General features: G+C 61.8%; 50 protein-coding genes (2 of these 50 only partly in view). 33 read left to right on the forward strand and 17 right to left on the reverse strand.

Features of this window, described 5'->3' with window-relative positions:
- A protein-coding gene (gene bilS / locus ACESSC_RS05710) for a flavodoxin family protein BilS (protein ID WP_373161785.1) crosses the window boundary here: on the forward strand, positions 1 to 94 show its 3' portion. The gene continues 458 nt to the left of window position 1, outside the view; 94 of the gene's 552 nt are visible here — the last part of the coding sequence; its start codon lies off the left edge, out of view; it ends in the stop codon at positions 92 to 94.
- 479 nt (positions 95 to 573) lie between these two features.
- Here bilS and ACESSC_RS05715 read toward each other — a convergent pair whose 3' ends face one another.
- Positions 574 to 2,874, reverse strand: coding sequence for an LTA synthase family protein (locus ACESSC_RS05715; protein WP_373161787.1), 2,301 nt, complete (start codon positions 2,872 to 2,874; stop codon positions 574 to 576).
- Positions 2,875 to 3,087: 213 nt separating this feature from the next.
- Here ACESSC_RS05715 and ACESSC_RS05720 point away from each other — a divergent pair, with 213 nt between their 5' ends.
- The 5 genes from ACESSC_RS05720 (at position 3,088) to ACESSC_RS05740 (ending at position 8,865) form a co-directional block, all read left to right on the forward strand.
- Positions 3,088 to 3,957, forward strand: coding sequence for a nitroreductase family protein (locus ACESSC_RS05720; RefSeq protein WP_373161789.1), 870 nt, complete (start codon positions 3,088 to 3,090; stop codon positions 3,955 to 3,957).
- 167 nt (positions 3,958 to 4,124) lie between these two features.
- Positions 4,125 to 6,152: a KUP/HAK/KT family potassium transporter gene (locus tag ACESSC_RS05725; protein ID WP_117840327.1), complete on the forward strand. Its 2,028-nt coding sequence runs from the start codon at positions 4,125 to 4,127 to the stop codon at positions 6,150 to 6,152.
- Between the two features lie 61 nt (positions 6,153 to 6,213).
- Positions 6,214 to 6,408, forward strand: a complete 195-nt coding sequence (locus ACESSC_RS05730) for a hypothetical protein (RefSeq protein ID WP_195404556.1) — start codon at positions 6,214 to 6,216, stop codon at positions 6,406 to 6,408.
- 113 nt (positions 6,409 to 6,521) lie between these two features.
- Positions 6,522 to 8,147: an ATP-binding protein gene (locus ACESSC_RS05735; RefSeq protein ID WP_373161793.1), complete on the forward strand. Its 1,626-nt coding sequence runs from the start codon at positions 6,522 to 6,524 to the stop codon at positions 8,145 to 8,147.
- Positions 8,148 to 8,151: 4 nt separating this feature from the next.
- On the forward strand, positions 8,152 to 8,865 hold the full coding sequence (locus ACESSC_RS05740) for a response regulator (protein WP_373161796.1): 714 nt from the start codon (positions 8,152 to 8,154) through the stop codon (positions 8,863 to 8,865).
- A gap of 94 nt (positions 8,866 to 8,959) precedes the next feature.
- Here ACESSC_RS05740 and rlmKL read toward each other — a convergent pair whose 3' ends face one another.
- Complete coding sequence (rlmKL, locus tag ACESSC_RS05745; RefSeq protein WP_373161798.1) at positions 8,960 to 11,527, reverse strand: bifunctional 23S rRNA (guanine(2069)-N(7))-methyltransferase RlmK/23S rRNA (guanine(2445)-N(2))-methyltransferase RlmL; 2,568 nt, start codon at positions 11,525 to 11,527, stop codon at positions 8,960 to 8,962.
- 75 nt (positions 11,528 to 11,602) lie between these two features.
- Between rlmKL and ACESSC_RS05750 the strand changes: the two genes are divergently transcribed.
- Together ACESSC_RS05750 and ACESSC_RS05755 are read left to right on the forward strand one after the other, a co-directional pair.
- Entirely contained in the window at positions 11,603 to 12,430 is an 828-nt protein-coding gene (locus ACESSC_RS05750; RefSeq protein ID WP_373161801.1) for an HAD-IIB family hydrolase, read from the forward strand.
- A 193-nt stretch (positions 12,431 to 12,623) separates the two neighbouring features.
- The gene (locus tag ACESSC_RS05755) at positions 12,624 to 13,328 is read left to right on the forward strand and encodes a transaldolase (protein ID WP_373161803.1); all 705 of its coding nucleotides are present in this window, start codon (positions 12,624 to 12,626) and stop codon (positions 13,326 to 13,328) included.
- Between the two features lie 341 nt (positions 13,329 to 13,669).
- Here the strand turns inward: ACESSC_RS05755 and ACESSC_RS05760 are convergent, their stop codons facing one another.
- From ACESSC_RS05760 to ACESSC_RS05780, 5 genes are all read right to left on the reverse strand, one after another.
- Complete coding sequence (locus ACESSC_RS05760) at positions 13,670 to 14,803, reverse strand: Abi family protein (RefSeq protein WP_373161805.1); 1,134 nt, start codon at positions 14,801 to 14,803, stop codon at positions 13,670 to 13,672.
- Positions 14,804 to 14,983: 180 nt separating this feature from the next.
- Positions 14,984 to 17,131 carry a Tex family protein gene (locus ACESSC_RS05765; RefSeq protein WP_373161809.1) on the reverse strand — a complete coding sequence of 716 codons (2,148 nt, stop codon included), beginning with the start codon at positions 17,129 to 17,131 and terminating at the stop codon, positions 14,984 to 14,986.
- 185 nt (positions 17,132 to 17,316) lie between these two features.
- The gene (locus ACESSC_RS05770; protein ID WP_373161811.1) at positions 17,317 to 18,357 is read right to left on the reverse strand and encodes a Gfo/Idh/MocA family protein; all 1,041 of its coding nucleotides are present in this window, start codon (positions 18,355 to 18,357) and stop codon (positions 17,317 to 17,319) included.
- Positions 18,358 to 18,426: 69 nt separating this feature from the next.
- On the reverse strand, positions 18,427 to 19,683 hold the full coding sequence (locus ACESSC_RS05775) for an MFS transporter (RefSeq protein ID WP_373161813.1): 1,257 nt from the start codon (positions 19,681 to 19,683) through the stop codon (positions 18,427 to 18,429).
- A 65-nt stretch (positions 19,684 to 19,748) separates the two neighbouring features.
- Entirely contained in the window at positions 19,749 to 20,630 is an 882-nt protein-coding gene (locus ACESSC_RS05780) for an SDR family NAD(P)-dependent oxidoreductase (protein WP_373161816.1), read from the reverse strand.
- A gap of 233 nt (positions 20,631 to 20,863) precedes the next feature.
- On the opposite strand from ACESSC_RS05780, the gene ACESSC_RS05785 reads away from it, so the two are divergent.
- Entirely contained in the window at positions 20,864 to 21,742 is an 879-nt protein-coding gene (locus ACESSC_RS05785) for a LysR family transcriptional regulator (protein WP_373161818.1), read from the forward strand.
- Positions 21,743 to 21,817: 75 nt separating this feature from the next.
- On the opposite strand, the gene ACESSC_RS05790 is transcribed toward ACESSC_RS05785, so the two are convergent.
- From ACESSC_RS05790 to ACESSC_RS05825, 8 genes are all read right to left on the reverse strand, one after another.
- Complete coding sequence (locus ACESSC_RS05790) at positions 21,818 to 22,132, reverse strand: type II toxin-antitoxin system RelE/ParE family toxin (protein WP_373161821.1); 315 nt, start codon at positions 22,130 to 22,132, stop codon at positions 21,818 to 21,820.
- Positions 22,125 to 22,388 (reverse strand): type II toxin-antitoxin system Phd/YefM family antitoxin, encoded by a 264-nt coding sequence (locus tag ACESSC_RS05795; protein WP_117773873.1) that lies wholly within the window; start codon positions 22,386 to 22,388, stop codon positions 22,125 to 22,127. Before ACESSC_RS05795 ends, ACESSC_RS05790 begins: the two co-directional genes overlap by 8 nt.
- 280 nt (positions 22,389 to 22,668) lie before the next feature.
- Entirely contained in the window at positions 22,669 to 24,609 is a 1,941-nt protein-coding gene (locus tag ACESSC_RS05800; protein ID WP_373161825.1) for an ABC transporter ATP-binding protein, read from the reverse strand.
- Positions 24,602 to 26,359, reverse strand: coding sequence for an ABC transporter ATP-binding protein (locus ACESSC_RS05805; RefSeq protein WP_373161828.1), 1,758 nt, complete (start codon positions 26,357 to 26,359; stop codon positions 24,602 to 24,604). The genes ACESSC_RS05800 and ACESSC_RS05805 overlap by 8 nt, the downstream gene beginning before the upstream one ends.
- Positions 26,360 to 26,473: 114 nt before the next feature.
- The gene (locus tag ACESSC_RS05810) at positions 26,474 to 26,902 is read right to left on the reverse strand and encodes a MarR family winged helix-turn-helix transcriptional regulator (RefSeq protein ID WP_373161830.1); all 429 of its coding nucleotides are present in this window, start codon (positions 26,900 to 26,902) and stop codon (positions 26,474 to 26,476) included.
- A 267-nt stretch (positions 26,903 to 27,169) separates the two neighbouring features.
- The gene (locus ACESSC_RS05815; protein WP_118273517.1) at positions 27,170 to 29,089 is read right to left on the reverse strand and encodes an ABC transporter ATP-binding protein; all 1,920 of its coding nucleotides are present in this window, start codon (positions 29,087 to 29,089) and stop codon (positions 27,170 to 27,172) included.
- Positions 29,082 to 30,926 carry an ABC transporter ATP-binding protein gene (locus ACESSC_RS05820; RefSeq protein ID WP_373161833.1) on the reverse strand — a complete coding sequence of 615 codons (1,845 nt, stop codon included), beginning with the start codon at positions 30,924 to 30,926 and terminating at the stop codon, positions 29,082 to 29,084. Before ACESSC_RS05820 ends, ACESSC_RS05815 begins: the two co-directional genes overlap by 8 nt.
- Complete coding sequence (locus ACESSC_RS05825; protein WP_117655367.1) at positions 30,919 to 31,425, reverse strand: MarR family winged helix-turn-helix transcriptional regulator; 507 nt, start codon at positions 31,423 to 31,425, stop codon at positions 30,919 to 30,921. Before ACESSC_RS05825 ends, ACESSC_RS05820 begins: the two co-directional genes overlap by 8 nt.
- 560 nt (positions 31,426 to 31,985) lie before the next feature.
- On the opposite strand from ACESSC_RS05825, the gene ACESSC_RS05830 reads away from it, so the two are divergent.
- Positions 31,986 to 32,810, forward strand: coding sequence for a PfkB family carbohydrate kinase (locus ACESSC_RS05830; RefSeq protein WP_373161835.1), 825 nt, complete (start codon positions 31,986 to 31,988; stop codon positions 32,808 to 32,810).
- Complete coding sequence (locus ACESSC_RS05835; protein WP_373161837.1) at positions 32,803 to 33,132, forward strand: TIGR04076 family protein; 330 nt, start codon at positions 32,803 to 32,805, stop codon at positions 33,130 to 33,132. Before ACESSC_RS05830 ends, ACESSC_RS05835 begins: the two co-directional genes overlap by 8 nt.
- 141 nt (positions 33,133 to 33,273) lie before the next feature.
- Here ACESSC_RS05835 and ACESSC_RS05840 read toward each other — a convergent pair whose 3' ends face one another.
- On the reverse strand, positions 33,274 to 33,720 hold the full coding sequence (locus tag ACESSC_RS05840; protein WP_373161839.1) for a low molecular weight protein-tyrosine-phosphatase: 447 nt from the start codon (positions 33,718 to 33,720) through the stop codon (positions 33,274 to 33,276).
- A 63-nt stretch (positions 33,721 to 33,783) separates the two neighbouring features.
- Positions 33,784 to 35,028 (reverse strand): MFS transporter, encoded by a 1,245-nt coding sequence (locus ACESSC_RS05845; protein ID WP_373161842.1) that lies wholly within the window; start codon positions 35,026 to 35,028, stop codon positions 33,784 to 33,786.
- 158 nt (positions 35,029 to 35,186) lie between these two features.
- Here ACESSC_RS05845 and ACESSC_RS05850 point away from each other — a divergent pair, with 158 nt between their 5' ends.
- The 22 genes from ACESSC_RS05850 to atpF all read left to right on the forward strand — a co-directional run.
- Complete coding sequence (locus tag ACESSC_RS05850) at positions 35,187 to 36,128, forward strand: isopentenyl-diphosphate Delta-isomerase (protein WP_373161844.1); 942 nt, start codon at positions 35,187 to 35,189, stop codon at positions 36,126 to 36,128.
- Between the two features lie 243 nt (positions 36,129 to 36,371).
- Positions 36,372 to 37,829, forward strand: coding sequence for an SLC13 family permease (locus tag ACESSC_RS05855; protein WP_373161846.1), 1,458 nt, complete (start codon positions 36,372 to 36,374; stop codon positions 37,827 to 37,829).
- Between the two features lie 142 nt (positions 37,830 to 37,971).
- Positions 37,972 to 39,459, forward strand: a complete 1,488-nt coding sequence (locus ACESSC_RS05860; protein WP_373161849.1) for a UbiD family decarboxylase — start codon at positions 37,972 to 37,974, stop codon at positions 39,457 to 39,459.
- Positions 39,460 to 39,649: 190 nt separating this feature from the next.
- A complete protein-coding gene (locus ACESSC_RS05865) occupies positions 39,650 to 40,228 on the forward strand; it encodes a UbiX family flavin prenyltransferase (protein ID WP_271807183.1) in 579 nt (192 codons plus the stop codon).
- A gap of 92 nt (positions 40,229 to 40,320) precedes the next feature.
- The gene (locus ACESSC_RS05870) at positions 40,321 to 41,190 is read left to right on the forward strand and encodes a MerR family transcriptional regulator (RefSeq protein WP_118206212.1); all 870 of its coding nucleotides are present in this window, start codon (positions 40,321 to 40,323) and stop codon (positions 41,188 to 41,190) included.
- A gap of 195 nt (positions 41,191 to 41,385) precedes the next feature.
- Positions 41,386 to 42,255, forward strand: coding sequence for a hypothetical protein (locus tag ACESSC_RS05875; protein ID WP_373161852.1), 870 nt, complete (start codon positions 41,386 to 41,388; stop codon positions 42,253 to 42,255).
- A 79-nt stretch (positions 42,256 to 42,334) separates the two neighbouring features.
- Entirely contained in the window at positions 42,335 to 43,228 is an 894-nt protein-coding gene (locus ACESSC_RS05880) for an aldose 1-epimerase family protein (RefSeq protein WP_373161854.1), read from the forward strand.
- Positions 43,229 to 43,556: 328 nt separating this feature from the next.
- On the forward strand, positions 43,557 to 44,483 hold the full coding sequence (locus tag ACESSC_RS05885; RefSeq protein ID WP_373161857.1) for a transporter substrate-binding domain-containing protein: 927 nt from the start codon (positions 43,557 to 43,559) through the stop codon (positions 44,481 to 44,483).
- 9 nt (positions 44,484 to 44,492) lie between these two features.
- Positions 44,493 to 45,641: an amino acid ABC transporter permease gene (locus ACESSC_RS05890; RefSeq protein WP_373161859.1), complete on the forward strand. Its 1,149-nt coding sequence runs from the start codon at positions 44,493 to 44,495 to the stop codon at positions 45,639 to 45,641.
- Positions 45,642 to 45,663: 22 nt separating this feature from the next.
- On the forward strand, positions 45,664 to 46,449 hold the full coding sequence (locus ACESSC_RS05895; RefSeq protein ID WP_373161862.1) for an amino acid ABC transporter ATP-binding protein: 786 nt from the start codon (positions 45,664 to 45,666) through the stop codon (positions 46,447 to 46,449).
- 72 nt (positions 46,450 to 46,521) lie between these two features.
- Complete coding sequence (locus ACESSC_RS05900) at positions 46,522 to 47,937, forward strand: M20/M25/M40 family metallo-hydrolase (protein ID WP_373161866.1); 1,416 nt, start codon at positions 46,522 to 46,524, stop codon at positions 47,935 to 47,937.
- Between the two features lie 291 nt (positions 47,938 to 48,228).
- Complete coding sequence (prfA, locus tag ACESSC_RS05905; protein ID WP_055252487.1) at positions 48,229 to 49,296, forward strand: peptide chain release factor 1; 1,068 nt, start codon at positions 48,229 to 48,231, stop codon at positions 49,294 to 49,296.
- A gap of 594 nt (positions 49,297 to 49,890) precedes the next feature.
- Entirely contained in the window at positions 49,891 to 51,141 is a 1,251-nt protein-coding gene (locus ACESSC_RS05910; protein WP_373161869.1) for a N5-glutamine methyltransferase family protein, read from the forward strand.
- Between the two features lie 68 nt (positions 51,142 to 51,209).
- Complete coding sequence (locus ACESSC_RS05915; protein WP_089573106.1) at positions 51,210 to 51,395, forward strand: type II toxin-antitoxin system HicA family toxin; 186 nt, start codon at positions 51,210 to 51,212, stop codon at positions 51,393 to 51,395.
- On the forward strand, positions 51,362 to 51,853 hold the full coding sequence (locus ACESSC_RS05920) for a type II toxin-antitoxin system HicB family antitoxin (RefSeq protein WP_373161873.1): 492 nt from the start codon (positions 51,362 to 51,364) through the stop codon (positions 51,851 to 51,853). The genes ACESSC_RS05915 and ACESSC_RS05920 overlap by 34 nt, the downstream gene beginning before the upstream one ends.
- 134 nt (positions 51,854 to 51,987) lie before the next feature.
- Positions 51,988 to 52,731, forward strand: coding sequence for an L-threonylcarbamoyladenylate synthase (locus ACESSC_RS05925; protein WP_373161876.1), 744 nt, complete (start codon positions 51,988 to 51,990; stop codon positions 52,729 to 52,731).
- A gap of 13 nt (positions 52,732 to 52,744) precedes the next feature.
- Complete coding sequence (gene glpK, locus ACESSC_RS05930) at positions 52,745 to 54,286, forward strand: glycerol kinase GlpK (RefSeq protein ID WP_373161878.1); 1,542 nt, start codon at positions 52,745 to 52,747, stop codon at positions 54,284 to 54,286.
- A gap of 123 nt (positions 54,287 to 54,409) precedes the next feature.
- Positions 54,410 to 55,057, forward strand: a complete 648-nt coding sequence (upp, locus tag ACESSC_RS05935) for a uracil phosphoribosyltransferase (protein WP_373161881.1) — start codon at positions 54,410 to 54,412, stop codon at positions 55,055 to 55,057.
- Positions 55,058 to 55,338: 281 nt separating this feature from the next.
- Positions 55,339 to 55,650: a hypothetical protein gene (locus tag ACESSC_RS05940; RefSeq protein ID WP_035138788.1), complete on the forward strand. Its 312-nt coding sequence runs from the start codon at positions 55,339 to 55,341 to the stop codon at positions 55,648 to 55,650.
- A 3-nt stretch (positions 55,651 to 55,653) separates the two neighbouring features.
- Positions 55,654 to 56,457, forward strand: a complete 804-nt coding sequence (atpB, locus tag ACESSC_RS05945; protein WP_022094263.1) for a F0F1 ATP synthase subunit A — start codon at positions 55,654 to 55,656, stop codon at positions 56,455 to 56,457.
- A 124-nt stretch (positions 56,458 to 56,581) separates the two neighbouring features.
- Positions 56,582 to 56,776, forward strand: a complete 195-nt coding sequence (locus tag ACESSC_RS05950; RefSeq protein ID WP_022094262.1) for an ATP synthase subunit C-like protein — start codon at positions 56,582 to 56,584, stop codon at positions 56,774 to 56,776.
- Between the two features lie 15 nt (positions 56,777 to 56,791).
- Positions 56,792 to 57,313: the 5' portion of a F0F1 ATP synthase subunit B gene (gene atpF, locus ACESSC_RS05955; RefSeq protein ID WP_006235712.1), read on the forward strand. 81 nt of this gene lie beyond the right edge of the window; only the first 522 of its 603 coding nucleotides appear in the window; its start codon is at positions 56,792 to 56,794; the stop codon falls past the right edge of the window.

Here is a 57,313-nt window from a genome sequence, read left to right on the forward strand (position 1 = left end):
GCTCGACAACTGGGTTGCCGCGAAGGACCATCCCACCAAGGAGGACCTGGACAACATGGCCACAGCCGCCAAGAAGGCCGTGCTGGGCGAGTAGGCAATCGCCGTCGCGCTGCTTTACCGCAGCGCGAAGCTCTATTGATGGAAGGCCTTATAGGCTGATAATTCCATGTCCGGATGTGGGCGGAGCGGGATGGGTTTTCCAGATGGGCGGGGATTCGGAAAATGTGTCCCGGAATTTGCCTTTGGAATGGGATGGAGTTTCCGGTTGAGGACCTCGGCGGAAAGTGCATCCCGGAATTTGTAGCCGAAGTGGGATGCAGTTTCCCAACGGGCCCGCAGGCGGAAATCGCATCCCACTTTGCGCATGATTTCTGGGACACAGTTTCCGCGACTCGCATGACAAGCCGCGCTTCAACACCGAGGCGTCTGCCCGGCGACGCGGAATGTAAGGTTCATCGCGAGTTCCGCACGAGCCGGAGAGCACTTAATGTGCTCTCCGTGCGAGCAGGACTGTCCGAGCAGGGAACCTTACGTTCCACGCCGCCGGGCAGACGAACCAGTTAAGACGTGTCGCTATTTAATCTTGGTCGTACCCGGCGCCAAGTTAGGATCGGTCTCGTTGGCTTCGGTCTGGAAGTGCTCGGTATACACGTTCTTGCCGTCGCGGAACATCTCGTAGTACTGCATCTTGGCGTAATCCTCGCGTGCCTTGGTGGCGGCAGCGGCGGCGTCGTCGTCACCGGTGACGTTGGAGGAGAGCGCCCAGCGCAGGCTGGCGTCCTCGTAGCCGACCGAGTTGATGGCGGGCAGCGACTCGCGCAGCGTCATGTGCGCTTTCTGGTAGTCGGTCAGCGGGGCGCCGATCAGCTGCATAAGCTGCGTGGACAGGTAGTTGGTTGACAAGTCGTCGACCTCGCTCGTCTGGTCGCAGCCGGCAACGTCGTAGTTGGCCCAGATGATGTAGTCGGTCTGCCACAAACGCTCCTGGTGGGTGGCGTCGTCCTCGCCGGTAAACCACTTGTCATTGAACTTGGACGGGAAGAACGGCTGGTGGTCGCCCCAGAACACCACGACTACCTTGCGGTCGAGCTTGCTCAGGGCGTTGAGGAAGTAGCGCAGCGCCTGGTCGGACTGTTCGATGCACGAGACATATTCATCGACATCGGAGAGCGTGCCGTCCTCGACGGTCTTGGCGTCCAGGTCGGTCGTGTCGATGTTCAGGTGCATCTGCTTGTCGACCGGCAGCAGACCCGTGTCGTAGCCCGAGTGGTTCTGCATGGTCACATCGAAGATAAACTGCGGATCGGCGTTCTGGTCGAGCAGCTCAAGAATCTTGTCGTAGGTTGCCTGGTCGGTCACCATGCCGCGCAGGGTATCGGCGCCTTGGAAATCGTTGATGGACAGGAACTGGTCAAAGCCAAAGTCCTTGTAGACGTTCTCGCGGTTCCAGTTGGTCGCGTGGTTGGGGTGCATGGCCGTGGTGGAATAGCCGAGCGATTTGAACTGCTCTGCCAGATTCCCGGTCGTTTCCATGTTGTAGATGGTGTAGGGGTACACGCCCGAGCCCAGGTTGGCCATGGAGTTGCCGGTCATAAACTCAAACTCGGTATTGGCCGTGCCGCCGCCGTAGGCGCTCACGTAGAGCTTTCCGCGGCTGAGGCAGTTGGACAGGTTCTTAAAGTACTGCGGGCCCTCGTAGCCAGCGCGCATGTTCTGGTAGATCGAAAGATCGGAGAATGTCTCGTTCATGATGGCGATGACCGTGGGCTTCTCGCTGTCGAACTGCTCCTTTGCGGCGGTGCGCTCGTCACTCTTGGCGGCGTCGGACTTGTCGTAGGCCTTGGCGTACTTTTTGAGCATGGCCTTGGCGTCATCGACAGAATAGTCGGCGGGTTTGGGCGGCTTAATGGACTGTGCCGCACTAATAAAGGCAGGCAGGTAGCCCTCGCGCCAGTAGCTCTCGAGCGGGCGCCAGGTGTAGACAGTGATGCCGAGGGTGTTGTAGTAGTCGATGAGCGTGACATGCGCGGTCACGCCGCCCAGGCACAGCACCGCCACGAGCAGGTTGGTGAGCAACATGCGCTTGGCGTTGGCGGCGCCCTTCTGACGGTGCGGCGCGACCAGGCCGGCGTACTCGCACAGCAGCATGGCGATGGCGGTAAAGCCCATAGACAGCACGCAGAACAGCGAGATGGAGAAGGTGTAGCCGTTGCCGGCGACTGCGGCGGCGGTGGAGATGGCCGAAAGGTCGCCCGGCTGGATGGGCATGGATTTAAACGTGATGACAAAGAACTCGGCAATGCCCAGGACAAAGAGGGCAAAGGCCAGGACCGCGGAAGCTGCGCCGTGGCGCTGGAATAGGAAGAACAAGCCAGTCATGAGTGTGGCGATGATGGCCCACTCGAGTAGGATGCACAGGGGGTAGACCCAGGTAAAGTCGTGGTTGGACGAGACCTCCATGCCCAGCAGCGCAAAGACGCCGGCGAGCAGCAGGCACAGGACGGCGGCGACGAGCGGTTTGCCCACAAAGGCGCCGCGCAGGCGAGCGAGCTTGCCGGTGGGGGCGGGGGCGTCGGGCTCGGCGAACGCAAAGACGCGCGGGGCGATGCGGTCGCGGGCGATGCTGGCCCAAGCGCATCCGGTGAGGATGGCGTTGGTCAGGACGAGCATCACAAAGGCGAGCGGCTCGTTTTGGGCGACGAGGCCAATGGCACCCCAAATGGTCAAAAAGAGTTGGAACAGGCCGAAGGCGACGCTCCACCCAAGAGCGCTTTTGGCAACGGTGCCCGACTGAGCGCGAATGGCCTTGGCCTCGCGCAAGACAAGGTAGACGGTCGCCGCAAAACCGACGAGCGAGATGGCGGCAGCGAACATGCTGAGACTCCTCACAAACTAAAACCTACGAAAGCGGGGGTTTACCCGATTGTTACCAAGATATGCGCTGCAATTGGTGTCTGCGCACAACAACCAGCCATATTAACGCGCACGTGTGGCGGTGTGGCGCAATGTGGTGGCGACCTGCGCGATAATGGACGGGAATTACACGGAAACGTAAAGGCTTCTTAAAGAAATGGCGAGGGTAGGGCGATGAGCGAGCAGGTTTGCAAGGCGGACATGGGCGGCGACGGAGCGTCGGTCGATACGTGCGGCTATCCGGTCGAGACTACGGGCAATGCGGTGCTGGACATCTTGGAGCATCGCTCGTCTACGCGTGCCTTCGCGCGCGATGACGACGGCCGGCCCGTGGCGGTGACCGACGAGCAGCGGGCGGCGATTTTGCATGCGGCGAGTCGTGCGCCGTCGGCAGGCGCCATGATGATGTATTCCATCGTGAGCATTCGCGAGCAGGCTACGCTGGATCGTCTGGCCGACCTGTGCGATCACCAGCCCATGATCGCCAAGGCGCCCTGGGCACTTATATTTGTGGTCGATTATGCCAAGTGGATCGATCTGTTTGAGCACGTGGGCTGCTTTGAGCCCGAGTTTGTCGAGCGCACGGGCAAGGCGCCCCGCCGCGCGCCGGGTTTGGGCGACTTTGCGATCGCGGCCCAGGATGCCGTGATCGCCGCGCAAAACGCCGTGGTTGCCGCCGAGGCCCTGGGGCTGGGGAGCTGCTACATCGGTGATATCGTCGAGAATGCCGAGGAAGTCGCCGAGCTGCTCGATCTGCCGCCCTATACCATGCCGCTGTCGATGCTCATCATCGGCACGCCCCGTAAGGAGCGCCCGGCAATCGCGCACCCCGTGGTGAACCTGGTGCACGAGGAGCGCTACTGCCGCGCCGGCGCCACGACCATGGACGCGCAGGTGGCCGAGATGGACGCGATGTTCCGTCCGCATGCCCGCGAGGTAGGCGAGCGCGTGGTGGATATCTACACCCGCAAGCACACGAGCCCCTTTATGGCCGAGATGAGCCGTTCCATGGAGTGGTGGTTCAAAAACTGGCTCGGCAAGTAACGAATGCGGTGATGTGACAAAGGGACAGTCCCTTTGTCACATTCCATATCGCCGAGGTGGCCTAAAGGCCGTATAAATGTTTATTTAGCTGGGAAAACAGTGCCATTCAAACATGGGCCGATTACCTATAATTCCTTCGAACATTAAAGTTGGGAGGAAACCGGCTTATGGAACAAAAGGCCAAGGAGGCAGCCTCGCACGCTGCGATTCCTGTGAGCATCTCGGCGATGCTCGTCACGCTGGGCGTGGTGTACGGCGATATCGGCACCAGCCCTATGTATGTAACCAAGGCGCTCGTTGCCGGCAACGGCGGCATCGGAAGTGTGACGGAGGAGTTCGTGCTTGGCGCGCTCTCCCTTGTCGTGTGGACGGTCACGCTGCTGACCACCATCAAGTATGTGCTCATCTCGCTGCGCGCCGATAACCATGGTGAGGGCGGCATCTTTGCCCTGTACAGCCTGGTCAAGCGCTGCGGCAAGTGGCTTATCATCCCCGCCATGCTGGGTGGCGCCGCGCTGCTCGCCGACGGCATCCTGACGCCGGCCGTTACCGTTACCACGGCCATCGAGGGCCTGCGCACCATCCCGGCGGTCCATGCCGTGCTGGGCGATGACCAAGGCCGCGTCGTCGCCATTACGCTCGCCATCATCATCGTGCTCTTCTTGGTACAGCGCATCGGTACGGCCAAAATCGGTCACGCCTTTGGCCCCATCATGACGCTGTGGTTCCTGTTCCTGGGCGGCACGGGTCTGTTCTTTGTCTTCCAGCACCCCGCCGTGCTGCTGTGCCTCAACCCGGTGCGCGGCATCGCCTTTTTGCTGAGCCCCAACAACCACGCGGGCATCATGATCCTGGGCAGCTGCTTCCTCGCCACCACCGGTGCCGAGGCGCTCTACTCCGACATGGGCCACGTCGGCCGCGGCAACATCTACGCTACCTGGCCGTTCGTTAAGTGCTGCCTGCTGCTTTCCTATATGGGCCAGGGCGCTTGGCTTATGAACAACGCTGCCAACCCCGAGCTCATGGGCATTGCCGATCTCAACCCGTTCTACCAGATGCTCGCCCCGGGCCTGCGCCCGTTTGCCGTAGGCCTTTCCACCGTCGCGGCCATCATTGCCTCGCAGGCGCTCATCACCGGCGCATTCTCGCTGGTGTCCGAGGCCAGCCGTCTGGACCTCATGCCGCACATGCAGGTCTTCTACCCTGCCGAGACCAAGGGCCAGCTCTACATCCCCATGGTCAACAACGTCATGCTTGTCGGCTGCGTCATCGTGGTGCTGCTGTTCCAGAACTCGGCGCATATGGAAGCCGCCTACGGCCTTGCCATTACGCTGACTATGATGTGCACCACGCTGCTGCTCTTCTTCTACCTGCACGAGGAGCGCAAGCTCAAGGTTGCTCCGTGGATCTTCGCGGCCTTCTTCCTTTTGCTCGAAGGCTTCTTCTTCGTGAGCTCACTCACCAAGTTCTTCCACGGCGGCTACTTCACCATCCTCATGGCCGCGCTCATCATGGGCATCATGGTGTGCTGGTACAACGGTACGGCTGTTGAGCAGCGCCAGTTTACGCTGCTGCCGCTGCGCAGCTACCTGCCGCAGCTCAAGCGCCTGCGCGATGACGATCGCTACGAGCGCCTGAGCGACAACATCGTGTACCTGACCAAGGACACCCATACCGATTACATCGACCGTGATATCGTCTACTCGATCTTGGACAAGCATCCCAAGCGCGCTCGCGCCTGGTGGTTCGTGAATGTCGAGACCATGGACGAGCCGCATACCTTTGCCTATTCGGTCGAGACGTTCGGCACCGACTACGTGTTCCGCGTGCATCTGTACCTGGGCTACAAGATTAACCAGCGCGTCAATGCCTATCTGCGTCAGGTCGTTCAGGACCTGGCTGCCACCGGCGAGCTGCCGGCGCAGACGCATGACTACTCGGTCTACAAGGATCCGGGCAACATCGGTACGTTCAAGTTCGTCCTGATCCGTAAGCTTCTGGCGCCCGAAAGCGATGTGGAGCCGAGCGAGCGTACGGCCATCACGCTCAAGTACATCATTCGTCGCGCCGCCGGCACGCCTGCACGCTGGTACGGCCTGGAGAACTCCAACGTGAGCTTTGAGTACGTGCCGCTGTTCACCAAGTTCAAGGCCGTGAACAAGATGCAACGCCTGGCTCCCAACGAGCGCCCGTAGGCGCCGACAGGTTGCACGGAGTTGGTTTTCGATGGACAAGATTGGGGCCGGGGAGGCAAACATGGATGCAAAGATGCTTGATGGCCGCGAGGTGGTTGCCGAAGTGGTGCGCGAGGCACGCGCCGATGCCGCCGAAGATCGGTTCTTTACGAATCGGGCCAACATGGACATGGCCGATCGCGTGATTTCGGTCGTGGCGCTGGTGTTTGTCGCGGCGTGCGTGTGCGCACTGCTCGCACACGCGCTGTTTGTCTAACGACCGCAGGCTGCAAAGGCTATACACTTGGAACCACCACAAGGGGAAACCACCACAAAGGTGCCTGTCCCCTTTGTGGTGGTTTTTGCTTTTGAGAGAGGGGCGGGGCGCTGATGGACGTCCATGCGGACGGCGATATTGCCGAGAACTTTTGGTGGCGGCGCACGACGCTGACGCGTCGCAGCCCTCTGTATGACGCCTGCGTATCGGCGGGGCTGCTGGTCGCGGCGACGATTGTGGGCGCGCTGCTCGACCATCCGGGTCTCGCGCCGAGCATCATGATCGTCTATGTGTTCGCCGTGCAGCTGTGCGCGTTCTTTACCTGGAGCCGCCTGTATTGCTTGCTGAGTTCGGCTGCCGCCGTGGCGCTCTACAACTTCCTGTTTGTCGACCCGCGCTACTCGCTGTCGTTTATCGACCGCGTCTATCCTGGCATGTTCTTCATCATGTTTTCGGTCTCGCTCGTGTCGAGCTCGATTGCGTTGGCCCTGCGCCGTGCCTTGGCGCAGGCCGCCGCCAGCGACCGCCGCACGCAGATGGTGCTCGAGACCAACCGCATGCTGCAGCGCTGCGCCGATCAGCAGCAGATTGTCCATGCTATGGCAACGCAGCTGGCGCGTCTTTCGGGCTGCCCGGTCGTGTGGTACAGCGCCGACGCCGAGGGCGATGACCTGCTGCCGCGTGCGACATACACGGCCGTGGGCGATGTCGCGCCGGTGCATGAACTGGCGCCGCAGATGCCGCCGCGGCTCTCGGCGTCCGCCTATGTGGGAACGCCGCTCGATGCCACCTACGGCGGCTCGGCGTTCTACGGCATCTACCTGACCGTGCGCTCGGGCGACACCATGGTGCGCGCGGGCGATCCCGCCTCGGTGGTGGGCGTGCTGGCTATCGTTGCCGAGCCCGACGTGCTGACGCACGAGGAGCGGACACTTGCCGATGCCATCGTGAGCGAAGGCGAGCTGGCACTCGATCGCGCCCGCGCCATGGAGGCCCGCGAGGAGGCGGCGGTGCTTGCCAAAAATGAGCAGCTGCGCGCCAATCTGCTGCGCTCCATCTCGCACGATCTGCGCACGCCGCTTACCAGTATTTCGGGTAATGCCGACGTGCTGCTCGATCAGGGTTCGACCGGCACCGCGGTGCTCGATGCCCAGACGCGCCGCGGCCTGCTGCTATCCATTCGCTCGGATGCGCTGTGGCTCAACGCCACCGTCGAGAACCTGCTCGCCATCACCAAACTCGAGGGCGGCGGCATGCATCTGTCGACCACGCTCGAGCTTATGGACGATATCGTCGAGGAGGCGCTGCGCCATGTAAATCCGGCCGTGCGCGAGCACGACCTTAAGGTGGTGGCGAGCGATGAGCCGGCGCTCGTCAATGTCGATGCGCGCCTGATGGTGCAGCTGGTGGTAAACCTGGTGAACAATGCCATTACCTACACGCCCGCAGGCTCGCATATCGTGATCTCGATTGACGCCGGCGATGGACGCGTGGCGTGCTCGGTGGCCGATGACGGCCCGGGCATTGCTCCCGAGGACCGCGAGCGTATCTTTGAGTCGTTCTACACCGCCAACCATGGTTTGGCCGATAGCCGACGCAGTGTGGGCCTGGGGCTTTCGCTTTGCCGCTCCATTGCGCTGGCGCATGGCGGTAGCATAGAGGTTGCCGCGGCGGACCCGCACGGCTCGGTCTTTACGATCGAGCTTCCCGCCGCCGACGTTTCGTTTGATAAGGAGTAGCGCTGTGCCGAACTCTGCCGTGAAACCGCTCATCTTGGTCGTTGAGGACGACCCCGCCGTCCGCAACCTTATCGTCGCCGCGCTCGAGGCGCACGGCTTGCGCCATATGGCTGTGGAGACCGCCCATGCCGCCATCGCCGCCGCCTCGTCGCAGGCGCCGAGCATTGTGCTGCTCGATCTGGGCCTGCCCGATATGGACGGCGTCAAGGTGGTGGAGTCGGTGCGCACGTGGTCGGGCATGCCGATCATCGTGGTCTCGGCACGCAGCGAGGACGCGGACAAGATCCGCGCGCTCGATGCCGGCGCCGACGACTACCTGACCAAGCCGTTTTCGGTCGAGGAGCTGCTCGCGCGCATTCGCACGACGCTCAGGCGCCTTTCGTATGCGCAAACGGGCGGCGTTGCCTCCGAGGGCTCGTTCGATACCGGTGAGCTGCATATCAATTTTGATGCCGGCATCGCCACGATGGATGGCGAGGAGCTGCATCTGACGCCGATTGAGTACAAGCTTTTGTGCTTGCTGGCGCACAACGCCGACAAGGTGCTGACGCACCAGTTTATCCTGCACGAGATTTGGGGCACGGCGACCAAGAGTGACCTGGCGAGCCTGCGTGTCTTTATGGGTACGCTGCGCAAGAAAATCGAGTCCGACCCCGCGCATCCGCGCTATATCCAGACGCACGTGGGTATTGGTTACCGATTGGTCATCCAGGGATAGGTCGGCATCCGCCATCCCAATACGAGTTGCGGTGAAATACGGTCTAAATTTACCTAATTCCAGGCAAAACAGTCCGTATTCCACCGCAACTTTGTTATTTGCCCTTGGGCTTGCTGGCGTAGAACTTCTTCTTTTTGGGCTTGCCGGCGGGGGAGGGTTTGCCGGCAAAGTTGGACTTGCCGTTGCCGGCCTGCGCGTGCGCGGGCGCCGTTGCGCGAGGCTTGCGGGCTTCGGGGTTGCGCAGCTCCTCGACGCGCTCGGCAATTTCCTCGGCGCTAAAGCCGACTTCGGCCATGGCGTCCTCGATGGGCAGGCGGCGCACGATGTAGCAGTGGTGCACCTTCTGGTTGCGCGCGAAGTCCTCGGGGATGGTCTGCGCCGTAATGTCCTCCAGCACCACGCCCGCGCGGGCGAGCTTGCGCGTTTCGGGGCGGAAGCCGCGCAGGTTGCAGCTAAAGATGGCATGGCCGCCCTGCGCGAGCAGGCGCGATACGCCAGCCAAAAGCTCAACATGGTCGCGCTGGACATCCCAGGTGCGGCGGCCCATCTTGGAGGAGTTCGAGAACGTGGGCGGGTCGACAAAGATCAGGTCCCAGCGGTTGCGCGTCTGGCGCTGGTCGCGAATCCAGGCAAGCACGTCGTCGCGCACAAAATGATGCTGAGGCCCCACAAAGCCGTTCTGGCGCATGTTGCGCTCGGCCCAGTCCAGATAGGTATTGGAGAGGTCGACCGTCACGGTCTCCTCGACGCCGCCATCGGCCGCGTAGCAGGTGGCGGTGCCGGTGTAGGCGAACAGGTTGAGGAAGCGGCGCGCCTGCTTGGCGTGCTCGCGCACCAGGTTGCGGGTGACGCGGTGGTCCAAGAAGATGCCGACGTCCAGGTAGTCGTCAAAGTTGACGGCAAAGGTGAGGCCGCCCTCTTCGATGAGCGGCAGGCGACGACGCGCGATATTGGCGCGCTCGCCCGAGCCGCCCTTGCCGGCGCCCTGCTTGCCGTACTGCGAGCCGCCGCGCGAACGCATGCGGGCCTTGGCGTGCACATGCTCGGCGGGAACATCTAGGATGCGCGGCGCGATGGCCAGAATGTCGAGCATACGGGCCTGGGCCAGTGCGGGGTCGATGGTCTTGGGCGCGGCGTATTCGGCGATGACGAGCCAGCGGCCCGGCGTCTGCGGGCAACCCTCGTACAGGTCGATAGCGGCGGAGTAGTCGGGCAGGTCGGCATCGTAGACGCGGTAGCAGCTCACGCCCTCGCGCCTGGCCCACTTGCGGCGCAGACGGGCATTCTTGCGCAGGCGGTTGGCGAACTGCTCGGACTCGGGGATGAGCACGGGCAGCGGCTTGCCGTCGCCCAGGTCGAGCATGGCGGCAGGCTCGGGCATGGCGGAAGCGGCGGCTTCATCGTTGACTTCGTTGGCATCCGCAGCCTCGGCCTCGGCATCTGCGCTGGCCGCAGCTTCGAATGCTGCGGCGGCGTGGTCGAGCGAGGGCCAAACCTCAATAGTTGCCTCTTCATTATTGGGCATGACGGCGATGGAGCGCGCGGGCTCGGCGTGGAGCGCGCGGGCCATAAGGCCATCGCGGGTGAGCGCGGCGACCGGTGCCGAAGCGAGCTCGGGGGCGCGGCGCAGCTCGCCGACGAGCGTCATGGCGTCGTGCATGAGCGAAAGCGGGGTCTCGGTGGTGTCTGCGACCAGGGCGGCACCGGCAACGGCACCTGCGTGGTCCAGCACGGTGGCGGACTTGGCGGCGCAAAAATCGACAAAGCGCTTGTAGCCGGCACACTTAACCATGCGCTCGGCGGTTTTGCGTGCGGCGGGGTCAACATCCACGGCAACGATGCGCGCCTGGCGCTCGCGTGCCGCCGTCTCGCGCTCGCGCGCCTCGGCGCGAAGCTGCTCCCACAGGGCAACATCGTGCAGCTGCCAGCCCTCAAAGCCCCAGCGCTCGCGGGCGGCGCCCGGGGCGCGATCGGTCAGAATGTTTACGGCCTCCAGCAGCAGACCGCCGCCGGCGCACGAGGCGTCGACCAGCGTGGGCAGGGCTTCGTTCTCGTAATCGTCGGCCGTCAGCTCGCGCTCGCACAGTGCGGTCCAGCCGACCTGCGACAGCACCAGGGCGGCGTAGTCGGGGCGCAGCACGTGCGCGCCCTCGCCGGCGCGGGTCGCGGCGGGCGGCAGGCGCTTGAACAGCGGGTCACCCGAAAGGTCCAGGCTGATGCTCGCGCGGCGCTGACGCAGCGAAAGCAGCAGGTGAACGTCGGGATCGGCGGCGTCGACATCGGCGCGACGGCCCGTGGTCTCGGCCAGGCGGTCGCACAGTGCGTCTTTGGCGCGCAGGGCCGAGAAGCGCGTGTTGCGCAGCTGCTCGGTCACGCCGCGGGCGGTAATGGCGATGGTGGCGCCGGGGCGGATGATGGTCTCCCAGGCGATGTCGTAAACGCTGTCGTACAGCTCGTCGGCATCCTGCGCCTCAAAGCGCCCAAGCACCACAAACACGCGGCTGGCCAGGCGCGACCACAGGCAGGCACGGTAGCCTTCTTCGAGCTCGCCCTCAAACGTAGCGCGGCCCTTCAGGCGGCGGACATGCGAAAGCCCGAGCCACTTGAGCTCGTCGGCGAGTGCGGATTCAAAGCCCTCGGGGCAGCTTGCGTAAAATTCCATGGGTGACCTCTCTGGTTGCGTCGCTCCATTATATGATGGATGCTTCGTTTGCTCTCGCCCCCGAAAGGAACCCATATGATTGATGCGTGCCCCGAATCCGCCGTGCTCTTTTTTGACGTGGACGGCACACTGACGTCGTTCGATCCCGATGATATGACCGATAAGGACTTTTCGGCGGTTCGCCCTTCGCAGACGGTGATCGAGGCGTTTCATCGTCTGCGCGACGCAGGGCACAAGGCGTTTATCTGCACGGGTCGTCCCCTGTGGCTCATCGCGGACAGCTTGCGTGCGCTCGACCCCGCGGGCGTCGTTGCCATGGCGGGCGCCGCGCTCGAGGTCGAGGGCCGCGTGGTGCATGAGGACTGCTTTGACGAAGACATTGTTGCGGAGCTTGCGCGCCGCATTGCCGCGGCGGGGTTCGAGGCTTTTTTCGAGGCCAACGCTGCGACCTTTGCGCTGGAGCCCGCGGGCGTTGAACAGTCGTCTTTGATCGGCACCTCTGTGGTGCATAGCGCCGAGGAAATGCGGATCGATGGTCGTCTGCGCGTGGGCAAGGTATGCCTTAATGCGCCCAGTCTGGCTCGCGTTGCCAACGACGACGGCTTTATCGATCGCGAGTTTGAGCTGTGCAATACCGGCGGCCAGAACCGCGAGCTGAGCCCCAAGGGTATCGACAAGGGCGTGGGCGTGGCGCGAGCGCTGGAGTACCTGGGCCGCGAGGGAAATGCGCGCACCTTTGGCTTTGGCGATTCGGGCAACGATCTGGGCATGCTCGCTGCGGTCGAGACGGCTGTCGCCATGGGCAACGCCATGCCCGAAGTCAAGGCGCTCGCCGACTACGTGACCGACGATGTCGCACACGACGGCACCGTCACAGCGATGCAGCATTTCGGCCTCATCTAATGAATCTCGCCTTCTGACGTTTGCTCAAACTGCGACTCTTTGCTTTTGCATGCTCAATCGATTTATCAATCCAAACGCTGAGGTGTTTATACCGTTCGCCGAGAAGATAAAAACCCGCAGCTCACGCCTTGATAAACATAGGTAAAGTGTTTAGCAGTTTATCGGCCGTATGCTAACGAAAGGAATCAGGCAGATGGCAATCAAGGTGTTCGCTGACGGTGCAAACCTCGAGGGCATGCTCGACATGTACGAGAACGGCAACGTTCAGGGTTTCACGACCAACCCGTCCCTTATGAAGAAGGGTGGCGTGACGGACTATCGCGCGTTTGCCAAGGAGGTCCTGGCCCACATCACCGATGTGTCCGTCTCGTTTGAGGTCTTTGCCGATGACGTCGAGACCATGGAGGTCGAGGCGCGCGAGATTGCTACCTGGGCAGATAACGTCTACGTCAAGATTCCGTGCGTGACCACCAAGGGCGAGTCCACTGCCGAGCTGGTGCGCAAGCTTTCTGCCGACGGCATCAAGGTCAACGTCACCACCATCTTTACCCCCGAACAGGTCGACGAGATGGTCGAGGCCGTTGACGCCGAGACGCCGTCCATCATCTCGCTCTTTGCCGGTCGTATCGCTGACACCGGCGTCGATCCCATTCCGTTTATGACGGAGTCGGTGAAGAAGGCCACCGCCAAGCCCAACTGCGAGGTCCTGTGGGCGTCCACGCGTGAGCTTATCAATATTTACCAGGCGGAAGGATGCGGTTGCCAGATCATCACGGTGCCCAACAGCATCCTGGCCAAGCGTAAGAACATCGGCCGTGACCCGTACGAGGTCTCGCTCGATACCGTGCGCGGTTTTGCCAAGGATATCGCCGCTTTGGGCTTCCATATTCTGCCGTAAGCAAAGGTACCCCCTCCGGCGACGTGCAAAATCGCGACTTTTCAGCAAAGAGGGGCCCTGTTTTTGTTTGCATGGCTCCCTGGGGCGCCGCGGGGCCATTGGGAGACACTGATTATTCGCGATTTTGCACGTCACCAAGAGGGGGGGGGTCGGGCCCTACTCTGACCACTCGGACGTACTCTTACCCGAACCCGCCGCTTCATGGGACGGCATGTCATGCGTCTGAGCTGCGGTTTTCATGCAGCGGGTAGTCGGATTGCTGCTGAGTTGCTCGAACCTACTCGAACCTACTCTGTCCGAGCGGGGCCCAAGTGGTAAGGGGCTATTAGGGGGCTGAAGAGCTATAGGGAGCTCGAAGAGATGACATCGGCTCCCGAGCGCATGACTTCCCCCAGCATCCTGATTCCTCGGTCAAGCTCGATCTGCTTTTCGAAGTAGTCGGCGTGCTCAAGGAAGCGCTCGCGCAGGGTGCGCAGGCCTGCCGCCTTTTCCGACCTCGCGTCCGCATCGCTGACGATTCTGTTGAAGCAGAGCACGAGCGCGGTGAAGTCGTGGATGACGGGGAAGCGCTTCGTAAGGGCGACGAGCTCCTGGTCGATTCCGAGCTCCTCCCGCGCGGCCGTCGCGATGGAGCCGACGGGCTTCTGTAGGCGCTGCCCGATCGTGTTCAGAACGTTGCCGTTATGAGCGGCCGCGTTGCGCAGGGCCTTCACGGGGAACAGGAACTGCTTGACGGATTCGGCCTCCTGGCTGCGTTCCCTCCTGAGGTCGTAGAAGTAGAACTTGTAAAGCGCGATGATTCCCCCGAAGGAGACGAGTTCCAGGTAGTTCCAGACGTACATGTCCTCGCGTCTGCCGTACTTATTCGCGAGGTCCCGGGTGTAGTTCGAGTCTCCGAGGTACGAGATGCTGCGCTCGAGGTGCTCCGGGTCTATCCCCAAAGTCTGATCCTCGGCGATGTGGAGCATCTCGAGGAAGAGCATCGCCCGCTCGCTGCCGCCCACCCCATCTAGCCGGTCGGCGATGGCCTTCATCCTCTCGACGGTGGCTTCTGACCCGTTTGGATCGAACCGCTCCTCCAGCATCCTCTCCTTACGCACCCTCTCGTGGGCGAAGAGGAGGTCGAGGACCTCCTTCCCGTCGGCGCCGTCGTCCATCATCGTCCGGTTTAGATGGACCTTCATATAGTGCTCGATGTCAAGCGTCATCGAGAGGATGTGCTCGCGGAGGTGGTGGTCGAGTCTGGTGAGCTCGGCGAGGTAGGCGAAGTCTAGGTTGACGTAGCGTCCGTAGCCCTCCGACGCGGGGCTACGATACGTTGAGAAGCACTTCGCAAACGCCTTGACCTTGAAGAAGAAGTTCTTGTCGCGGAGGAACGCGACCGCATCCTCGGGGCTCATTATGTCGAAGCGGACGCCCCGCTCTGCGAGGTGGGCGACCTGTTGTTCTGCTGGGATGAGCGGGCGCTCCTTCATAATCGAGCCTCCAAAACGAAAAATGCGGCTGTAGGTACAGGTACCCGCAGCCGCTAAAAGCCCGAAGGCTTTTCACACTGCGGACAGTATACCCCACTTTGCCGAAGGGGCAAAGAACGCGGGGAACGCCCGCGCTCTTTGCGACACTTGCCGCGAAGAGGGGATATCCGCTTTGGCGGTTTACTTCCCCTGCACCATGGTGAGCGAGATCTTCTTGCGGTCGCGATCGACCTTTTCGACCCACACCTTGACCGTGTCGCCGACGCGCACCACGTCGCTCGGGTGCTTGACGAAGCGGTCGGCCAGCTTGGAGATGTGCACGAGGCCGTCCTGGTGCACGCCCACGTCGACAAAGGCGCCAAAGTCGACGACGTTGCGCACCGTGCCCTTGAGTTCCATGCCGGGTTCCAGGTCGTCGATGGAAAGCGCCGAGCGGCTAAAGACCACCTCGGGCGCGTCGTCGCGCGGGTCGCGCCCGGGCTTCTTGAGCTCGTTGACAATGTCGATGAGCGTTAAGGTGCCGCAGTCCAGGTCGCTTGCCAGTGCCGAGATGCTGCCCAGGCGGCGCTCGATGTCGGGTACACCGCCGCGGCTGAGCTCACTGGCTTTAACGCCGACGCGTTCCAGGACGGCCGTGGCCACCTCGTAGCTCTCGGGATGGACGCTTGTCGCATCGAGCGGGTTTTTACCGCCGCTGATGCGCAGGAAGCCCGCGGCGTTGAGATATGCCTTGGGTCCCAGCTTTGGGACCTTCTTAAGCTGGCGGCGATCGGTAAAGGCGCCGTTTTCCTCACGGTAGGCCACGATGTTCTTGGCCACGCTCGGTGTGATGCCCGATACGTATCCCAGCAGGCTCGCGCTTGCGGTGTTCACGTCGACGCCCACGCGGTTGACGACGTCCTCCACCACGTGGCCCAGGGTGCGCGAAAGCTCGGCCTGGTCAAGGTCGTGCTGGTACTGGCCGACGCCGATAGACTGAGGCGGAATCTTGACGAGCTCTGCCAGCGGGTCCTGCAGGCGACGGCCCAGGCTCATGGCACCACGCACGGTGACGTCCAGGTCCGGGTACTCCTGGCTGGCGAGCTCGGAGGCGGAGTACACCGACGCGCCCGCCTCGTTGACGATGGTGTAGCGAAGGCTGGGCGCCTGCTCGGCAATAAACTCCGAGACGACTTCCTCGGTCTCGCGGCTGGCGGTGCCGTTGCCGATGACGATGGTGTTGACGCCATCCTTTTTGACGAGGCGGGCGAGCTCGCGTTTGGTGCCGGCGACGTCATGGCGCGGCTTGGTGGGGTAGACCACGCCGTGGTCAAGTAGCTTGCCGGTCTCGTCCATGACGGCGACCTTGCAGCCGGTGCGGTAGCCCGGATCGAGCGCGAGTACGCGGGCGCCACGGACGGGGCGTGCCGAGAGCAGGCCTTCGAGATTCTTGGCAAAGACGTTGATGGCCTCGGTCTGGGCGCGAACGGTGAGTTTGGCGCGGGCCTCGCGCTCCAGCGAGGGGGCCATCAGGCGCTTGTAGCCGTCGGCGATGGCAGCATCGAAGATGGGAGCAAACACGCCCTGGCGACGGGGCCAACGGCCGCCGAGGCGTGCCGTGGCGGCAGCGCCGTCGACGTTCACGCGCACGCGGAGCTTGCCCTCGCGCTCACCGCGGTCGATAGCCAGCACGCGGTGGTTGGGAATACGGCGCAGCGGCTCGTCAAAGTTGTAGTAGGGCTCGTAGGGAGTCTTCTCCGTGGGGTCGGTGGCCTCGACGACGATATCGGCGGTGTTTTGCGTAAAGGCGCGCAGGTCGGCGACGTTCTCGGGATCCTCGGCCACCGTCTCGGCCACGATGTCGGCGGCGCCGGCAAGCGCCTTCTCGGGCGTGTCGAAGCCGGCCTCCTCGTTGACGTATGTTGCGGCGGCGTCGAGCGCGCTGCCCTTGGCCGAGGCCTGCATGATGATCATGTTGGCGAGCGGCTCCAGGCCGGCTTCGCGGGCCTTCTGTGCGCGGGTCATGCGCTTTTTGCGGTAGGGCTTGTAGAGGTCCTCGACACGCTGGAGCTGCGTGGCCTCGCGGATCTGCTGCTCGAGCTCGGGCGTGAGCTTACCCTGGGCGTCGATGAGCAGGATAACGTCCTCTTTGCGCTGCTCAAGATTGCGCAGGTATGACAGGCGCTCGTCGAGGGCGCGCAGGGCGACGTCGTCCATGCCGCCCGTGGCCTCCTTGCGGTAGCGCGAGATAAAGGGGATGGTGTTGCCCTCGTCGATGAGCTTGACGGCCGCCTCGATGTTGGCGGCCTTAAGGTTGAGCTCGCGGGCGAGCTGGGCGATCAGGTCCATGGAACTTCCTGTCTGTGAGTACGTTACAGGTGCATAAGCCACCCAGTCTACCACCCGCCCGCGCGTTGCGGCTGCAAAGAAAAGCCCCGCGGGCAGGAGGTTGCTCGCGGGGCAAAGAAGAGGGGCTTATTTGTGGCGGACCGAGGGGCTCGGCATGGGTTTCTGCCGCGGCCGCTCTTAAGGCATTACAGCTCGACGAGCTGGCCGGTCTCGGCGGCCTCCTTGATGGCGTTGAGAAGCGTGAGCGTCTTGACGTTGTCGGCGGGGGTCACGACGGGCTCGACCTCGCGGCGGACGACCTTCACAAAATGCTTGAGCTGCATCTTGTGCGGCAGCGCCGGGTCGACGGCCGGGATCTCCATCTGCAGCGGCTTGTGCCAGTTGGAGGCGCCGTCGTAGGAGAACTGGTGCAGGCGAGGCAGCGACAGGGCGCCCTTGGTGCCGCCGATAAAGTAGGCGTCGGCATCGAAGGGGCGGTACTGCGGGTCCTCGCGAGCGGTCGCCTCCCAGTTCCAGGGGCTGGCGGTGGCATCGGAGATGGTCATGCTCGCAAGCGCGCCATCGGCAAAACGGACGTTGACCACGGCGGAGTCCTCGGTCTCAAAACCGCGGGCGGCGCTGGACTGCATGCCCTGGACGGCGACGGGCTCGCCCAGCAGGTAACGGAGCAGGTCGACGTCGTGCACCAGGTTGACCAGGATCGGGCCGGCACCCTTCTTGCGGCGCCACTCGACATCGAAGTACTCGTCATTCTTATAGATCATATAGTGGAAGCTCGACACGGTGAGCTTGCCCAGCTCGCCGGACTCGATGATCTCCTTGGCCTTGTTGACGAAGGGGTTGTGGCGACGGTGCTGACCCACGAGCACGGGCACGCCGGCGGTCTCGGCCTCGGCGGCGAAGGCCTGGGCATCCTCGAGGTCGTTGGAGATCGGCTTTTCGACCAGCGGCACGATGTTGCGCTTGATGGCCTCGCGGGCAACGCCCAGGTGCAGGTTGTTGGGGGTGGCGATAATGACGGCCTCGGGCTTGACCTCGTCCATCATCTGGGCGGGATCGGTATAAAACGGCACGCCGGCGGCCTCGGCCGTGGCGCGGGCGCCCTCAAAGGCGTCAGCGATGGCGACGAGCTCGGCCTCGGGCTCCTCGGTGACAAAGCGGATGTGGTTGCGGCCCATGGCGCCGGCGCCGATGACGGCAATGCGGACGGGGTTGAGCTCAGACATTTCGACTCCTTAATACTGGTGGCTGGCGGAATGCGGCAAAGGGACAGTCCCTTTGCCGCATCGATAAAACTAGGCGGACTTCTTTTTGCTGTCGGAGACCATCATGTAGACGGTGAGCACGACGGCGATGGCGGCGATCACGATGGCGCCGTAGAAGGACTGCTGGTAGGCGGCGCTGCCGGCCTCGGCGTGATACAGCACGGCGGTGATGGGCTGGCTGATCCAGGTAGAAGCGGCGTAGCCCAAGAACATGATGCCGTAGTTGACGCCGATGTTGCTGGTACCAAAGGCGCCACCGGTGAGCGGCGGGTAGATGACGAGCAGGGCGCCAAAGCTAAAGCCGAGCAGGGCGAGCGCCACAAAGAACATGCTCTGTGTAAAGCTCATCGACATGATGACGAGCGCGACGATGGTGACGACAAGGCTGATGAGCAGCGACTTGTAGGCGCCGAGCTTGTCGATGATCTGGCCAAAGGACAGACGGCCGACCAGGTTGGCGCAGGTGTTGACGGAGACCACCACGCCACCGAGGGCGACGGCCGCGGCGCTCGTGGGGTCGGCGAAGAGCTGGACGGCGGCGATGGAGGCAACCTTGCCCACGAGCAGGGTGCCTGCAGTGGCAGCAAAGGCGAAGGTGACGATGAGGATCCAGAAGCGCGGGGTCTTGACCATCTCGCCCGGGGTGAGGTCGCCGAAGGTGCCGGCGTGTGCACCACCCTTGGGGGCCTCGAAGCCCTCGGGCAGCCAGCCGGCCTCGGGGGCCTTCAGGAACAGGGCGGAGGCGGCGATCATCACAAAGAAGATGACGCCGAGTGCCTTGAGGGCGCCAAAGATGCCCAGGCTCGGGATGAGCAGCGAGGCGAGCACCGGGGACAGCACAGCGGGGCCGGCGGTCGAAGCGGCCAGGGTGATGCCGGAGGCGAGGCCCTTCTTGTCGATGAACCACTTTTGGCCGGTGGTGAGCGCCGGGTTGTAGCCCAGGCCGTTGCCGACGGCGGCGACGAGCGAGAACCACAGGTAGAACTGCCACGGCTCGGTAACGGTGCCGGACATGAACCAGCCCAGGCCGTAGCACACGGCGGCGGCGATCACGACGTTGCGCGGGCCGATCTTATCGGAGATGCGGCCGGCGAAGATACCCGTTACGGCCATGATGGTCTGAAAGACCGGGAAAGCCCAGGTCAGGGCACTGGACCACTCGGGGTAGACGGCGAGCAGGTTCTTGCTCACGACGGAATACAGCGCGATGGAGCTGATGAAAAACATGGTGACGCACGCGGCGGAAAGCACGACGGCGCGACCCTTGTTGGAGTTGGTGGAAGTCATGGGACTCTTTCTAATCGATGCGGGGGAGGGGCGGGCATCACCGCGAGCCTCCCTGTCGGGCTGGTTTACTGGTCAGTCGGCTTTGCGACGCCGGACTCGTCGGACCAAAGCTCGACGCCCTTGTTCTTGAGGTAGTTGTCGGCAAAGGTTCGACGGCCGCCGGGCTTGGCGGTGAGATCGCCCATCATGTTGGAGAAGCCGCCATCGACCTTGATGGCGTCGCCGGTGGTAAAGTCCGAGCGCTTGGACGCCAGGAACATGACGGCGTTGGCGATATCGCTGACCTCGCCGATGCGGCGCGTGGCGATGAGGCGGCTGCGGCTCTTCTCGACCTCGGGGTCGGCGTAAAAGCTTGCCGACATGGGGGTCTTGACAAAGCAAGGCTCGACGCAGTTGGAGCGCACGCCGTAGGGGCCCCACTCGGCAGCCAGCATCTTGGACATCATGTTGACGCCCGCCTTGGTGGAGCTGTACACGCCCGAGAACGTCTCGGGGGAGTGGCTGGCAACGGTCGAGATGTGCACCAGACGACCCTGACCGGCCTTAATCATCTCGCGACCAAAGCGCTGCGAGGTGATGAAGTAGCCGGTAAGGTTGACGTTGAGGACCTCGTTCCAGTCGCTCAGCGGCAGGTCTTCCATGGCTGCGAAGCGCAGGATGCCGGCGGTGTTGACGAGAACGTCGACGCGACCGAAGTCGGCGATGGTGGCGTCGACGGCGGCCTGAACCTCGGCCTCGTCGGTGGCGTTCATCTTGTAGCCCTCGGCGTGGATGCCAAACTCGGCAGCGAGGTCGGCGGCTGCGGTCTTGACCTTCTCCTCGTCCAGGTCGAGCAGGACGACGTTGGCGCCGTTGCGGGCGAACTCGCGGCAAATCTCGACGCCCATACCGCCGAGCGCACCGGTCACGGCGCAGACGTCGCCCTCGAGCTTAAGCCAATTGCTCATAGGAACTTCCCTTCTTGTGCCTCCCTGTGGGCCGCTCCCATTAATCGACCCACGTGGTTTTCGCTGGTTATCGTATGCTTTAGATTTGCGCAGGTGAATTGCATATTTGTTAGAATGGCGTTAACCGTAGGTTTACACTGTGCATTGAGGTTTGTTCTCAATTGAGTGAGTGACCTGCCAAAACAACCCCCTGCGGCCGCGCATGGGCATACGTCTGGAAACGGGAGATTGACGTGTACGATCGACGACTTGAGGCCATATCGGCCGCCGCGGAGCTGGGAAGCTTCTCGCGTGCCGCGGCAAAGCTGCGCGTGTCGACGCCGGCGCTCGTCAAGCAGGTTTCGGGCTTCGAGGCCGAGTTCGGCATCACGCTGTTCGAGCGGTCGCACTCGGGCGTTAAGGTGACGCCGGCTGGTGCGCTACTGGTGGACGACGCGCGCTCGATCATGCGCCAGTCCGAGGACGCACTGCGTCGTGCCCGGCGCGCGGCGGGCGATGGCGGTGCGGTGCGCTTGGGCGTGTCGATGATGTGCCCGGGGCGCCACACGCTCGCGCTGTGGCCGCAGGTGCACGACATGGAGCCGCGCTTGCGTTTTGAGATTGTGCCGGTGGGGGACCTTTACGATGAGCGCGAGACCGTCATGCGCAGTCTGGGGCGCGAGGTGGATGTGGTGCAGTCGAGTTTTTCGACCCCGCGCTGGGGCGACGCCTGCCAAAAGCTCCGCATCGTTACCGTGCCGTTTTATATCGACGTGCCGCGCACGAGCCGGCTCGCACGCAAGACGCGCATCACGGTTGCCGACCTGGAGGGCATGCGCCTGCGCGTGCTCCGTCACGGCAACGACGCCATAGACAGCCTGCGTATCGACCTTTTGGCCGACGGCGGCGTGGACGTGATCGACGTGGACAGCTTTGACTTTGCGCTCTTTAACGAGGCGGAGGAAAAGGGCGATGCGGTTCTCACCTGCGGAGCATGGTCGGGCGTGCATCCGGCCTTTGTGGGCGTACCGTTCCTATGCGGCCGCGAGGTGCCGGTCTATTTGCACTACCCGCTCGAGCCCACCCTCCAAGTCCAAAAATTCGTCAACGCCATGACCCAACTTCTCAAGTAGCTCATTTAGGACGGGGCTTTTTTAGCTACATCGGGCATGGTCCTGGATAAGGGGTCAAATTATATGGGGGCCTGTTTATTCCGCAAGCAGCACCTGCAGGTAATCGCGCTTTCCGTGGAGGACGCGGTCGATATAGACCTTCTGGTGAAAGCGGTAAAACGCGAGATAGTTGTCGCAGACCACGAAGCGGTAATCGGAGCGTAGGGGATAGATCGAGGAGAGTGGCGTACCCGACTCCGGGAAGCTGGATAGCAGGTCTATCCGAGCGAGGATACCTTCTACGATTCTCTCCGCTGCTGTGGGATTGTCCTGTTCGACGGCAATGTAGTCCCAGATGTCGTCGAGATCTTGCAGAGCCAGCGGAGAGTAAACGACCTCGCAACTATGCATGGCTTGCGGCCTTGCGGCGGAAGTGCTCGGCGACGTTGTCCGACGAGACCCATCCGCTCTCATCTCCCGAGCTGCGCCCGCGCTCAAGCTCCGACATCAGCGTACTGATGGCGCAAAACCGGTCGTAATCTTTCATGTCGAGCACCGCGTAGCAACCGTGCCCGTTTTTGGTCAGGAACACCGGGGAGCCCTCGTGGACATCGGAGAGCACCTCGTTGTAATTGCGTAAATCGGAAACAGGCTTAATGGCAGGCATATAAGGCTCCAATCGATGTACGGGAACTTACGATAAATTATACGAATAATATGCAGCGCCCGCCAGCCAAAACATCCCCACACAAAACGAGGCCCTGGCCAGTTGGCCAGGGCCTCACAAACTTTTATTCCATTCAAATGACGGGCTGATTGCGCGCAGGAGGGTGCCCCGGGGGCGGCGGGGTATTTCCTCCGCGCGCAGTTTCGCGGCGCAGCGAGAATGTTTGAGCACGGAGGAATTACCCCGCCGCCCCCGGGGCACCCTCCGTCAGTAGCCGGTCCTACTCGAGCTCAAACGCACCCGTATACAGCTGGTAGTAATACCCGTGCTTGGCAATCAGCTCGTCATGGCTGCCGCGCTCGATAATCCGCCCGTGATCCAGCACGCAGATCAGGTCAGAGTTTCGCACGGTGGAGAGACGGTGCGCGATCACAAATGTGGTCCTTCCCTCCATCAGCGCATCCATGCCACGCTGCACCAATGCCTCGGTGCGGGTGTCGATGCTCGACGTGGCCTCGTCCAGAATCATCGCGGGCGGGTCGGCCACCGCGGCGCGCGCGATGCTGATCAGCTGGCGCTGTCCCTGTGAAAGACCGCTGCCGTCGCCCTCGAGTACGGTGTCGTAACCGTTCGGCAGCATGCGGATAAACCCGTCGGCGTTGGCCAGGCGCGCCGCCTCGATGCACTGCTCGTCCGTGGCGCCGGGGTAGCCGTAGCGGATGTTGTCCATGACGGTGCCCGTAAAGAGATTCACGTCTTGCAGCACCACGCCCAGGCTCCGGCGCAGGTCGGCCTTGCGGATCTTGTTGACGTTGATCCCGTCGTAGCGGACCTTGCCGTCGTCGATGTCGTAGAAGCGGTTGATAAGATTGGTGATCGTGGTCTTGCCGGCGCCCGTCGCACCAACGAGCGCGATCTTCTGCCCGGGCTCGGCTTCGAGCTCGATATCGTGCAGCACGAGCTTTTGGGGCACATAGCCAAAGCTCACATGGTCGAGCATAATATGCCCCTTGAGCGGTGCGAGCCCGCAGCCGCCATCGTGATGCGGGTTCTTCCAGGCCCAGCGCTCGGTTCGCTCGCTCGTTTCGACAAGCGCGCCGTCCGCGTCCTCGCGCACGTTGACCAGCGTCACGTAACCGTCGTCGGACTCGGGCTTCTCGTCCATGAGCGTAAAGATGCGCCCGGCGCCCGCAAGCGCGATGATGATCGAGTTGAGCTGGTTGGACACTTGCGCTACGGGGTTCATAAAGTTGCGCGTGAGCGTCAGAAACGACGCGATGGCGCCGAGCGTGAACGTGTCGAAACCGGTAAGTCCCAGGTTGGGTGTCCCTGCGATGGCCATGTAGCCGCCGAGCACAGCCACCACCACATAAATCAGGTAGCCAAGTGCGTTCATCATGGGCATGATCGAATTGCCCACGCCCTGCGCGTTCGTCGCAGCCTTTGCCCAGGCACGGTTGAGCTTGCCCATTCCGGTGCGTGCGGCGTCCTCGTGACAAAAGACCTTGATGACCTTCTGCCCGCCGACCATCTCCTCGATGTAGCCGTTGAGCGCGCCGAGTGTATCTTGCTGCTGGATAGAAAACGCCCCGATGACCCCCGTGATGCGGCCCACGAACACGAGCACCGCCGCCATGAGCACACAGACTACCACGGTGAGCCCCACGCTCATCCAAAGCATGCACACAAAGACCGCGACCAGCGTGAATACCGAGCTTACGAGCTGCGAGAGCGACTGCGCGATCATCTGGCGCAGGGTGTCGGTGTCGTTGGTGTAGAGGCTCATGATGTCGCCGTGCGCGTGCGTGTCGAAGTAACGCAAGGGGAGCGTCTGCATGTGCGAGAACATATCGTCGCGGATGCGTTTGAGCGTGCCCTGCGCCACGGTGACCATCGCGCGGTTGTAGACGAGCGTGGCCGCAACGCCCACCACATAGACGGCGCCGATGGTGATGAGCACGTGCGCAAGGCCCGTCCATACGGGGGCGTCGGTCGCCAAAAGCGGGACGATGTAGTCGTCGATGAGTGCCTGCAAAAACATCGACGACGCGGCGCTCGCGATGGCAGAGAGCAGAATGCACGCGACGACGAGTACAAGCTGCCCTCGGTAGCAGGACATATACGAGAGCAGTCGCTTGACGGTTGCCATATCGAGCTGCATCGCGGGCATGTCGGCGCCCGGTGCCGCTCCGTTTGCGGGGCGTTTATTCTGCTTACTCATCCTCTGCCGTTCCCTTCTGCTGCGACTCAAAGACCTCGCGATAGATATCGCTCGTGCGCAAGAGCTCCTCGTGCGTGCCTACCGCGCTGATGCGTCCGTCGTCCATGACCACGATCTTGTCGGCGTGCATGACCGAGCTCACGCGCTGCGCGATCACGATCTTGGTCGTGGCGGGCAGGTACTCGGCAAGGCCGCGTTGGATCTTGGCGTCGGTCTTGGTGTCGACGGCGCTCGTGGAGTCATCGAGCACGAGCACGCGCGGCTTGGCCACGAGCGCGCGGGCGATGCACAGGCGCTGCTTCTGCCCGCCCGAGACGTTGGTGCCGCCCTGCTCGATCATGGTCTGGTAACCGTCCGGCAGCTGGTCGATAAACTCGTCCGCGCAGGCGAGCTCGCAGGCGCGCACCAGCTCTGCGTCGTTGGCCTCGGCGTCACCCCAGCACAGGTTCTCGGCGATGGTGCCGCTAAAGAGCTCGTTTTTCTGCAGTACCATGGCCACCTGGCCGCGCAGCGCATCGAGGTCGTAGTCGCGCACATCGATGCCGCCCACGCGCACGGTGCCCGCGGTGACGTCATAGAGACGGGCGATGAGGTTCACAAGGCTCGACTTGGACGAACCCGTGCCGCCGATGATGCCCACGACCTCGCCGCTCTTGATGGTGAGGTTTACGTCCTCGAGCACGTTTTTCTCGGCCTTGCTCGCGTAGGCAAAGCTCACGTGGTCAAACTCCACGGAACCGTCCGCAACCTGCGTGACGGCGCGACCGGGCTCGGGGCTCGCGATGCCGCTCTGTTCGTTGAGTAGCTCGGCGATACGCTTGGCCGAGCTCTGGGCAATCACGATAAGCGTAAAGACCATGGAGAGCATCATGAGCGCCATAAGGATTTGCGTGGCGTAGGTAAAGAGTGCGGTGAGCTGTCCTGTGGTGAGGCCGAGCGCGGCGTTGTTGCCCGAGGCCACGATGGCCTTAGCGCCGAGCCACGAGATGAGTATCATGCATGCGTACATGCAGGCCTGCATGAGCGGCGTATTGAGTGCGATGAGGCGCTCGCCGCGGGCGAAGTCCTCGTAGATGCGTTGGCTGATACGGCCGAACTTGCCAATCTCGTGCTCCTCGCGGTTGAACGACTTGACCACGCGGATGCCTGCGACATTTTCCTGCACCACGTTGTTGAGCGTGTCGTAGGTAGCGAAAACGCGGTTGAAGATGCTGCTTACGCGCCACATGATGAGTCCGAGTGCGATGGCGAGGATGGGGATCACGGCTAGGAACACAAACGAGATCTGTCGGTTGATGGTAAACGACACAATCCAGCAGAACGCGAGCATCACGGGGCCGCGCACGCCCATGCGGATGATCATCATGTAGGCGTTCTGCACGTTGGTGACATCGGTGGTGAGGCGTGTGACGATCGAGCCGGTAGAGAACTTGTCGATGTTGCCAAAAGAGAAGGTCTGCACGTTGTCGTACATATCGTCGCGCAGGTTGGCGGCGAATCCCACCGAGGCGCGTGCGCCCATCCAAGCGCCGCCGGCGCCCACTCCAAATTCGAGAACGGCAAGGACGAGCAGGGCGATGCCAAGGCGCCAGACCTCGCCCATGTTGCCGGCTTGGATGCCGCGGTCGATGAGGTCGCTCATGACGAGCGGGATCGCGATCTCGAGTATCACCTCCAGGATTGAAAGCAGGATGGCGGTGACGGAGCTCTTGCGGTATTGCCGCAGGCTCCGTGCAAGCGTTCGTATCATGTATGTTCCTTTCTGTACGAATCGGGCAGAAATTATGTAGCAAGCTACGGAATAGGGCGTAAAGAAGCCCGTCGCAGGCGGAATGAATCCGGTGGGCGACGGGTGCTATTGAGGCTACTGTTTGCAGACGTTGGCGTAGATTCGCCTGAGCATGCGGATGAGCTCCGTCTGCTCGCGTTCATCAAGGCCGGCGAGCAGCTCTCGATCGCGTTCGCGCATTGTGGCGCGCATGCGATCACCGGCATCGTGTGCCTTGTCCGTAAGCTCAACGACCTTATTGCGTCGGTCATCCTCGGCTACCCAGGTGCGCACGAAGCCGTTTTTCTCGAGCCGGCTGACGAGGCCGGAGACCGTTGGGTGGGAAACCTTGAGGTTAGCTTCGATCTCTTTTTGGAGCGCTCGGCCCGCGTGCTCGATGAGGTAGACGATCACCTGGCTTTGCGCAAAAGTGAGTCCTTGCTCCTTGAGGTCCGCGTCGGCAGACGCCTGCATGCGCTCGTTGATTACCTTAAACAGGGGTCCAACAGCATCTTCGGGAACCATTCCAGCCACCATCCTTTCTGTAGCATGCTACGTTTATATCACAACCCGAAGCATGCGACAAATTTACACAAAAAGAGCCCCTGGCCAACCGGCCAGGGGCTCACAAACTTTTATTTCCTTCTAAATGACGGGCTGATTGCGCGCAGGAGGGTTCCCCGGGGGCGGCGGGGTATTTCCTCCGCGCGCAGTTTCGCAGCGCAGCGAGAATGTTTGAGCACGGAGGAATTACCCCGCCGCCCCCGGGGAACCCTCCGTCAGTGGCCAAGCCTACTCGAGCTCAAACGCACCCGTATACAGCTGGTAGTAGTACCCGCGCTTGGCGATTAGCTCGTCGTGGTTGCCGCGCTCGATGATGCGGCCGTGATCCAGACAGATGATCGCGTCGGAGTTGCGCACGGTGGACAGGCGGTGCGCGATGACAAACGTCGTGCGGCCCTCCATGAGCTTGTCCATGCCCGCTTGCACGATAGCCTCGGTGCGGGTGTCGATGGAGCTCGTGGCCTCGTCCAGAATCATTGCCGGCGGATCGGCGACGGCAGCGCGGGCGATCGAAATCAGCTGGCGCTGGCCCTGCGACAGCTGGGCGCCGTTGCCGGTGAGCATGGTGTCGTAGCCGTCGGGCAGGCGGGTGATAAAGTCGTCCGCGCCCGCGAGCTTGGCCGCCGCAATGCACTCCTCGTCGGTGGCGTCCAGGTTGCCGTAGCGGATGTTGTCCATCACGGTGCCGGTGAACAGGTTCACGTCCTGCAGCACGACGCCCAGGCTTCGGCGCAGGTCGGCCTTGCGGATCTTGTTGACGTTGATGCCGTCGTAGCGAATCTTGCCGTCGGCGATGTCATAGAAGCGGTTGATGAGGTTGGTGATGGTCGTCTTGCCGGCACCGGTGGCGCCGACAAACGCGACCTTCTGGCCCGGCTTGGCAAACACGGACACGCCGTGCAGCACCTCGTGGTCGGGCGTGTAGCCAAAGTCGACGTTGTCCATAACCAGGTCGCCGCGCAGCGGCACGTACTCGATCTCGCCGGTTGCGCGGTGCGGATGTTTCCACGCCCACATGCCGGTGTGGTGGTCAGCCTCCTCGAGCTGCCAGGTATCGGGGTTGACCTGCGCGTTGACGAGCGTCACATAGCCTTCGTCGGCTTCGGGCTCCTCGTCGATAAGCTCAAAGATGCGGTCGGCGCCGGCGAGGCCCATGACCACGGCGTTGATCTGCTGTGAGATCTGGCCGATCTGTCCGCAGAACTGCTTGGTCATGTTGAGGAACGGCACCACGACGGCGATGGACAGCGCCATGCCCGAGATGCTCAGGTTGGGCACGCCCAGTGCCAGGAAAATGCCGCCCGCCAGTGCGACCAGCACGTAGAGCAGGTTGCCCAGGTTCATAAGGATGGGCATGAGGATGTTGGCGTACATGTTGGCCTTCTGGGAGACCTCGAAGAGCTTTTCGTTGCGCTCGTCAAAATCGGCCTCGGCGGCAGACTCGTGGCAGAACGCCTTGACGACCTTCTGGCCGTTCATGACCTCCTCGATATGGCCCTCGACCACGCCGAGCTCGGTCTGCTGTGCAATGAAGAAGCGCGCGGAGTTGGAGCCGAGCAGCTTGGTCATAAAGGTCATAAAGGCGACGCCGGCGATGATGACCAGGCACATCCACACGCTGTAGTACAGCATGATAAAGAACACCGTGACGATGATGATGATCGTCATGAGCAGGTTGGGCAGCGACTGGCTGATCATCTGACGCAGCGTGTCGATGTCGTTGGTGTAGTGGCTCATGATATCGCCGCGCTGGTGCGTGTCGAAGTAGCGGATCGGCAGGTCCTGCATGCGGTTGAACATCATCTCGCGCAGCTTCTCGAGCGAGCCTTGCGTGACGATAGCCATGGCGCGGTTCCAGAAGAGCGAGGACAGGACACCGACGCCGTAGATGCAGGCGAGGGTGGTCACGAGCTGCAGAATCTTGGGCTGTGCGGCTTCCCAATCGCCCGACTGCCACGATTCGCTAATAATTTGCAGGGCGCTCTGCAGGAAGGTCGCGCCGATGGAGTTGATGATGGCGCAGAGCACCACGCCGGCGACGACAAGGGGCAAAAGCACGGGATAGAAGCCAAAGAGCGTCTTGATGAGGCGCGACATGGTGCCGCCCTTGCGGTTGAGCGCGCGCTCGGCGGTCGTTGCCTTACTCATGTGCCTCGCCTCCTTCCTGGGTCTGAGCTTGTGTTGCGGTCATGTCGGTGTTGTCTGCCGCCGTGTTCGCGTCGCCAGAGACGTCGTCGGCGTCTTGCGTACCTTCGGCAGACATCTTGTTTTGCGAGGTAAAGGTCTCGCGGTAGATCTCGCTCGTCTTGAGCAGCTCTTCGTGGTTGCCGATCTGTGCGATGCGGCCGCCCTCCATGACAATGATGCGGTCTGCGTCCTGCACGGAGCTGATGCGCTGGGCGATGATGAGCTTGGTCGTGTTGGGCAGATAGCTTGCCAGGCCTGCGCGAATCTTGGCGTCAGTCTTGGTGTCGACGGCGCTGGTGGAGTCGTCCAGGATCAAGATCTTGGGGCGACGCAACAGGGCGCGTGCAATGCACAGGCGCTGCTTCTGACCGCCCGAAACATTAGAGCCGCCCTGTTCGATCCAGGTGTCGTAGCCCTTGGGGAAACCGTCGACAAATTCGTCGGCGCAGGCCAGATGCGCTGCCTCGCGGACTTCCTCGTCGGTGGCGTTCGGGTCGCCCCAACGCAGGTTCTCGGCGATGGTGCCGCTAAACAGCACGTTTTTCTGCAGCACCATGGCGACCTGGTGACGCAGCGTGTCCAGGTCGTAGTCGCGCACGTCCATGCCGCCCACGCGCACGGTGCCTTCGGTGGCGTCGTACAGGCGGGCGATGAGGTTGACGAGCGTGGACTTGGCCGAGCCGGTGCCGCCGATGATGCCGATGGTCTCGCCGCTCTTAATGTGCAGGTCGATGTCATCGAGCGCCTGGCGCTTCGCATGCTTGGAATACTTAAAGCTCACGTGGTCAAAGTCGATGGAACCGTCGGCAACCTCGAGCACGGGCTCGGCAGGATCGGCGATCGTGGGCTCGGCGGCCAGCACCTCGGCAATGCGGTGTGCCGATTCGTCGGCCATGGTCACCATGACAAAGATCATCGACAGCTGCATCAGGCTCATGAGAATCTGGAAACCATAGGTAAAGGTCGAGGAGAGCTGGCCCACGTCGAATAGCGTGCCCTGGCTCGTGATGATGAGCTTGGAGCCCAGATAGATGATGACGACAAACGCGCCGTTGACGCAGATGTTCATCATGGGGTTGTTAAAGGCGAGCAGCTTCTCGGCGCGGGTGAAGTCCATCTGGACGTCGCGCGCGGCGGTCGCGAACTTCTCCTTCTCAAAGTCTTCGCGCACATAGCTCTTGACCACGCGCATGCCGGTGACGTTTTCCTCGACGGACTCGTTAAGGGCATCGTACTTGTGGAACACGCGCGAGAAGATGGGGCGCACCTTAAAGATGATAAAGAACAGTCCAAAGCCCAGCAGCGGAATGATGACCAGGTAGACCATGGCGACGCTGCCGCCCATGATAAACGCCATGGTAAAGGCGAAGATCAATACCAGCGGCGCGCGCACGGCGATACGGATGATCATCATAAAGGCCTGCTGCACGTTGTTGATATCGGTGGTCAGGCGCGTGACGAGCGAGGAGCTCGAGAACTCATCGATGTTGGCAAAGCTGAACGTCTGGATCTTGTAGAACAGGTCGTGACGCAGGTTCTTGGCGAACCCGCAGCTCGCATGGCTGCAGGTGACGCCGGCCGCGGCGCCAAAAGCAAGCGACGTCAGCGCGATGAGCACCAAAAAGCCTGCGGTGGGAAGCATCTCGGCTACGGTGGCGCCGTCTTTGATGGCGTCGATCAGGTTGGCGGTGATAAATGGAATCAGCATCTCGCAGAGCACCTCGCCAAGCACGAGCAACGGCGTGGCAACGGTGACTTTCATATAGTCGCGGATGCTTCCCATGAGGGTTTTAATCATCCAGTTCCTCCCAGGTTACGCGGATTTTATCGAGCATTTCGGCGAGGTCCTCGCGCTCGTCATGGGTGAGCGCGCTAAAGGCCTGCTCTCTAAAGCGAATGCGGGCCGCCTGCTCTACGTGGGCCTTTTCCCATCCCGCTTCGGTCAGGCGAATGGTGAGCTGCCGCCGGTCTTTGGGATTGCGGCTGCGCTCGATAAGGCCGGCGCATTCGATCTTGGAGAGAATCTCGGAAAGCGAACCGGGCTTAAGATCAAAGTGCAGGCCTAGTTCCTGCTGTGACATCTCGCCGTTTGGCTGCTTGGCGAGCAAGCAGACGATGGGGGCCTTTCCCGAGGCGCCGCCGCCGTGAAAGTGCAGAAAGTGGCCGCAGAAGCCCAGCCCGTTTAGGATGTGCTTGGCGAGCGCGTCTGATTGGGACTGTGCCGCGGGCGCATCTGCGGGTTCATGGGGGTCGCCGCCCGGCGTGTGGGGGCAGAGGCCGATGTGGTCATCGCACATGGTGTCGCTCCTTTCTTTAGTTAGGTAGTGCAATTGTTTTGTGCCTAACTAATTTAGGAGTGCAAGAAATAAATGTCAAGGTACCAAACTTATTAAGTTACGGCGTTTTACCAAACGCCGTAACCGCTCGACGCTGCAAACGCTCCTAAGCGGCAATCTGATCCCTTGGGGACGAAGGAAAAGGTATCGTTTTGGGCTGCGATGATGCCTTTCGAAGCGGCCTTGCCAAAAACTATGCCTAATTACTACGATGAATCCAGCATCGCTGACCACAACAGCTGTTTCTGAAAAAACGCAAGCTATCTACCTGCGGTTTTGTTGGAGAGAAATTCGCTGTGGTTGGAGGCGGGCGGTTAAACGTAGTAAATAGGCATAGTTTTGAAATGGCGCTATATGAGTAGCATCAACTAGGCCGCTATGGAGCAAACAGCCCCCATTTCCGAAACCTTTCCGCAACAATTTGCCCTTCGTACCGCTCGCCTCCGCCCACAACGCCTCCTGCGCTACACTTAGTCGCACTGTGGCGCTGCTGCGCTGTGCCCGAAACAAGGGAGACCCTCATGAAGAATACTCAGCTGCTGCTGATTAACGATATGTGCGGCTACGGCAAGGTCGCGCTTTCCGCCATGCTGCCGGTGCTGTCGCACATGGGCTACCGTATCCATAACCTGCCGACGGCGCTCGTTTCCGACACGCTCAACTACCCCAAGTTCTACATCCACGACACCACCGAGTATGTGCGCCAAAGCCTCGCTATCTGGGAGGAGCTCGGCTTTGAGTTCGACGCTATCTCGACCGGCTTTATCGTGACCGAGGAAGAGACACGCATCATCTCGGACTTTTGCCACCGCCGTGCGCAAAAGGGCACCAAGGTGTTCGTCGACCCCATCATGGGCGACAACGGCAAGCTCTATGCGGGCGTGCCCGAGTCCACGATCGGTCTCATGAGGCACCTGCTCGAGTGCGCCGATTACGCGGTTCCCAACTACACCGAGGCCTGCCTGCTTGCCGATAGGCCTATTGCCGAGGAACTTACGCCCGATGAGGCCCGCGCCCTTGTGGACGCCGTGCGTGAGCTGGGTGCCAAGTCGGTGGTCATTACGAGCGCCGTAGTCAATGGCACGAACGCGGTTATCGGTTACGACCATGTGGCGGGGGAGTACTTTACGATTCCCTTTGAGCTCATTCCGGTCTATTTCCCGGGCACGGGCGACACGTTCTCGGCGGTGCTCGTCGGCCGCGTTATGGCAGGCTGGAGTCTGCAGCGCGCGACGTTCGATGCCATGCGTGTGGTGGCTGAGCTTATCGAGCGCAATGCCGACCAAGAGGACAAGTCGGCCGGCCTTCCCATCGAGGCCTGCCTGGATGTGATTGACCATGAGTAACGCTGGCGAGGGCGGCGCCAAGCCTGCGGGCGAGAGCAAGCCGCTCGGCGCGCCGCGGGGCAAGCGTCCGCGTATCCGCGTGAGCTGCGTGGACCAGCTGGGTGCGTGTCGCTGCCACCATGGTCACAAGCCGGGCGACGTCTTTGACTTCGACCGAGACCGCGGCAAGATGTGCGCCATGGCCTGCCACGTGGGCTTTCCCTATATCGATATCCTGCGCTACGGCGGAACCGTGCCTGGCAACGAGCCTGGTACGGCAAAGTTCTGCTGCCCCGAGGTCGATACGCTGAACGTCTGGCTTGCCGAGATCGTCGACGAGTAACCGAGCGAGGATTTTCTCCCGCCGAGATAATGAGCGTGGATTTTCTCCCGTTTAGAGCGCACTCGAACGCTCAAAGTGGGAGAAAATCCACGCTCGATTTATGCCGATGGCACGGTTTGCGCGGTTCGTGCGCCCGCGAACCTACAGCTGCTCGAGCATAGCGGTGCAACCGTCGAGCACGTCGCGGTAGGTGGCATCGAAATTGCCGGTGTACCAGGGGTCTGCCACGTCGCCGGGGCGCTCGGTCCAATCGAGCAAGCGCGTAATCTTGCCGTCGGGGTCCTTGCCAAAGATACGGTACAGGCCGCGGGCGTTCTCGTCGTCCATATAGACAATGTGGTCCCAGTCGCCATACTCCGCGCGACGCACCTGACGTGCGCGATGTGCGACGACGGGAATTCCGACCTCGCGTAGCTTGGCAACGGTACCGTGGTGCGGCGGGTTGCCAATCTCCTCAGTTGAGGTCGCGGCGGAATCGATGACAAACTCCGCCTCGCGCCCGGCGCGGCGCACGAGCTCGGTAAACACCGACTCGGCCATCGTCGAGCGGCAGATGTTGCCGTGACAGATAAACAGTACACGTTGCATATGCGGTTTCCTTTCGATCGTCATCATCGAGTTCGAGTATCGCATCTACGCCTACGCCTACGCCTACGCCCTCGTCCGCTTGCGCTCCCAGCGAGCCAACTTAATCGTCACCAGCGTAAGCGCCCAGGCCACAAGCGAGAACGCGGCTCCCACGGCGCCAACGTAGGCAATGCCAACGCTGCTTACCACGGCACCGCCCACTGCGGTGCCAAACGAAATGCCGACGTTAAACGCCATGGGCTCAACCGAACTTGCGAGCACCATCGACTTGGGATGGCGGCTGCGCGCTACGTCCATAAAGTGCGTGATGCACGACACCGAGAACAGGTACATGAGCAGCGCCAAGCTAAAGACAAAGACCAGCGCGAGCGGCATGGTACCGCCCACAGCAAACAGCCCGAGTAACGCCACAGCCTGCAGCACAAACGTAACCAGCAGTGCCTTCATGCCAAAACGCGCGTCGATCCATCCGCCCAAGATGTTCGAGATCAGGCAGAACACGCCGTAGGCCATGAGCGTGGTGCTGGCTTGAACGGTGCCCATGCCCAGCACCTGCTCAAGATAAGGCGTCACGTAGCCGTAGAACACATAGACCGAGCCCACGCCAAACAAAAAGATGAGCATGCCAGTGATGATGCTCGGCTCGCGTAGCAGACCCGCCTGCTCGCGAAAGGTGGCAGGCTCGTCGGTTTGCCCGGCGCGCGGCATAAATGCCACGAGCGCTCCGCAGATCAGAACGGCAAAGGCCAGCGTGCCGTACATGGCAACGTGCCAGTCGAGCGTGTCGGCCACAAACTTGCCGATCGAAGTGACAAAGACCATTGCCACGGAAAACGCACCATATACCACCGAGATGGCAAGCGAAGTTTGCTGTGGGGACAGCAGCTCGGGGATGTACGTCACACCCACGGCGAGCAGCGCACCCGAGACAGAGCCCAGGACAATGCGCGAGATAAACAGTACCCGGAAGTTGGGCGCCAACGCCATGACCAGGTTGCCGAGCACAAAGACGATGCTGTAGCACACGAGCAGCTGGTAGCGGCGGAACTGCCCCGTGCTAAGCGCAAGCACCGGCGTAGCGATAGCGTAGACGAGTGCGAACACGCTGATGAGCTGGCCTGCGGTGGCAAGTGATACGCCGAGTTCCGTCGCCAAGTCGCTCTCGATACCGATGACCACGAACTCGGAGCAGCCGAGCGAGAATCCCAACAGCACGAGCAGCGCCAGGCAGAGCTTGGTGTGCGCGGGGGAGAGCGCGGCGGCGGTTGGCTTACTTTCAGGCGTGGTTACGGCGGTCAAGGTTGTCACTCCAATGTCGCATGAATAAGCGGGATTCAATCCCTGCAACTCTAACAGAATGTGTCAGGTGCCTGCCCCCTTTGTCGCAGGTTGCGCTTGCCTGTATAGTCGCAATACAGGCGAAGATGGTCTCAGGTACATCGCGGGCGACAGGAGATCCCATGGGTATGCACACGACAAAGGTTGCAGTGGGCGAGGGCAAATTTGCGCTCGAGGCCCAGTTGACGGTGACGCCGCGAGGCATGGCGGTGTACGCCTGCTCGCCGGAGTTCGCACACCTGGGCGCCACGGCGCAGGCCATTCCGCGCCCCGAGCCCGGCCGCACGGCGACGGTGAGCATCCTGGCCGTTCCGTGCCATCGAGACGAGATCCCGGCGCACGATATCGCGGCGGCGCTGGCCACGCGCTTTGGCGTGCCGGTCGTTGCAAGCACGGGTTTTCATGTCGAGCGGGCGAGCGGCGACGACTTGCAGCGCGTGCTCGACACCACCAAGGAGCTCATCGCCGCGCTCGAGGAGGCCGCAGCCCGCATTCTGCGCGCCGGCTGGGATGAGGGCGGCGCGGGCGCCGAGGTCGTGGCGGTCGATGCCGCGGCCGGAAAGGCGCTTGGCCCCGTCGACCGCATCGAGGCTCATACCGGCGAGGGCATCCTGCATCAGGCATTTCTGACGCTTTTGGTCGAGGGCCGGGGCGAAGACGCGCGCCTGCTGCTCTGTCGCCGCAGTCCGCTCAAACGCCTGTGGGGCGGAGTGCTGGCCGATGGCTGCGCCGGCCATCCGCTCCCCGGGGAAGACGTCGCGGTCGCCACGGCGCGTCGCATCAACGAAGAGCTCGGCATTGCGCGCGAGCCAGATCAGCTCGAGCACCTCGGACACGTGGCGTACCGCGAGGACCACGGCGACGGCCGCTGCGAGTGCGAATGGTGCGAGGTCTACCTTGCCCATGTTGAGCCCGGCGAGCTGCATATCAACCAAGAGGAGATCTCGGAGGTGCGCCGCGTGGCCCCGTCCGAGCTCAAAGGCTACCTGCAGGGTCGCCCCGAGCAGCTGGCCCCCTGGCTTCGCGAGGCCCTCAGCGACCCATCCATCCGTACGGCCCTCGCTATGTGACAAAGGGACAGTCCCTCTGTCGCGTCCAAACCGTCACAACATTCGATGAAAATCTCGAAATCGAGGAAAAGCGTCGAATGTTGTGACGGTTTTTGTCCAGGGGATCGCTTCCCATCCAAAAAATCCCGCTTGACTGTATTGCCACAACACAGCGCAACGTAAGAGGTGTCCGATAACGGGCGCCCCTTTTAAGTGGCAACGTGGCTGCGAATCCGGAGCGCCCCCAATAAGAAAGGTGGGGAGATGGAAGCGGAAAAGAAGGCGTTTAAGATCACCAAGCGCGAAATTGGCTTTGTGCTGGGTATCGTTGTCTTTTTGCTGGTGAAGTTTCTTCCTTTGGCGGAGCTGAGCTCGACGGTCGAGCTTACGGTCGGCGGTCAGACCTGTCTGGCGTTGACGCTCGCCACGGTGGTGTTCTGGGCGTGTGGCGTGGCACAGCCGGGCTTTGTGGGTCTGCTCTACTGCGCGCTGCTCGTTCTGTTTAAGGTGTGCGTGGACGACACGGGCGCCGCGAGTATCTCGGCGACGGTCGCCTTCACGTTTAGCTCGTGGACCAAAGCCACCATGTGGCTCGTCATCGGCGCCTACCTCATCGCCAGTGCGGTCAAGGAGTCGGGCCTGGGCGAGCGCATCGCCTATGCGTTTATGCTCAAGTTCGTGCGCGATGCCAAGTCGCTCATCATCTCGATCTTCGCGCTCACCTTTGTGCTGTCGCTGCTGATCCCGCATCCGTTCCCCCGTGCCTTCCTTATCCTCGCCGTCGTCTCGGTCATCGCCGAGTCCGCCGGCTACGGTGACGACGACCGCGGCAAGCTCGGCTTCCTCGTGTTTGCCGCTGCCGCCCCGGGTTCCATGTTCTTCCTGACGGGCGACTCCACGCTCAACCCGCTCGTTGCGCAGTACAGCGCCGAGGCCGGCGGCATGAGCCCGTCCTTTGTCGACTGGTTCCTGTACATGAGCGTGCCTATGCTGGTCGCGCTGCTGTGCACCCTGTTCTTGGGTCTCTTCCTCTTTAAGCCCAGCAAGGAGCTCGTCTACGATCGCGAGCAGATCGTGGCCAAGCAGGCCGCGCTCGGCAAGCTCTCCGTCAAGGAGATCCGCACCATCGTGTGGCTTGTCATCGCCATCGCGCTGTGGCTCACCGTCTCGGGCGATTACATCGGCTGGGTCACCCTGGCCATTGGCGTCGCTCTCGCCATGCCCATCATCGGCGAGGTCCTCACCCCCGCCAGCTGGAACGCTGTCGACATCAAGTCCCTCATGTTCCTAACGGCCGCCATGGCCGTGGGTTCCGTGGGCGGTGCCACCGGCATGAACGCCTGGATCGCCGACGTCGTGCTTCCCAGCTCCGTGCCCGAGAACATCTTCCTGTTCGCCCTGCTCGTCGCCGCGCTCTCCATGATCATCCACATGTTCATGGGCTCGGTCATGGCCGTGCTCGGCGTGTGCGTGCCGGCGTTCATCAGCTTTGCGGCCGGCTCCAGCGTGAGCCCGCTCGCCGTGGCGCTCATCGTCTTCACGTCCATCAACATCCACTACATCCTGCCGTTCCATAACCTGCCGATCCTTATCGGCGAAGGCAAGGACGCCGGCGGCTACACCTCCAAAGAGGCCATGCGCATGGGCATTCCCCTCACTGCGGTCGTCTTTATCGTCGTGCTGGTCGAGGCCGCCTGGTTCCACCTCTTTGGCCTGATGTAAACGGTCGAGTGCTTGGCTGTAATTAGCCGAGTGCTTGAACTGCGAGTGCCCGACCGCCCCATCTATGAGCGCCGTGGCCCCACTACGTCCCCCAGCCCGGCGGCACTCCCGCCGCCGGGCACTCTCCCGAAAGGAGCACGCTATGTCCACTACCGATGCTTCCCAGATCCACGACCTGCGCTCCGCACTCGACTTTTTGCGCGAGATGCCGGGCCAGCTGCTCGAGACCGACACCCAGGTCGATCCGGACGCCGAGGTCTCGGGTGTCTATCGTCACGTCGGCGCCGGCGGCACCGTTATGCGTCCGACCAAAGAGGGTCCGGCGATGGTCTTCAACAACGTCAAGGGCTTTGACGATGCCAAGGTCTGCATCGGCATGCTTGCCAGCCGCAAGCGCGTTGCCGCCCTGCTCGACCTGGACGAGGAGCACCTGGGCCTCGAGATCGGTAAACGCTTCGAGAACCTGATCGCGCCTAAGCAGATCGCCGAGGGTGCGCACATTGACTGCCAGGAGGTCGTGTACAAGGCGACCGACGAGGGCTTTGACCTGCGCAAGATTGTTCCCGCTCCCACCAACACGCCCATCGACGGCGGCCCCTACATCACCATGGGCCTCGCCTACGGCACGAGCCCCGACGGCTCCCAGTCCGACGTGACCATCCACCGCTTCTCCTGCGTCGACAAGGACAAGCTCGCCATGTGGATCACTCCGGGCAGCCGTCACCTGGGTGCGTTCTTTGACGAGTACTGCCAGCGCGGCGAGGACATGCCCATCTCCATCTCCATCGGTCTGGACCCTGCCGTGTACATGTGCTGCGGCTTCGAGGCTCCCACCACGCCGCTCGGCTTCAACGAGCTGCAGATTGCCGGCGCCCTGCGCGGCCACGCCGTCGAGCTTGCCGACTGCGTTACCGTTCCGCAGAAGTGCATCGCCAATGCCGAGTACGTGCTCGAGGGCTACCTCATGCACGACGAGACCATCAACGAGGACGTCAACGGTCACGGCTACGCCATGCCCGAGTTCCCCGGCTACACCGGCGGCGCCAAGGCATGCCCGGTGATCAAGATCACCGCCGTCACCACGCGCGTCAATCCCATCATGGAGAGCTGCATCGGCCCTTCGCACGAGCACGTTTCCATGGCGGGCATCCCCACCGAGGCCTCCATCTACAAGATGGTCGAGACCGCTATCCCGGGTCGCCTGCTCAACGTCCACGCTGCCCCCTGCGGCGGCGGCAAGTTCGTTGCCATCATGCAGTTTAAGAAGTCGAGCAAAAATGACGAGGGCCGTCAGCGCAACGCCGCCATGCTCGCCTTCTCGGCATTCTCCGAGCTCAAGCATGTGATCCTTGTTGACGAGGACGTCGACATCTTCGACATGAGCGACGTGATGTGGGCCATGACCACGCGCTTCCAGGCTGACGTGGACCTCATCACCATCCCCGGCTGTCACTGCCACGTGCTCGACCCGTCCAACGACCCCGCGTTCGATCCTTCGATTCGCGAGCATGGCATCGCCTGCAAGGCCATCTTCGACTGCACGGTTCCGTTCGACCTCAAAAAGAACTTCATCCGCTCGCAGTTCATGGAGATCGACAAGGACAAGTGGGCTAGGGAGATTGCTTTCTAAGGTTCCGGCGTTCTACCGAACGTCGGACCACTCGACGCTGCGCCCGCGCCTGGCGGGCAATCTGCCCCTCAACTGCGAAGGCATGGGCATAAGCCCTATGCCTTCTTGTTTCGGGGCACCTTGCCTCGCCAGACGCGCGCTCGCTGACATTGCCCGACCTATAGCTGCCATTTTGTTGTTAGGAGTTGTCATGCCTGAGTCTTCTGTCCGTCCCCGTCGCATCGTCGTTGGCGTTTCGGGCGCCAGCGGTGCCGCGCTGGGCCTTGAGTGCCTCAAATGCCTGCGCCAGGCCGGCGCCGAGTCGGCGCTTGTCGTCACGCGCGGGGGAGAGATCACCATCGAGCAGGAGCTCGGCATGACGCTCGACGAGTTTGTCGCGCACGCCGATGTGGTCTACGACAACAAGAACATCGGCGCCGCCATCGCAAGCGGCACCTATCCGGTCGATGGCATGATCGTGGCACCCTGCTCCATGAAGACGCTCGCCGGCATTGCGAGCGGCTACAGCGAAAACCTGTTGTTGCGCGCGGCCGACGTGCAGATGAAAGAGCAGCGCCGCCTGGTGCTCATGGTGCGCGAGACGCCCTTCAGCGCCATTCATGTCGACAACATGGCGCGCCTTGCACGCGTACCGGGCGTCATGCTCATGCCGCCCATGCTCACGTTTTACAACGGCCCCGCCACGCTCGACGACGCGGTGCATCACATCGCCGCCAAGGCGCTCGAGGCCGTCGGCGTGTCATGTGCAAACTATAAGCGCTGGTCATAGGCGTCTTTAGGGTAGGATACGAGTAGTGTTTGAGCCCGCTGCCCCTGTGGGCGGCGGGCTTTGTGCGCTAAAAGGATGTGTCAGGAGGATCTATGCAGACGGGCATGTATGCGATTAGCGAGATGGCGAGCTTGTTTAATGTTTCGCGCCAAACGCTCATCTACTACGACAAGATCGGCCTGTTTAAGCCCGCCGTGGTCAACGAAAAAGGCTACCGCTTCTATTCGCCCACGCAGATTCCGCTCATGCGTCTGATCTGCATGCTGCGCGACCTGGGGCTCGAACTCGACGAGATTGACCGCCTGACCTCGACGTTCGACATTGGCGAGATGACCGATCACCTGCGCTCGCGGGTGCAGGCGCTCGATGAGCAGATTGCCGGGCTCAAAGCCGAGCGCGCGAGCGTACAGGAGCGTCTAAGCTTTTACGACGAGGCGGTTTACTGGCGCGAGCGCGAGGGCAAGCCGGAGCTCAAGCAATTCGAGCGTCGCTACGTGGTCTTTGAGGAGTTTCCGGGCGATATCGAGCGCGGCCGCTCGATGCTGCACCCTACGCTCATGCGGGCAATCCTGCGCATGCGTACGTTGACGGGCACGCGCCCCATGCGCGGTTGGGGCGCCATGCTGCGTCGCGAGGCGCTGCATTCCGACGACCCTATCGCCGGCGCGGGCTCCTTTGCCGTGCTGCCGCGCGGTGTCGAGGAACTGCTGCCGAGCGATCCCGCCGAGCTGGCAGAGATCGGCATCGAGGTGCTGCCCGAGGGCACATACCTGTGCATGAGCCGCTGGGGTATGCCGTACGAGCCCGAGGGCATCCGCGCCATCGTTGCCTGCATGGACGAGCACGCGCTCCAGCCCGTTGGCAACGCTTTCGACTTTTGCTACCTCGATACCACGAGCTACGACGAGTCCCACCAAGAGGACTTTTGCTGCATCCAAATCCCCGTTACCCTCCAGATGTGACAAAGGGACAGTCCCTTTGTCACATTCGCGGCATGGCTGCCGCCCAAACCGTCACAACATTCGATGAAAATCTCGAAAACGAGGAAAAGCGTCGAATGTTGTGACGCTTTTCCTGTCTGTGCCGGCGAGCTCCCGTGTCATCTGGGGGTATAAGGCTAGCAAGTGTTTATTTGCGAGGCCAAGGGGGCGCCCCGTATGGATATCGATAACTATGAGTGGTGGTATAGCGAGGGCGAGGCTCCGGATGAGGGGTGGAACGAGCCCGCGCCGCGTGACGTGTCGAGCGACAAGGCTGAGACCGGCAATGATGCTGCCGCCGACTCGGATGCCGCCCTCGACCCCGTCGAGCCCCTGACCTTTGAACAAGCCTGGGCCCAGGCCGAGGCAGACGAGGCCAAGGCCGACGCTACGGCCACGCTCGGCGAGCCGGCCGACATGTCAATCTCGCCGGCAAAGACCCCGCAGCCGCGTCACACTATCGACCCCGACAGCACGGCATCCTTCAGCATTCTCGACGTGCCCTCGCAGGGCGCTCAGGCGCCCGCACCCACACGTCGCCCCAATCTGTCTCGCGAGGAAGATGCAGGACGTCGCTCGCCGCTCGGCCCCATCCTTATCGCCTTCATGGCCGGCGTTATCGCATGCTCGGTAATTGGAAACGTCTGGAGCCATGTTGAACAACAGCGAAAAGACGCCGCCAAGGTCGAGATGTCCGTCGAGCAATCGCTCAGCCGCACGCGCTCGGTGCATGTGTCGGTCGAGGTTAAGGATGGCGCGGCGTGGGATACCACGCGCGGCGACAGCCAAATGCTCGTCCATATCGTGGGCCGCACACTCAAGGGACAAGCAATCGACGAGTATCAATACGTCAATTCCGAAGGTGACGGCATCGAGCTCAAACCCGGCGACTACGAGCTCACGGTCGATGAGCCGCCCGTCGCCACCGACGGCACGCGTTACCGCGCCTCAAAGCGCATGGTTCCGGTGAGTTTTAATTCACAGGCTCCCGACACGGTCGATAGCACGCCGCAGGGCGGGTTTGACCTTTACGCTATTGCTCAATAACTGCGCCTGCCGATCAACCCCGCCGCCAAGAGTGGGACAATAGCCCTTGGCACCGTTGTTTACCATTGGAGGAAGTAGCATGTCCACCGTCACTACCATCAAGCGCGGCGGCCTCACCGCGGCCATCGATTCCATGGGCGCCCAGCTCACGAGCCTTGCCCTTAACGGCAACGAGTATCTGTGGCAGGGCGACCCGGCCTTTTGGGGCAAGCACGCGCCCATCCTGTTCCCCATCGTGGGATCGCTGCGCAACAACACGGCGACGTCTGCGGCCGGCACCTGCGAGATGGCTCGCCACGGCATCGCGCGTATCGTGGAGCACAAGATCGTCGAGGTGTCGGAGGACGGCTCCTCGGTAACGTACGAGATCACCGACACGCCCGAGTCGCTCAAGGCGTTCCCGTTCCACTTTAAGCTCAACATGACCTATGCCCTGACTGGTGACGCCACGCTTACCCAGACCTTTGCCGTCACCAATACCGGCGACGTGGACCTGCCGTTCTCGGTGGGCGGCCACCCCGCATTTAACGTGCCCGCCCCCGGTGCCGAGGACGAGGCGTTCGAGGATTACGAGCTGGCGTTTACCGAGGCTTGGACCAACGAGGCCCCCATCATCACGCCCGATGGCCTTATGACGTTCGAGGGTAGCTACAAGGCTCCCGATAACTCGGACGTGCTGCCCATCACGCACCGCAGCTTCGATAACGACGCCATCATGTTCACCGATACCCCGGGCTCCACGCTCACGCTGCGCGGTCGCAAGTCGGGCCACGGCGTCAAGATCGACTTTGAGGGCTTTAAGTACATCGGCGTGTGGTCTGCCGCCAACGACGCCCCGTTTGTGGCGCTCGAGCCCTGGACTGGTCACACCACCATGGACACCGAGGACGACGTCTTTGAGCACAAGGTCAACACCATTACGCTGGCGCCGGGCGCTACCGACACCCGTTCCTTTAGCGTCACCCTGCTCTAGAGGTTCCACCGTTCTGACGAACGGCGGGCCGGTCGACGCTGCGCCCTTAGGTTCCGCCGTTCTGACGAACGGCGGGCCGGTCGACGCTGCGCGCCACCCAGAGCGACAATTTGTCATTCAAAAGGCACGGCATGACCAGAAGGTCTATGCCGTGCCTTTTTCATGCCAACTTGTTCGCTCTGGGCGGCGCTCGCTGGCATTGCCAAAACATCGACGTTCCCAATGACTACCGCGTGTCTATTAATTTTTCGAGCTTGTGCTGCGCTACTGGTCGCTGGCGTATATCCTGTTAAGTCGTCAGCATACAATTCAACAGGGAAGGCAGATTATGCATTCTCCCCATCAACGCGACGCGCATCCACAGCTGGTGTGCAGCCGTCGCATCTTCTTGGGTAGCGCTCTCGCTGCGAGCGCTACCGTTGTCGCCGGCGCACTTTCCGGTTGCCAGCGCCCCTCCACGCTGGAAGTAGTTCAGCCCACGACGGGCGGCGGTCGCGACGACCTGTCCGATTCCGTGATCGGCAAGGACAAGATCCGCATCGGCATGGAGGCGGCCTACGCCCCGTACAACTGGCAGGTTTCCGAGGCCAGCGAGTTCACGATCCCCATCGACAACGTGCAGGGCGCCTATGCCGATGGCTACGACGTGCAGATCGCCAAGATCGTCTGCAAGGCTCTCGGCGGCGAGCCCGTCGCCGTCAAGCAGAGCTTCTCGGGCCTTATCGATTCGCTCAACAACGGTCAGATCGACCTCATCATTGCCGGCATGAGCGCCACGCCCGAACGCGAGGAGTCCGTCGGCTTTTCCGACCCGTACTTCATTGGCTACTTTGGCCTGTTCGTAAAAGAGGGCTCGCCCTACCAGAACGCCACCAAGCTCAGCGACTTCAGCGGTGCCACGGTGCTCGGCCAAAAGGACACCATGCTCGACACTGTCATTGACGAGATCCCGGGCGTTGTGCACAAAAACCCGGTCGATTCGGTCCCCACGGTGTTTTCGAATCTGCTGCAGGGCACGTGCGACGCCGTGACCTACAACACTGAGAACGAGAAGGGCTATATGGCCCAAAACCCGGGTATCGTGCCGATTCAATTTGCCGAGGGCGAGGGCTTTAAGCAGGAGGTCACGGCAAATGTCGGCTGCCGCAAGGGCTCGGACAAGCTGCTTAAGCTCATCGACAAGACGCTCAAGGGCATTAGCCAAGAGGAGCGCGACCAAATGTGGGACGCGTGCCTCGATCGTCAGCCGGCATAGGGAGGCAGCATGAAAACCATCAATCGCCTGGCCTCCTTTATCAAGGCAGACCACCGTTATGTATACCTGGGCACGAGCGTTATCGCGGCGCTCGGCCTGGCGTTTAGCCAGCGCAACCCCACGCCGCTGAGCTTCTTGGCCCCCACCGGTATCTTCCAGGACTGCCTCTGGGCAATTCTTTGGGCCTGGATTATCGTGTCGGCGGCGGCGCTCGTCACCAAGCTCATGCATTGGAGCGACTATCGCGAAAAGTCGCCGTTTGCTTCCGAGCGCTTCCGTCGCGGCGCGCGCTTGGGCAGCTATGTCGTGGTCGCCATCGCGGCGATCTTTTTCGTGGATCGCTGCGTCATGTCGTTTATCGACCTGGTGCAGGTGAGCATCGTCTCGGATTCCAACCCCAGCGACTTTTTGTCGAGCCTGGTCTACATGACCTACAAGAGCGGCGACTTCTTCATCCGCGGTATCGAGATCACCATCGCGCTTGCGACCTTCGGCACCGTCATCGCATTCTTCCTGGCGCTGCTCTTCGTGTTCCTGCGTATTCAGACGTTCGACCGCGTGGATAACGACCTGGTGCGCTTCTTCAAGAGTATCGGCCGCGGCTTTGCGACCATCTACTCCACCATCGTGCGCGGCACGCCCATGATGGTCCAGGGCCTGCTCATCTATTACGCGGGCTTCACCGTTTTGCGCGGCATGGGCTTCGAGACCGCCCAGGCCAACCAGATTTGGAGCACCTTCACCGCCGGCCTCGTTACCATCTCGCTCAACTCCACCGCCTACATGATGGAGGTCCTGCGCGGCGGCATCGAGTCCATCGATCCCGGCCAGGCCGAGGCAGCACGCTCGCTGGGCCTGTCGCAGTGGCAGGCTATGCGCAAGGTCGTGTTCCCCCAGGGCATTAAAAACGCGATTCCGGCACTCACCAACGAGCTCATCATCAACATCAAGGATTCGTCGGTGCTCTCGGTCATCGGCGTGTTCGACCTCATGTACGCCACCACCACCGTCGCCGGCGTGTACTACCGCCAGATGGAGGTCTACTGCGTGGCGCTCGTGGTTTACCTGATCCTGACGCTCGTGGCGAGCCGCCTGCTCGAGGCCTTTGGTAAAAAGCTCGGCGCCGAGGCTCCTGCCACACTGCCCAGCTCTAACTAGGCTTAAGACGAGGAGAATCATCATGGCAGATACCGCCACTACCGGCACCGCGGCCGCCGCACAGACCAATGAGCCGCTTATCCGCGTCGAGGGCCTGCGCAAGAGCTTTGGCTCGCTCGAGGTGCTCAAGGGCATCGACCTGTCCGTTAACCCCGGCGAGGTCGTCACTATTATTGGCGCCTCGGGCTCGGGCAAATCGACCTTCCTGCGCTGCCTCAACCTGCTCGAGACCCCGGACGCGGGCCACATCTGGTTCCACGGCCAGGACCTCACGGCCGAGCGCTGCAACATCAACAAGCTGCGTGAGGACATCGGCATGGTATTCCAGGGCTTTAACTTGTTCAACAACATGGACGCGCTCGACAACTGCACGCTCGCGCCCGTCACGCTCAAAAAGATGAGCAAGGCCGAGGCCGAAAAGGTCGCGATGGAGCATCTGACGAGCGTGGGGCTCGATAAGTTCGCGCACGCCGCCGTGGGTCGTCTGTCCGGCGGACAAAAGCAGCGCGTGGCCATCGCTCGTGCCCTATGTATGAATCCGCAGATCATGCTGTTCGACGAGCCGACCTCCGCGCTCGACCCCGAGATCGTGGGCGAGGTGCTCGAGGTCATGCGCAAGCTCGCCGCCGACGGCATGACCATGGTCGTCGTCACGCACGAGATGGCCTTTGCCCGCACGGTGTCCGACCGCGTGGTCTTTATGGACAAGGGCGTGGTGTTCGAGGATGCCGCGCCGGCCGAGCTCTTCGGCAACCCCAAACACCAGCGCACTCGTGAGTTCCTCTCGCGTTATCTCGAGGACAAATAACCGATCGCAAACGCTTATGTGGCAGGGCCGCTCCGGTGGGGCGGCCCTCGTCATCACAATCGAAAGGATGTCATGGCCGAGGTTTGGCGCTTCTTTGCGCATGAGGATGATTTTGCCGATATAGACGAGGCCGGCGCGTGCGAGCGCTTGGGCCGCGTGCTGTCGTTTCCGACCATTTCGAGCATGGATGCCGAGGCGGTGGACTGGCAGCCCTTCGACGACCTGCGCGCGTATATGCAGCAGGCCTGGCCGCACGTATTTGCGGCGGGCGAGGTCGAGCTTGTCGGCCATTCGCTGTTGGTGACGCTTGGCGGTTCCGACTCCGCCCTCAAACCCGTCATGCTCATGGGCCACATGGACGTGGTCCCCGTGGTGCCGGGTACCGAGGCCGACTGGACGCACGCCCCCTTTAGCGGGCACGTGGACGATACCTACATCTGGGGCCGCGGCGCAATCGACATGAAGGACCAGGTCGCAGGCATTCTCGAGGCGGTTGAGTATGCGTTGGCGCACGGCTGGGAGCACGAGCGGACGCTGCTGCTCGCTTTTGGCCAGGACGAGGAAACCACGCAGTACGGTGCGGGTGCCATCGGCCGCGTACTCGAGGAGCGCGGTATTGAACTTGAATACCTGATCGACGAGGGTGACTACCGCATCGTTTCGGCTGCCGAGTACGGCGCGGGCGAGGGCTGGCTTATGCATGCCGACCTGGCCGAAAAGGGCTATGCCGATATCGTGCTCAAGACGAAGAGCGAGGGCGGGCATTCGTCCAATCCCTACGGCGGCACGTCGCTCGAGGTGCTCGGCCGTGCCATCGCCGCAATCTGCGATATCGAGTGGCCGACGCGCGTGACCGATCTGCTTGCCGCGCAGCTTGTCGAGCTGGGGCTTTACACGGCGGATGAGATTGCCGCCAACGGGGGCGCCATTGTCCGCGATTGCCTCGCCAGCAAGAAGCTCTATCCGCTGGTGACGACCACCTGCGCGCCCACGCAGATCGAGGGTGGCAGCACCGGTGCTAACGTGATGCCGCAGGATATGTGGGCCAACATTAACTTCCGCATGCTCGAGGGCACGAGCGTGGCCGACGTTGTGGCGCGCTGCCGTGAGGCGGTTGCCGGGGCGGACCTTGCCGGTCGTGTCGAAGTGGAGCTGGGCCCCGGCAGCTCCGAACCCTCGCCGTCCCCGCGCATCGGTGGTCCCGGCCTCGAGGCGGTTCGCTCCATCGCCGCCCGCTATTTCCGCGATCCAAAGGGGACGGAGGAAAACGGATCATCCGAGCCGTTGGCGATTGTCCCCTCGACCGTGATCGGCGCGACCGACGCTGCCAACTATCAGCGCATTTGCTCCGAATGCATTCGTTTTTCGGCGTTTGTGGTCGACGATGACGAGTGCGACAGCGGCGTCCACGGCACCAACGAGCGCATCACCCGCCGCGCCTACCTCCAGGGTGTTCGCTTCCTCATCGCCCTGCTTCAAACGCTCTAGAATGTGACAAAGCGACGCTCCCTTTGTTAGCCGTTGGGGACGTTCTTAAACGACTAGCCGTTAAGGAACGTCCCCAACGGCTACGTCCACTCATTCCGTGCGGGTTATATGCAGGTTTGCCTGCGCACGCTATCATGTATGGGTTAGATCGCAACTATGTACCCCATACGCGAAGGGATGCGCATGTATCTGAAGATCGACATGTTCTAGCCGGGCTTACCCCCGCAGCGGCGCCCCGCGCCCCATCAATTCTGCCGATTTTCACCTTCACGCATATAAAGGAGTCCCGCCATGCGCGACAAGCTCGAAAAGATCATCAAGGCCTACGAAGAGCTCGAGAAGAAGCTTTCCGACCCGGCCGTCGCCTCCGATATCAAGGAGTTCACGCGTCTCAACAAGGAGTACGCGCACCAGTCCGACCTCATCGCCGCCTCGCGTGAGTACATCGGCGCGCTCGATGACATCGAGGCTGCCAAGGAAATGCTCCACGATACTACCGATGCCGATGAGAAGGAGATGCTCCAGATGGACATCTCCGAAAACGAGGCCAAGCTTCCCCAGCTCGAGGAAGACATTAAGTACATGCTCATCCCGAGCGACCCCAACGACGACAAGAACACCATCGTCGAGATTCGATCCGCCGCCGGTGGCGACGAGGCGGCCATCTTTGCCGGCGATCTGTACAAGATGTACCAGCGCTTCTGTGAGTCGCGCGGCTGGAAGACCACCGTGCTCGACTCCAGCCCCAGCGAGGCCGGCGGCTTTAAGTCTATCGAGTTCAAGGTCGAGGGCGACCGCGTCTACTCCGTCATGAAGTTCGAGTCCGGCGTGCACCGTGTCCAGCGCGTTCCCAAGACCGAGTCCCAGGGTCGCATCCAGACCTCCACGGCTACCGTCGCCGTGCTTCCCGAGGCCGAGGAGATTGACGTCCAGATCAACCAGTCCGATCTGCGCATCGACACTTACTGCGCTTCGGGCCCTGGCGGTCAGTGCGTTAACACCACCTACTCCGCCGTGCGCATCACCCACCTGCCCACCAACACCGTGGTGCAGTCGCAGGAGCAGCGCTCCCAGATTCAGAACCGCGAGGTCTGCATGCAGATGCTGCGCGCCCGTCTGTACGAGATGGAGCTCGAGAAGCAGCAGGCTGAGCTCGGTGCCGAGCGCCAGAGCCAGATCGGCCACGGCAACCGTTCCGAGAAGATCCGTACTTACAACCAGCCCCAGGACCGCGTGACCGATCACCGCATCGGCTTCAACTCCACCTACAACGGCGTCCTCCTGGGCGACCAGCTCGGCACCGTCATCGAGGCACTCGCCGCCGCCGAGCGTGCCGAGAAGCTGGCACAGGCCGTGTAGGTTACGCGGTTTTACAAACCGCGTAACGACTCGACGCTGCAAACGCCCCTAAGCGGCAATCTGACGTTCAATCGTCGGTCGCGTACCAAAGTACGCTTTCCTCCTCTTTCACGTCACCTTGCTCGCTTAGGGGCGTTTTCGCTGACTTATGCTCAACCTGCGGCGCCTTAGATGTAGTCATTGGGGACGTTCTTAAATGACTAGGTTGGGTACATTGCTTTGAGATGTTATTCAGTCGGCTGTTATGGCATTTGAGCTGCTTACCTGCTTAAGGTAATTGACGGCATAAGTCCGCTATCGAAAATATTGCTCAAAATATCGTTCAAGAAGTCGCGGAGCGATTTTTGATGGGTCGTGCGTCAAGCGATGTGGCAAGTTCTTGGTTAGATATTGGTCAGTTTTGGGGCAACCTTGCCAAAAGCTTGACGAATGCAAATTTAGACGTCAGCGAATGAACACTTTGAGCGAGCTCGGTGCAAAATTCTGGGCTGATTCTCGATAATCGCCTTCAATCGTCCCTTGCCAAGCGCTGGCCTCGCTTACAATCTGCTCCGACATTCGCGCGCCGCCCGGCGCTTAAGAGGGGAGGGCCCCATGGCAAACGAGATCTGGACCATCAAGCGTTGTCTCGAGTGGACCAAGGAGTACCTGGCCGAGCGCGGCGAGGAGCATCCCCGTCTTTCTGCCGAGTGGCTGCTGTGCGCGGCCACGGGCCTGGCGCGTATCGACTTGTATATGCGCATGGACGAGACGCTTAACGCGGTCCAGCTCGAGACCATGCACGCGGCCGTCGTTCGTCGCGCCAAAGGCGAGCCGCTGCAGTACATCACCGGCAGCACGCAGTTTCGCATGATCGACGTCGCGTGCGCCCCCGGTGTGCTCATTCCGCGCCCCGAGACCGAGATGCTCGTCGAGGAAGTCCTCAATTATCTGGATGCCGAGGTGCTGAGCCCCGAGGCTGCTGCCCGTCAGCGCGCTGAGCTGCCCTGGAACGACGAGGTCGAGCAAGCGCGCAAAGCCGAGGCGGCGCTGGCCGACGAACGCGCGACCGCCGAGCGCCGTGCTGCCAACCTGACGGCCGCCGATGAGGCTGCGCTGGGTAGCGACGTGCTCGGTAGCCGCGCCTATGCCGAGGAGCTTGCCGATCGCGAGGCCGAGGAAGCCGCCGCGCAAGCAGCAGAAGCCGAAGCCGCGGAAGCCGCCGAGCCCGAGCTCGGTGAATACGGCATCGCCATCGAGAGTGCCGACCAGGAGACGGTTTCAGCTCAGGATGCCGCTGCGCCTGCCCCAGCCGAGCCCCGCACTGCCCGCGTTCTCGAGGTCGGCTGCGGCACGGGCTGTATCTCGCTCTCGATCGCCTGGGAGCGTCGCGGCCACGTCACCTGCACTGCTACCGATATCGAGCCGCGCGCCATCGACCTTGCTACCAAAAACCGCGATGCGCTTGGCCTCACGTCCGACGAGGTCGCCTTCAGCCTCACGAACCTGGTGAGCTCCATTCCCCGTGAAGAGTGGGGCACCTTTGACGTACTCGTCTCCAACCCACCCTACATCCCCACCGATGTCATGCGCTCGCTGCCGCACGAGGTCAAGGACTTTGAGCCCGACCTGGCGCTCGAGGGCGGTGCCGACGGCCTCGACATCTTCCGCCGCCTGCTCAATGCGGCGCCTTACATGCTGCGCGCCGGCGGCCTGTTTGCTTGTGAGCTCTACGAGGGCGCCCTCGATGCTGCGGCCGAGCTCTGTCGCCAGGCAGGCCTTTCGGACGTGCGTATCGTCCACGACCTCACCGATCGCCCCCGCATCGTCCGAGCTATCATCACCGAGCCCAAACAGCGCCAGTAATATTTATTAACTGGTTAGCAAAAATTATAAATTAGTTTATAATTAGGACGGCTGAAAGAGGTCGGCCCATGCAACCTCCTACCTTTCGGGAAATCATTGCCCTACTCAAGCACGATGGATTCGTGAAGGTCGCGCAAGTCGGTAGTCATGCTAAGTATGTTTCTGGTGACCGTGTTGTCACCGTGAACGGCTCTGGTGGCGATCGACCAAAGAAGGGCACGTGGGCAAGTATTCGTCGCCAAGCTGGATGGTAGTTGGAGGCAAAATGAGGCAGCGATTTACCTATGACTGCGTTCTCATAAAAGAAGACGACGGTTACTGCGCCAGCTTCCCGCAGATTCCCGGCGCCTTTGCCGATGGCGATACGCGCGAAGAAGCGATTGCCCATGCCACCGAGGCACTGATGGCGTTTTTGGCCGACGACCTCAACAACGGTTTGACTCCGGCAGGGTACGAACGCTCGGCCGAGGTCGTGGCCCTTTCAGTCGAAATCGACCACGAGGACGCTCGGGAAGCGGCGTGCCGAACATTTAAAGACGCAGCGCTGAACCTCAAAGTCTCCGCTCCGCGGATTACCGCGCTGGTCAAAGCCGGAAAGCTCGATGTTGAACTCGTCGACGGCCGTCGGATGATAACGATAGACAGCATCGAGCGCTACGCCGCCCAAGAACGCCACGCCGGCAGGCCAAAGAAGTTCGTCGCGGTCCAATAACCCCCTCACTTTCACCGACTACTCGAGCCGCTCACCAAACCAACATGCGCTCTGGGCAAATAGGTTGAACGTTTCGTGCGAGAATGCCCCACAGTAAACAAACTTGCACCAGAGCGTAAGGGGCTGGCATACACATGCAGACGGTCTATCGGGTATACGAGGGAGCGCGCGAGCCGCATCGGCTCGCCGTTGAGCGCACGGCCGAGGTGCTCGGCCGCGGCGGCCTGGCTTTGATCCCGACCGAGACCGTCTACGGTGTCGCCGTGGCAGTCAACGCCTTCTCGGACGCCGTGCCCCAAGATACAAGCGAATTCCCATCGTGGCCGCGCGATCCGCAGGCTGCCGTCAATGGCGCCGCAGTTCCTGCGCTCGGCACCGGCTATCGCCGTATCTTCACTCTCAAGCAACGTGAACTCACGCAAACCGTCGCTTGGCTGGTCGATGGCGTCGAAGCACTCGACCGCTATGGCGTGGATATCCCGGAAGATGCCCGCATACTCGCGCGACGATGCTGGCCGGGAGCCCTGACTATCGTGGTCAAGGCAGCCCCCTGCGTGCCGACCTTTATGCGCGCTGCCGACGACACGGTGGCACTTCGCGCTTCGGCCTCGCCCGTGGTGCAGGCGCTCATTCGCGCCTGTGGCAGCCCCCTTGCCTGCACCAGCGCCAACACGCATGGCGCGCCCGCGCCGGCAAGTTTTATCACGGTGGAGGGTCGCATCCTGGAGGGGGTCGATGTTGCCGTCGACGCCGGTGAGACCCCGTGTCGCGACGCCTCGACCATCGTGTCGTTTCAGCACGGCGAGCTCCAGATCCTGCGCCAAGGCGCACTTCCCGCATCAGAGATCGAACGGGTCCTGTCCGACCCGATGCAATAGAAAGGTTTAAGCGATGTCGTTGAATCTGGGCAGCCTGGGCATGGAAGATGCCTCGTTTGACTTTGGCGGTTCCTACATCATGGCGCTCGACTGCGGCACCACCTCGGTACTTGCGACCATCGTCGACGAGTACGGATGCATCGTCGCGCAGGCACGTCGCAGCGTCAAAACCAGCTTCCCGCGTCCCGGCTGGGTGGAGCAAGACCCCATGGCGGTCCTTGCTAGCCAGATCGCCGTCATGATGGAAGTCCAGTTTAAGAGCGGTATCCACTCCGACCGCATTGCCGCCATCGGCATCTCCAACCAGCGCGAGACCACGGTGGTCTGGGATCGCGTGAGCGGTCAGCCGATCTATAACGCTATCGTATGGCAGTGCCGCCGTACCGCACCTCTGATCGACGAGCTTGTCGAGCAGGGCGCAGAAGGGCTGGTGCGCTCCCGCACGGGACTCACGCTCGACCCGTATTTCTCGGCCTCCAAGGTGCAGTGGATTCTCGACAACGTCGACGGCGCACGCGAAAGCGCGGCGGCGGGCGACCTCATGTTTGGCACCATCGACACCTGGCTCATCTACAACCTCACCGGCGGCCAGGTCTTTGCCACCGACTACACCAATGCCAGCCGCACGGCACTCTTTAATATCCATACGCTCGATTGGGACGACGACCTGCTGGCACTCTTTGACGTTCCACGTTCCATGATGCCCGAGGTTCGCTGGAGCTCGGGCGACTACGGCCGCGTCGCGAGCGACATCATGACCAACATGCCGCCCATCATGGGCGTGGCGGGTGACCAACAGGCGTCGCTGTTCGGCCACTGCTGTTTCCGTCCCGGCCAGACCAAAAACACCTATGGCACGGGTTGCTTTATGCTCATGAACACCGGCGACGAGATCGTCGAATCCAAGAATGGCCTGGTCTCCACCATCGGTATCGCTGCGGACGGCAAAGTCAGCTATGCGCTCGAGGGCTCTATTTTTGCCGCCGGCTCAACGATGAACTGGCTTCGCAACAACATGGGCATCATCTCGAGCGTGAGCGAGTCGGCACAACTCGCCGCTTCGATTAGCGACAACGAGGGCTGCTACTTCGTTCCCGCCTTTGCGGGTTTGGGTGCTCCCTGGTGGGACCCGCATGCTCGCGGTATCGTGTGCGGTCTGACCGGCGCCTCGAGCCGTGCGACCATCGTACGTGCCGCCTGCGAATCCATGGCATATCAGAGCTACGACGTGCTGCGCGCCATGGAGCAGGACGTGGGGCTTTCGATTGAGCGCCTGTCTGTCGATGGCGGTGCCTCGCGCAACGAGTTCATCATGCAATTCCAGGCCGACCTGCTGGATATCCCCGTGCTGCAATGCGAGACGGTGGAGACCACGGCAATCGGTGCCGCGTACTTGGCGGGTCTTGCCGTCGGCTATTGGGAAGACCTGGAAGAGCTGGAGCAAAATGCCCAGATCGTTAGGACCTTCCTTCCCCACATGTCCGCCGAGCGCCGCGAACAAAACCTTGCGGGCTGGCGTGATGCAGTCAGGCGCTCGCTCAGTACCGCACAGTAGGGCTGCGATGGGCTGCTCGATACAACAAACCGCTAAACTAATGCATGGCGTGCGGCGGCAACATTGCTGCGCGCCTTGTCAGCAAGGCCGTTTTGCGGCCGCAACGAAAGGGGTAATCAACCCATGACCGTCACCTACGATGCGTCCCGCGTGACGCTTGTCGATCACCCGCTCGTCCAGCACAAGCTGTCGATCCTGCGCGACAAAAACACCGGCACCAACCAGTTCCGCCAGCTCGTGCGCGAGCTCGCGCTTTTTGACGGCTACGAGGCCATGCGCGACCTGCCTATGGAAGACGTCGAGGTCGAGACCCCCATCACTACCGCCACGTTCAAACGGCTCGCCGGCAAGAAACTCGCCATCGTGCCCATCCTGCGTGCGGGCCTTGGAATGGTCGACGGCATTCTCGACTTGGTGCCCTCCGCTCGCGTGGGCCACATCGGCATGGAGCGCGACGAGGTCACCCACGAGCCGCACGAGTATTACTGCAAGATGCCCAAGGATATCGACCAGCGCATCTGCCTGGTCGTCGACCCCATGCTCGCCACGGGCGGTTCGGCCGAGATGGCCATCAGCTACCTGCGCGAGCGCGGTGTCAAGGACATCCGCATGCTGTGCATCGTCGCGGCCCCCGAGGGCCTCAAGTCGCTGACCGAGAAGGATCCTGACGTACATATTTATACGTGTGCTATCGACGACCATCTCAACGAGGCCGCCTACATCGTTCCCGGCCTGGGTGACGCCGGCGACCGCATCTACGGCACGCTCTAGTCGTCGGGCCTTGTCGGCTACGGCCACAAATACGAAGAAATGGTGCGCGCGGGCGAGCAAAAGACGTCCACGCGCACTCCTGTTAACGGACGTTTTGCCCTGCAGGGTTCGAGAAAAACGTATTACCGTACCTGCGGCATAAAGAAGGTCTTAAGAAAACGAACAGGTGCGTATTAACCGATGCTTTTTCGGTTGTACTTTAACGATTGGCTCGTACAATAGTCACCAATGTTTGGCGGGAACTGTTCTGTGAGGCGTTAAAAAGGAAAGTGAGGACGCCAGTGTTTCAGATAGCCGATCTGCTCGCTATCGTTGCAGGCGCCATCGCGGGCGCAATTGCCTTCCTTCCCTTTGTCTTTACGCTCAAGCCGGTTCTTGACGATAAGCAGAATGCGGACATGCTCAAGGGTATGGTGAGTCTGGCGGTCTCGGCAATCGCTCTGCTCGTCTTTACCTTGGTTGTGTTTGTGTTGTTCGGAGAGGCATTTCGCATGTTCCTCCTGGGCGAGGCGATCGGCTTCGTGGCCTTTATGGCCGCCTGCGCGGTTCGCGTCGCCAAGGCGCTGCGAGATCCTCATGAGGTCGAAAGGTAAGTCGTGGAAATTTTTGAAAAGCTGCCTGATGAGATTAATCATCTGGTCAGCGAGTTCAGCTCCACCCCCGTCGTGGGCGATCTGAGCTGCGGCATCACGCAGTACTCGTTTTGGCTGATCGTCTCCACGATCGTGCTCCTGATCGTCCTGGCCGTGTTCAAGAAGAAGCAGACCCTGGTTCCCAAGGGCTTCTTCGTCAACGGTTTCGAGTACATCATCGAGTACGTCGAGAACGATATCGGCAAGGGTGTCGTGGGTGAGAACTGGAAGAAGCACTTCCCGTTCCTGTGCTCGCTTTTCCTGTTCATCCTGATCAATAACATGATCGGCCTGATTCCGGGAATGAAGCCCGGCACCGGCGCAATCGGCTCCACCGCCGCACTCGCCATTTTCGCCTTCGTGTACTTCATCTACTACGGATGCAAGGCTCACGGCGTGATCGGCTACATCAAGAGCCTCGCCCCGCAGGGCGTGAGCTTCCCGATGAACGTGCTCGTGTGGGTCGTCGAGCTTTTCTCGACCTTCCTGCGCCTCATCACGCTCGCCGTCCGTCTGTTCTGCAACATGTTCGCAGGACACGTGGTCATGGGCTCGTTCGCCATCATGGCGAGCATGTTCATGCAGCCGCTGCTTCAGCAGGTTTCCGCGGCCCACGCCGTTGGCGCCCTGCCTTCGCTAGCCTGGCTTGCCATCCTCATCCTGATCTATGCGATCGAGCTTGTGGTCGGCGCCATCCAGGCTTACGTCTTCACGGTCCTTACCGCCGTGTATGTCTCCGAGGCAGAGGAGGTCGCGGAGGAGGAGTAGTCTTCCGTTCGCGCCTTAAAGGTAAGGCAATTCGTTAAACCGCCGGTGCCCGTACCCATGGAGCCCGGCAGTTATAAAAAGGTTATCCTGCGTGAAATAAGACACGCACAACAAAGGAGGAATCGTGGGAGTTATCGGTTACGGTCTCGGTGTTATCGGCGCTGGTCTTGCTATCGGCCTGTCTGCTCTGGGTGCTACGGGTGCTATGGCCCGTCAGCCTGAGGTCCAGGGCCGCGTGTTCACCGTCTTCATCATGGGCTCCGCCTTCGGCGAGGCTCTGGCTCTGATCGGCTTCGTTGTCGCGCTGATCGTTAAATAGCACGGAGCGTCAAGTATGAATCTTTCATCCCAGAAGAGCGCGATCGCACTCTCCGCGTCCGCGGCCGCGCTGCTCATGCCGGTTTCCGCGTTCGCCGAGGACGGCGCTGCCGGTGCGGACATCCTCATCCCTAAGATGGCGGAGTTCATCCCGGCGCTTATCGCCTTCCTGATTATCTGGATCGTGCTGGCCAAGGTCGCCCTGCCGGGCATCATGAAAACCATGGAGGAGCGCGGCAAGAAGATCGAGGAGAGCCTCGACGAGGCCGAGAAGACCAAGCAGGAGGCTATCGCCAAGCGCGCTGAGTCCGACTCGATCGTCACCGACGCCCGTCGTCAGGCTGCCGACATCGTTCTCGAGGCCCGTAAGGACGCCGAGTCCGAGCGCGCCCGTATCATCGAGGCTGCTCACAAGGAGGCCGAGGAGATCATCGCCAAGGCCCATACGACCGTCGAGGACGAGCGCAAGTCCATTTACGCCGGTGCCGCGAGCTCCATCGCCGACCTGTCCGTTGCCGTCGCCACCAAGATCGTGGGC

It is taken from the genome of Collinsella aerofaciens, from assembly GCF_964243765.1.
Classification (GTDB): domain Bacteria; phylum Actinomycetota; class Coriobacteriia; order Coriobacteriales; family Coriobacteriaceae; genus Collinsella; species Collinsella aerofaciens_BU.

Excerpts from the sequence above, each read along its gene's own strand:
- ACESSC_RS05715 (WP_373161787.1), bottom strand. The coding sequence starts at position 2,874 with ATGTTCGCTGCCGCCATCTCGCTCGTCGGTTTTGCGGCGACCGTCTAC.
- ACESSC_RS05910 (WP_373161869.1), top strand. The coding sequence starts at position 49,891 with ATGGCAAACGAGATCTGGACCATCAAGCGTTGTCTCGAGTGGACCAAG.
- ACESSC_RS05725 (WP_117840327.1), top strand. The coding sequence starts at position 4,125 with ATGGAACAAAAGGCCAAGGAGGCAGCCTCGCACGCTGCGATTCCTGTG.
- ACESSC_RS05915 (WP_089573106.1), top strand. The coding sequence starts at position 51,210 with ATGCAACCTCCTACCTTTCGGGAAATCATTGCCCTACTCAAGCACGAT.
- ACESSC_RS05885 (WP_373161857.1), top strand. The coding sequence starts at position 43,557 with ATGCATTCTCCCCATCAACGCGACGCGCATCCACAGCTGGTGTGCAGC.
- rlmKL (WP_373161798.1), bottom strand. The coding sequence starts at position 11,527 with ATGGAATTTTACGCAAGCTGCCCCGAGGGCTTTGAATCCGCACTCGCC.
- ACESSC_RS05795 (WP_117773873.1), bottom strand. The coding sequence starts at position 22,388 with ATGCCTGCCATTAAGCCTGTTTCCGATTTACGCAATTACAACGAGGTG.
- ACESSC_RS05800 (WP_373161825.1), bottom strand. The coding sequence starts at position 24,609 with ATGAGTAAGCAGAATAAACGCCCCGCAAACGGAGCGGCACCGGGCGCC.
- ACESSC_RS05840 (WP_373161839.1), bottom strand. The coding sequence starts at position 33,720 with ATGCAACGTGTACTGTTTATCTGTCACGGCAACATCTGCCGCTCGACG.
- ACESSC_RS05755 (WP_373161803.1), top strand. The coding sequence starts at position 12,624 with ATGGCAATCAAGGTGTTCGCTGACGGTGCAAACCTCGAGGGCATGCTC.
- ACESSC_RS05810 (WP_373161830.1), bottom strand. The coding sequence starts at position 26,902 with ATGGTTCCCGAAGATGCTGTTGGACCCCTGTTTAAGGTAATCAACGAG.
- glpK (WP_373161878.1), top strand. The coding sequence starts at position 52,745 with ATGTCGTTGAATCTGGGCAGCCTGGGCATGGAAGATGCCTCGTTTGAC.
- ACESSC_RS05880 (WP_373161854.1), top strand. The coding sequence starts at position 42,335 with ATGTCCACCGTCACTACCATCAAGCGCGGCGGCCTCACCGCGGCCATC.
- ACESSC_RS05835 (WP_373161837.1), top strand. The coding sequence starts at position 32,803 with ATGAGTAACGCTGGCGAGGGCGGCGCCAAGCCTGCGGGCGAGAGCAAG.
- ACESSC_RS05770 (WP_373161811.1), bottom strand. The coding sequence starts at position 18,357 with ATGTCTGAGCTCAACCCCGTCCGCATTGCCGTCATCGGCGCCGGCGCC.
- ACESSC_RS05820 (WP_373161833.1), bottom strand. The coding sequence starts at position 30,926 with ATGATTAAAACCCTCATGGGAAGCATCCGCGACTATATGAAAGTCACC.
- ACESSC_RS05805 (WP_373161828.1), bottom strand. The coding sequence starts at position 26,359 with ATGATACGAACGCTTGCACGGAGCCTGCGGCAATACCGCAAGAGCTCC.
- ACESSC_RS05850 (WP_373161844.1), top strand. The coding sequence starts at position 35,187 with ATGCACACGACAAAGGTTGCAGTGGGCGAGGGCAAATTTGCGCTCGAG.
- ACESSC_RS05775 (WP_373161813.1), bottom strand. The coding sequence starts at position 19,683 with ATGACTTCCACCAACTCCAACAAGGGTCGCGCCGTCGTGCTTTCCGCC.
- ACESSC_RS05765 (WP_373161809.1), bottom strand. The coding sequence starts at position 17,131 with ATGGACCTGATCGCCCAGCTCGCCCGCGAGCTCAACCTTAAGGCCGCC.
- ACESSC_RS05925 (WP_373161876.1), top strand. The coding sequence starts at position 51,988 with ATGCAGACGGTCTATCGGGTATACGAGGGAGCGCGCGAGCCGCATCGG.
- ACESSC_RS05865 (WP_271807183.1), top strand. The coding sequence starts at position 39,650 with ATGCCTGAGTCTTCTGTCCGTCCCCGTCGCATCGTCGTTGGCGTTTCG.
- ACESSC_RS05735 (WP_373161793.1), top strand. The coding sequence starts at position 6,522 with ATGGACGTCCATGCGGACGGCGATATTGCCGAGAACTTTTGGTGGCGG.
- ACESSC_RS05890 (WP_373161859.1), top strand. The coding sequence starts at position 44,493 with ATGAAAACCATCAATCGCCTGGCCTCCTTTATCAAGGCAGACCACCGT.
- ACESSC_RS05780 (WP_373161816.1), bottom strand. The coding sequence starts at position 20,630 with ATGAGCAATTGGCTTAAGCTCGAGGGCGACGTCTGCGCCGTGACCGGT.
- ACESSC_RS05815 (WP_118273517.1), bottom strand. The coding sequence starts at position 29,089 with ATGAGTAAGGCAACGACCGCCGAGCGCGCGCTCAACCGCAAGGGCGGC.
- upp (WP_373161881.1), top strand. The coding sequence starts at position 54,410 with ATGACCGTCACCTACGATGCGTCCCGCGTGACGCTTGTCGATCACCCG.
- ACESSC_RS05895 (WP_373161862.1), top strand. The coding sequence starts at position 45,664 with ATGGCAGATACCGCCACTACCGGCACCGCGGCCGCCGCACAGACCAAT.
- ACESSC_RS05730 (WP_195404556.1), top strand. The coding sequence starts at position 6,214 with ATGGATGCAAAGATGCTTGATGGCCGCGAGGTGGTTGCCGAAGTGGTG.
- prfA (WP_055252487.1), top strand. The coding sequence starts at position 48,229 with ATGCGCGACAAGCTCGAAAAGATCATCAAGGCCTACGAAGAGCTCGAG.
- ACESSC_RS05790 (WP_373161821.1), bottom strand. The coding sequence starts at position 22,132 with ATGCATAGTTGCGAGGTCGTTTACTCTCCGCTGGCTCTGCAAGATCTC.
- ACESSC_RS05875 (WP_373161852.1), top strand. The coding sequence starts at position 41,386 with ATGGATATCGATAACTATGAGTGGTGGTATAGCGAGGGCGAGGCTCCG.
- ACESSC_RS05720 (WP_373161789.1), top strand. The coding sequence starts at position 3,088 with ATGAGCGAGCAGGTTTGCAAGGCGGACATGGGCGGCGACGGAGCGTCG.
- ACESSC_RS05760 (WP_373161805.1), bottom strand. The coding sequence starts at position 14,803 with ATGAAGGAGCGCCCGCTCATCCCAGCAGAACAACAGGTCGCCCACCTC.
- ACESSC_RS05825 (WP_117655367.1), bottom strand. The coding sequence starts at position 31,425 with ATGTGCGATGACCACATCGGCCTCTGCCCCCACACGCCGGGCGGCGAC.
- ACESSC_RS05830 (WP_373161835.1), top strand. The coding sequence starts at position 31,986 with ATGAAGAATACTCAGCTGCTGCTGATTAACGATATGTGCGGCTACGGC.
- ACESSC_RS05900 (WP_373161866.1), top strand. The coding sequence starts at position 46,522 with ATGGCCGAGGTTTGGCGCTTCTTTGCGCATGAGGATGATTTTGCCGAT.
- ACESSC_RS05750 (WP_373161801.1), top strand. The coding sequence starts at position 11,603 with ATGATTGATGCGTGCCCCGAATCCGCCGTGCTCTTTTTTGACGTGGAC.
- ACESSC_RS05855 (WP_373161846.1), top strand. The coding sequence starts at position 36,372 with ATGGAAGCGGAAAAGAAGGCGTTTAAGATCACCAAGCGCGAAATTGGC.
- ACESSC_RS05870 (WP_118206212.1), top strand. The coding sequence starts at position 40,321 with ATGCAGACGGGCATGTATGCGATTAGCGAGATGGCGAGCTTGTTTAAT.
- ACESSC_RS05860 (WP_373161849.1), top strand. The coding sequence starts at position 37,972 with ATGTCCACTACCGATGCTTCCCAGATCCACGACCTGCGCTCCGCACTC.